Genomic DNA, 43,082 nt, shown 5'->3' on the forward strand with positions numbered 1-43,082 from the left:
ACGCACAGCACGCGGCCGCCGGAAGTCGTCACCTTGCCGCCCGCCATCGTCGTGCCGGCATGGAAGGTCACGCAATCCGGCGTCTCGGCAGGAATGCCCGTGATTACGTCGCCCTTGCGCGGCGCGTCCGGATAGCCGGCGGCGGCCATCACCACGCCGAGCGCGGTGCGGCGGTCCCATTCCAGTTCGACCTCGTCCAGCGTGCAGTTGACCGCGTGTTCCATCACGCTCACGAAATCGGTCTTCAGGCGAGCCATGATCGGCTGGGTTTCGGGGTCGCCCATGCGGCAGTTGAATTCCAGCGTCTTCGGATTGCCCTTGGCGTCGATCATCAGGCCGGCGTACAGGAAGCCGGTGTACGGGATGCCGTCCTTCTGCATGCCCAGTACGGTCGGGTTGATGATTTCGCGCATCACGCGCGCGTGCAGCGAAGGCGTGACGATCGGGGCGGGCGAGTAGGCGCCCATGCCACCGGTGTTCGGGCCTTCGTCGTTGTCCTTCAGGCGCTTGTGGTCCTGGCTGGTGGCCAGCGGCAGCACGTGCTTGCCGTCCACCATGACGATGAAGCTGGCTTCCTCGCCAGCGAGGAATTCCTCGATCACGACGCGCGCGCCGGCATCGCCGAGCTTGTTGTCCGACAGCATCATGTCGACCGCGGCATGCGCCTCTTCGACAGTCATCGCCACGACCACGCCCTTGCCCGCGGCCAGGCCATCGGCCTTGATCACGATCGGGGCGCCTTTCTGGTTGATGTACTTGCGCGCGGAGGCGACATCCGAGAAGGTCTGGTAGTCAGCGGTCGGGATGCGGTGGCGTTTCATGAACGCCTTGGCGAAATCCTTGGAGCTTTCCAGCTGGGCGGCTTCCTTGGTCGGGCCGAATACCTTCAGGCCCTGCTCGCGGAAGATGTTGACAATGCCCGCAGCCAGCGGCGCTTCGGGGCCGACGACGGTCAGGGCGATGTGCTCCTTGATCGCGAATTGCGCCAGCCAGCCCGGATCGGTGATGTCGACATTCTGCAGGCGCGGGTCGGACGCGGTGCCGCCATTGCCCGGAGCAACATAAACCATTTGAATCCGCTCGGATTGCGCGAGCTTCCAAGCCAGGGCATGTTCGCGGCCGCCTGAGCCGACTACCAGAATTTTCATGGAGATATCGAAACGTTGGGGGGAGTGCAAACTGCACTCCCCAATTTACTTGTGAAACGGGTAAAGCGAAAGACAGACTTAGACAGTTCTTGCTATTTCTTATTCTTCGATGACGGCGTTGGTATACACCTCTTGCACGTCGTCGAGGTTCTCGATTGCGTCGAGCAGTTTCTGCATCTTGACGGCGTCGTCGCCGGTGAACACGGTCTCGGTGGACGGCTTCATCACGATTTCAGCCATTTCAGCCTTGAAGCCGGCCTTTTCCAGCGCGTCCTTCACGACGGAGAAGTCGTTCGGCGCGGTCAGCACTTCGATGCCGCCTTCCTCGTCGGTCACCACGTCTTCGGCGCCGGCTTCCAGCGCGGCTTCCATCAGCTTGTCCTCGTCTGTGCCCGGCGCGAAGAACAGCTGGCCGCAATGCTTGAACAGGAAGGCCACCGAACCTTCGGTGCCCATGTTGCCGCCAAACTTGCTGAATGCGTGGCGCACTTCGGCCACGGTACGCACGCGGTTGTCGGTCATGCAGTCGACGATGATCGCGGCGCCGTTGATGCCGTAGCCTTCGTAGCGGATTTCTTCGTAGTTCGCGCCTTCCAGGCCGCCGGTGCCGCGCTGGATCGCGCGGGTGACGTTATCCTTCGGCATGTTGGCGTCGGCAGCCTTTTCCACCGCCAGGCGCAGGCGCGGGTTGCTGTCCATGTCGCCGCCGCCCATGCGGGCTGCGACGGTGATTTCCTTGATCAGTCGTGTCCAAACCTTGCCGCGCTTGGCGTCAGCAGCAGCTTTCTTGTGCTTGATATTGGCCCATTTACTGTGTCCAGCCATGGTAATTCTTTCTTGGAAGTATTCGAGGAAGGGCGGCGGCACCGCGAGAATTGATCCAAAATAGCCGGGTGCCGGTCCGAAAACCAATCTACAATTTTACCATATCGACCCCCTCCAAAAACTTGCCGGAAAGTTCATAAAACATGTCAAAGAGCCTGTTGATCGCCAAGAACCAGGAGCAGGAACTCGTCCTGTTGTCCAACCTCGCCAACCGCCATGGCTGCATCACGGGCGCAACCGGCACTGGCAAGACGGTCACGCTGCAGGCCGTCGCGCAGGCGCTGTCCGGCATCGGCGTGCCGGTCTTCATGGCCGACGTCAAGGGCGACCTGTCCGGCCTGGGCAAGGCCGGATCGCCGACGCCGCGCATCAAGGAAAGGCTTGACCTGCTGAAACTGGACGAACCGGCATGGGCCGCCTGCCCGGTCACGTTCTGGGACGTGTTCGGCGAAAAGGGCCATCCGGTGCGCGCCACCGTGTCCGACCTCGGTCCGCTGCTGATCGCGCGCATGCTGAACCTGAACGAAGTCCAGGAAGGCGTGCTCCAGTTGGTGTTCAAGGTCGCCGACGACCTCGGCCTGCTGCTGCTCGACCTCAAGGATTTGCGCGCGATGCTGCAGAACGTCGCGGAAAACGCCGCCCAGCTGCAGGCGGAGTACGGCAACATTTCTCCGGCGAGCGTCGGCGCCATCCAGCGCGGGCTGTTGGCGATTGAAGAGCAGGGCGGCGACAAGTTCTTCGGCGAGCCCATGCTCAACATCATGGATTTCATGCAGACCGATGCGCAGGGCAAGGGCGTGGTCAACATCCTCGCCGCCGACAAGCTGCTGCAATCGCCGCGCCTCTACGCGATTTTCCTGCTATGGATGCTGGCCGAACTGTTCGAACACCTGCCCGAGGTCGGCGACCTCGACAAGCCGAAGCTGGTGTTCTTCTTCGACGAGGCGCACCTGCTGTTCGACGAGGCGCCCAAGGCGCTGCTGCAAAAGATCGAGCAGGTGGTGCGCCTGATTCGTTCCAAGGGCGTCGGCGTCTATTTCGTCACGCAGAACCCGCTCGACATTCCCGATACCGTGCTCGGCCAGCTCGGCAACCGCGTGCAGCATGCGCTGCGCGCCTACACGCCGCGCGACCAGAAGGCGGTGCAGACGGCGGCCGAAACCTTCCGTCCGAATCCGAAACTGGATACCGCGCAGGTCATCACCGAGCTGGGCGTGGGCGAGGCGCTGGTGTCCTTCCTCGACGAGAAGGGGCGCCCGAACATTGTCGAGCGTGCGTTTATCGTCCCGCCCGCATCGCAGATCGGCCCGATCACCGATGACGAGCGCAAGGAATTCATCGCGAATTCGATCGTGGCCGGCGTGTACGAGAAATCCGTCGACCGCGAATCCGCGTACGAAAAGCTGAAGGGCCGCGTGACGAAGGAAATGCCTGCGGAAGACGCGAAGCCGGCAAAGGGCAGGGCAGCGCCGCAGGCGGAAGCGCCTGCACCGCCGTCCGGCGGCGGGTTCGGCGATGTGCTCGGCGGCCTGTTCGGCGGAGGAGGCGGTGTCGGCCGGCGCAAGGACACCATGGTCGAAGCGATGGTCAAGTCCGCGGCGCGCAGCATCGGTTCGCAAGTCGGGCGCGAGATCATCCGTGGCGTTCTCGGATCCATTTTGAAGAAGTAAGCTGCCTCAATGTAAGAAAATCACGTCCGGCGTAAAATCGCCGGATGCTTTCCACCACTGATTCTCCGGCCGCGCGCCGGGCCTTCCTCACCGGCCTGGCGATCGCCATTTCGGGCGCCATCCTGTTTTCGGCCAAGGCCATCGTCGCCAAGCTGATCTACCGCTTCCACGTCGACGCAGTCACGCTGATCGCGTTCCGCATGCTGTTTTCGCTGCCCTTCTTTGCCGCAATCGCGTTATGGAAATCGCGCACGGAAGCGCCGCTGACCAACGGCGAGCGTGGCCGGATCGTCGTGCTGGGCCTGCTCGGTTACTACTTGTCGAGCTTCCTCGATTTCCTCGGGCTGCAGTACATTTCGGCCGGCCTCGAGCGGCTGATCCTGTTCCTCACGCCGTCATTCGTGCTGCTGATTTCGGTCGCTTTCCTGCGCAAGAAGATCAGGACGGCGGAGTGGATGGCGCTCGGCACTGCCTATCTCGGCACGGTGCTGGTCTTCCTGCATGACGTGCGGCTGGGCGGCCCGAATGTAGTGCTGGGCGGCGCCTTCGTGCTTGGCAGCGCGATCGCCTATGCGCTGTACCTGCTCCAGTCCGGCGAACTGGTCAAGCGTGTCGGCTCGCTGCGCCTCGTTGCATACGCAATGTGCGTGTCGAGCGTGGCATGCATCCTGCAGTTTTTCCTGCTGCGGCCGGCATCGATGCTGGTGCAGCCGATGCAGGTCTATGGCCTGTCGCTGGTGAACGCCGTCTTTTGCACGGTGTTCCCGGTATATTTGACAATGGAAGCGGTGTCGCGCATCGGCGCACCCACCGCATCGCAGGCAGGCATGATCGGTCCGGTGTCCACGCTCTTCCTCGGCGCGCTGATCCTCGGCGAACCGATCACCGGTATCCAGATGGCCGGCACGGCGCTCGTGCTGGCCGGGATTTATTTATTGTCCAAGAAGAAAGCATAGGGAAAACCATGGACCTCGGAATTGCAGGAAAACACGCGCTGGTCTGCGGCGCCAGCAAGGGACTGGGACGCGGCTGCGCGGAAGCGCTCGCCGCCGAGGGCGTGCACGTCACCATCGTTGCGCGTACCGCCAGTGAACTGGAAGCCACCGCGCAGGAGATCCGCCAGAAGTACGGCGTCACCGTGACCGCTGTCGCCTGCGACATCACCACGCCGGCAGGACGCGCGCAGGCGCTCGCGGCCTGCCCGAATCCCGACATCCTCGTGACCAATGCAGGCGGACCGCCTCCTGGCGATTTCCGCAAGTGGTCGCGCGACGACTGGATCGCGGCCATCGACGCCAATATGCTGACGCCGATCGAACTCATCAAGGCGACTGTCGACGGCATGATGAGCCGCCGCTTCGGCCGCATCGTCAACATCACCTCCAGCGCGGTGAAGGCGCCGATCGACATCCTCGGCCTGTCGAATGGCGCGCGTGCGGGCCTGACCGGTTTCGTTGCCGGCATCGCACGCAAGACGGTGGCGCAGAACGTGACGATCAACAACTTGCTTCCCGGCCAGTTCGATACCGACCGCCTGAAGAAGACGCTCGGCTCGGCGGCGAGCACCACCGGCAAGAGCATGGATGAAGTGTTCGAGGCGCGACGCTTGCAGATACCCGCGCAGCGCTTCGGCGACCCGGCTGAATTTGGCGCGGTTTGTGCATTCCTGTGCAGCGTGCATGCCGGCTACATGACAGGGCAGAACGTGCTGCTCGACGGCGGCAATTATCCGGGAACCTTCTAAATGAAAAAACGCATCGCCCTGATTGCCCACGACCAGAAGAAGGACGACATGGTCGACCTCGCCTCGGAGTTCGCCGACCTGTTGCGGCAGTGCATCCTCGTCGCGACCGGCACCACCGGCAAGCGCCTGCACGACGAGGTCGGCCTGACCGTCGAACGCAAGCTCTCCGGCCCCTACGGCGGAGACATGCAGATCGGGGCGGAGCTGGTCGAAGGCAAGATCGACCTCGTGATCTTCCTGCGCGACCCGATGACGCCGCAGGCGCACGAACCCGACATCAATGCGCTGGTCCGCGCCTGCGACGTCCACAACATCCCCTGCGCCACCAACGTCACGTCGGCCCGCATGATGCTGACGCAACTGGTGCCGCATCACCACCATAGTCATAACTAGGGAGTTCCCATGGCAAAGGCAATTCGAATCAACCAGGTTGGCGGACCGGAAGTGATGGAATACGTCGACGTCGAAGTCGGCGATCCCGGACCGGGCGAAGCGCGCGTGCGCCAGATGGCGTGCGGGCTGAATTACATCGATGTCTACTTCCGCACCGGCGCCTATCCGCAGCCGCTGCCCGCCGGCCTCGGCATGGAAGGCGCGGGCGTGGTGGAAGCGGTGGGCGAGGGCGTCACCCACGTCAAGCCGGGCGACCGCGTCGCCTATGCGGGCCGCCCGACCGGGGCCTATGCTGAACTGCGCGTGATGCCGGCGTCGGTGCTCGTCCGGCTGCCCGATTCGATCGACTTCGACACCGGCGCGGCGATGATGCTGCAGGGCCTGACCGTGCAGTACCTGTTCCGCCGTACCTTCCCGCTGAAGGGCGGCGAAACCATCCTGTTCCATGCGGCCGCGGGCGGCGTCGGCCTCATCGCCTGCCAGTGGGCACGCGCGATTGGCGTGACGATGATCGGCACCGTCGGCTCGGACGAGAAGGCGGCGCTGGCCAAGGCGCACGGCTGCACGCACACCATCAACTACAACACCGAAAACTTCGTCGAGCGCGTCAAGGAAATCACCAACGGCAAGGGCGTGCCGGTGGTCTACGATTCGATCGGCAAGGATACCTTCACGGGTTCGCTCGATTCACTGTCGCCGCTGGGCATGATGGTCAGCTTTGGCAGCGCTTCCGGTCCGGTGCCGCCGTTTGGGCTGCAGGAACTGGCGTCGCGCGGTTCGCTGTTCATCACGCGTCCGACGCTGTTCACCCATACCGCCAAGCGCGAAGACCTCGACAACATGGCGGCCGACCTGTTCGGCATGGTGGAAAGCAAGAAGGTCAAGATCGACATCAACCAGCGCTATGCGCTGAAGGATGTCGCCCAGGCGCACCGCGACCTCGAGGCGCGCAAGACCACCGGCTCCACCATCCTGCTGCCGTGAGCGACAAGCCCGACAATCCGATGGACCACCCGCCGGAACAGCCGGCGGGTTCCGACGATGCGCCCAAGTTCGGGCGCCTGCTGATCATCCTCGGCGCTGCGGTGCTGGTGATCGTCGCGGTCACCTTCATCTCCGAAGCGATGTATTCCTGATGTCTCCCCGCGCCCCGGGCAAGAGCGCGATTGCGCCGGACCGCCTGGCCATGCTGCACACCATGGCGTTCGCCGCGTTGCGCCTGTGCGCGGGGCAGCTCGATGCCTTCACCTCGCGCCTCGAACAGGTGCTCGAGGCACGCATCGCCGATGCCGCAGGCGTGACCGAAAGCGAATTGTTCCAGGGCGCGCACCAGCGCCTGCAAGCACACCGCGCCACCTTCCAGCGCCTGGTCGCCGACAGCCTGCAGCGCGCGCTGATGCAGGCGGTGCAGGATGCGGCGGACCATGCGGCCTCGGTCAGCGGCCACGGCGCGCTCGACCTCTCCCACGCCACCTTTGCCGCAATGGAACGCAAGGTGATCGTCGACAACCTCAGCCAGGCCATGGACCGCGCCGGCGCCGCCGAACTCGCGGTGCTCAGCCTGCGCATTGCGCACTGGCTGGACGTGGAAGAGATCGGCTCGGCGCACAACCCGTTCCGCTCCGCGGTCTTCCTCAAGGCCATTGCCGACGCCTGGAGCATCTTCGATCCGGAGGAAGACAGGCACAGGCTGGTGCTGCGCCAGATGGATGCTGCGGTTTTCCTCGACCTGGTCCCCGTCTGGCAGGCGCTGAACCAGGAGCTTGCCTTGCGCAAGGTATTGCCGGATGCGGAGTGCCTGCTGAGCGAACGCGGAAAGCAACGCGCGCCGATTCCGCCGCCCCCTGCCGACGAGGCATTGCGGCAATGGCTGGCGCCTGAAGGCATGCTGACGGTAAATGTGGCCCGCGCCGATGCGCTTGCGGACGATATGCTGGCTTGGCTCATGGATTTCGACGCGGTTCCCGCGCGTATCAGGCAGCTCCTGGCGACGGAGCCGCTGAAACAGGCCATCCTCGGCGACCCGCAATTCTTTTTCGATGCACGCCATACGCTGCGTCGCGCGCTGGAATCCATTCTTGCCGCGGGCCTCGGATGCCGCGCGGACGGTGAAGAAGATGTACTGATCCACCGCATCGCCGCTGCCATTGCACGCCTGCCTGGGCAATGCGAGGGCATCGCCGATGAACTGGATATCCTGGCCGCGCGAGAAAGCCGCGTCTCCGATGAGCGCTTGCGGAACGAGATTGCCGCCGCGGTTGCCCAGGAAAACATCGCGCAGGCCGAACGCCGCGCGCAGGAAGACGTGCGTGCGCGCATCGAAAGCGGCGAGGTCGAGCCCGTCATCGAAACCTTCCTGCGGGAGCAATGGCTGCGCGTGCTGGTGTTCGCCTACGGTATTCGCGATGCCAAGCCCGACGTGCTGGACAAGGTGCGGTTCGCCATGGACGACCTGGTTGCCAGCGTGCAGCCGCGCCAGGATGCGGCGGATCGCAAGGCGCTCGCCGAGCGCCTGCCCAGCCTGCTTTCGTTGCTCAATGCGTGGCTCAACGTCGTGAAATGGGAAGGGCAGGAACGCGAAGCATTCTTTTCCGCGCTGGCCGGCCTGCATGCCACTGCCATGCGCGGCCCGGATGCGACGTCCAGCGAACTCGAACGCCGCATGGACAGGATGGAGCGTGCCAGCGAACACGACCTCGACCGGCGCGCGGAGGAACAGCGGGCGGACGCCCTCGCTCCCTGCATGCAGGAAATCGCCCGGCTGCTGCCGGGCGCGTGGTGTGAATTCGTGCGTAATGACGGCAGCAGGCTCAACTGCAAACTGCTCTGGGTGAGCCCCGCCGGCAGCCGCTTCATTTTCACTGGCCGGCAGGGGCAATTGCTGTTCACGCTGGACCGTGACGGGCTGGCGCAGGGCATGTACGCGGAACGGGTGGCCGGCCTCCCGGTTGGGGAATTTGTGACGCGCGCGATTGCCGCTGTATTGCCCAAACTTCTTTAATCCATCTTCAGCTCGATGTGTCGTGGTACGCCGTTCTTGCCCGGAAACTCGGTGAACGCGCTGCGCACCATGTAGGGCATGACGGACGCCAGCGACCCGTTGGTGCCTTCGCTGACTACAGTCGTCTCGAACAGTTTCTTGCTGTCCGACATGCGCGCCAGCGTCACGCGCAGCTGGCGGTTGAACAGGTGATACTGCGACACGCGCTGCTCGACCACGGGCGGGCCGAACCAGAACGGATCGTAGAACGGGCCGTAGTAGCCGCGCCATGCCGGACCATACCAGTACGGATACGGATTGACGACCACCGGATACACCTCGCGCACGTCACGGCCGTTGATGCTGTAGCTGAGCGCCGCTTTCAGCGCCGGCTTTGTGCCGCTCGGTGCTTCACTGAAACCCAGCTGGTTCAGCTCGTGGCGCACCAGGTTTTCGTAATTCTTGTACTCCAGGCTGTCGTTCTGTTCCTTCGTGCGTTCGAACACGTAGGATTTGTCGGCCAGGGTGTCGGGCCATTCGTGGAAGGTGGTGACGTCGCTGCGGATGATCGTGCCGCAACCGACGACCAGGGTGCTGACGGCCAGGATGCAGGCGGACAGCAATGCTTTCATGATGTTCTCCAGCGGATCGGTGTCTTGATGCCAGTATAGAAATTAGGTCGGTACCGGTGCGTAAAGATCCGTAACGTTTTGTAACCTAACGTGGACTCTTGAAAAAGCCTTACAAAAATATATAAGCTTTCCTGCTAACGCGGGCTCTCGAAGAAGATGTAATTCGAGCCGTAGTCACTGACCTCGAAGTAGACCTTCTTTTCCCCCGGATCGACCACCATGTTCAGGTTCTCGTCCAGCACGCCGTATCCGTAACGGTAGGGCCGCGGTTGGTTGTCGCTCGTGCCCATCGCCGTCGAAATCTTGTCTACGTGGATGAAGCGGCGCACCAGCTTGTCGCCGGCGTAGATCTCCAGGACGCCATTGGTGCCGGTCCAGTTCTGCACGCTGCGGCTGATCTGGTTTTGCTGCTCCTGCGTGCAGGCGGAAAGCAATGCCGAAATGGCAACTACGAAAAGCGCAAAGGATGATTTCATGTATGGGTCCTCGCCGCTGACGGTTGGTAAAATAGCAGTTTGTCGCGTCATTATCCCCTGATTGCCTGCTTATGCGCACTGATACTCCCCAGACGATTTATCGCAAGGACTACACCCCTCCCAGCTACTGGGTCGATACCGTCGAAATGGGCTTCGATCTCGATCCCGAGGCCACCCACGTCGCCACCCGCATGACCCTGCGCCGCAATCCCGACAGCCCGAACCGCAATCTCGTGCTGGTCGGCGAGTCGCTTCGGCTGGAGCAACTGCGCATGAACGGCAAGGATCTGTCCAAGCGCCAGTACGCGCTCGGCCGCGGCACGCTGGAAATCTTCAATCCGCCGGACAACGTGACGCTCGAGATCGAGACCGTTACCCATCCCGCCATGAACACCTCGCTGATGGGCCTGTACGTGTCCAACGGCAACTTCTTCACCCAGTGCGAGGCGGAAGGCTTCCGCAAGATCACCTATTTCCCCGACCGTCCGGACGTGATGGCGAAGTACACCGTGATGTTGCGTGCCGACAAGGAAAAGTACCCTGTACTGCTGTCCAACGGCAACCTCATCGAGCAGGGCGATATTGGCGACGGCCGCCACTACGCGGTCTGGGAAGATCCGTTCAAGAAGCCGTCCTACCTGTTCGCGCTGGTCGCCGGCAAGCTGGTGTGCCAGGAAGAAACCTACACGCTGAAATCCGGCCGCGAAGTGCTGCTGCAGGTGTGGGTGGAAGACGGCAACCTCGACAAGACCCAGCATGCAATGGATTCGCTCAAGAACAGCATCCGCTGGGATGAGGAACGCTTCGGCCTGGAACTGGACCTCGACCGCTTCATGATCGTCGCCGTCAGCGACTTCAACATGGGCGCGATGGAAAACAAGGGCCTCAACATTTTCAACACCAAGTTCGTGCTGGCCAATCCGCGCATTGCCACCGATACCGATTACGCCGGCATCGAATCCGTGGTCGGCCACGAATACTTCCACAACTGGACCGGCAACCGCGTCACCTGCCGCGACTGGTTCCAGCTGTCGCTGAAGGAAGGCCTGACCGTCTTCCGCGACCAGGAATTCTCGGCCGACCTGATCGGCACCGACAGTGGCCGCGCGGTCAAGCGCATCGAGGACGTGCGCGTGCTGCGCCAGGCGCAGTTCCCGGAAGACGCCGGCCCGATGGCGCATCCGGTGCGTCCCGACTCTTACGTCGAGATCAACAATTTCTACACCGTCACGATCTACGAAAAGGGCGCCGAAGTCGTGCGCATGTACCAGACCCTGCTCGGCCGCGACGGCTTCCGCAAGGGCATGGACCTGTACTTCGAGCGTCATGACGGACAGGCGGTTGAATGCGACGATTTCCGCGCCGCGATGGCCGATGCCAACGGCCGCGACCTGAAGCAGTTCGAACTCTGGTACAGCCAGGCCGGCACGCCGCGCTTGAAGGTGGATACCGAATATGACGCCGACGCGCAGACCTATGCCGTCACGCTCACGCAATCCTGCCCGCCAACACCCGGCCAGGCAGAGAAGCAGCCCTTCCACATCCCGGTCGCCATCGGCCTGCTCGATGCGCGCGGCAAGGACATGCCGCTGCGCCTTGAAGGCGAGCAACAGGATGAAGCGCCCGCGACCATGGTGCTGGAACTGACCGAAGCCACCCAGACTTTCCGCTTCAAGCAAGTGACCGAACGCCCGGTACCCTCGGTGCTGCGCGGTTTCTCCGCGCCGGTCGTGCTCGACATCGCGTACACCGACGACGAACTCGCCTTCCTGATGGCCAACGACAGCGACGCGTTCAACCGCTGGGAAGCCGGCCAGCGCCTGGCGATGCGCCGCATGCTCGCGCTGACCGGTGCAGTGCAGAACAACCAGGCATTGAGCGACGCCGAACTCGAAGAAGGCACGCTCAACGACGCCTTCCGCGCCGCCCTCAACGACGAAGCGCTCGACCCCGCCTTCCGCGAACTCGCGCTCACACTGCCGTCGGAAACCGTGGTCGCCGAGCAGATGGACGTCATCGATCCGCACGCCATCCACGCGGTGCGCCGCTTCCTGCGCCGCTCGCTGGCCTCGTCCCTGCGCGGCGACTGGATGGTCGCGTACCAGGCCAACCGCACGCCGGGCACCTACAGCCCCGATGCGATCGCCGCCGGAAAGCGCGCGCTGAAGAACCTCGCACTTTCCTACATTGTCGAGAACGACGACGCCGATGCGCACCACCTTGCGCAGACGCAGTACGACAATGCCAACAACATGACCGACCGCATCGCGGCCCTGACCGCGCTCGCCAACAGCAGCGCGCCCGGCCGCGCCGACGCACTCAACAGCTTCTACGAGGAATTCGAGCAGGAAGCGCTGGTGGTTGACAAGTGGTTCGCGCTGCAGGCCATGTCGCGCACCACGGACGTTGCCGCCGTGCGCGCTCTGATGAAGCACCCGGCCTTCACACTCAAGAACCCGAATCGCGCCCGCAGCCTGATCTTCAGCTTCTGCAACGGCAACCCGTCGCAGTTCCATGCGGTGGACGGCAGCGGCTACCAGTTCTGGGCCGAGCAGGTGATCGCGCTCAACGCAATCAACCCGCAGGTCGCCGCCCGCCTGGCACGCACACTCGACCGCTGGCGCAAGTACGCACCGGCATTGCAGGAGAAGATGCACGCCGCACTGAAGAAGGTCGCCGCCACCAAGGAACTGTCGAAGGACGTCCTCGAGGTCATCACCAAATCCATCTCCAACTAACTTAGCCCTTACCGGAAAAATCCATGAAAAGAGTCAGCCTGACGCAGTACCTGGTCGAAGAGCAGCGTCTGTACAACAACATCCCCGCCGAGCTGCGCCTGCTGATCGAAGTCGTCGCGCGTTCCTGCAAGACCATCAGCCATGCCGTCGGCAAGGGCGCGCTGGGCGAGGTGCTGGGCAGCGCCGGCAGCGAGAACGTGCAGGGCGAAGTCCAGAAGAAGCTCGACATCATCTCCAATGAGATGCTGCTCGAAGCCAACGAATGGGGCGGCCATCTCGCGGCAATGGCGTCCGAGGAAATGGAAGGCATCCATCCCATTCCCAATCGTTACCCCAAGGGCGAATACCTGCTGCTGTTCGATCCGCTCGACGGCTCCAGCAACATCGACGTCAACGTCTCGATCGGCACCATCTTCTCCGTGCTGAAGGCGCCGGACGGCATGGCAGAACCGACCGAAAAGGACTTCCTCCAGTGCGGCGCGAAGCAGGTTGCCGCCGGCTACGCGGTGTACGGCCCGCAAACCGTGCTGGTGCTCACCACCGGCAATGGCGTCAACTGCTTCACGCTCGACCGTGAAATGGGTTCCTGGGTGCTGACCCAGCGCGACATGAAGATCCCGGCCGAGACCAAGGAATTCGCGATCAACGCCTCCAACGCCCGCCACTGGTATCCGCCGGTCAAGCGCTACGTCGACGAAATGCTCGCCGGCGAAACCGGCGTGCGCCAGAAGAACTTCAACATGCGCTGGATCGCCTCCATGGTCGCCGACGTGCACCGCATCCTGAACCGCGGCGGCATCTTCATGTACCCGGCCGACGCCCGCGAACCGGACAAGCCGGGCAAACTGCGCCTGATGTACGAAGCCAACCCGATGGCCTTCATCGTGGAACAGGCGGGCGGCGCCGCAACCAACGGCAAGCAGCGCATCCTCGACGTCCAGCCGCAGAAGCTGCATGAGCGCGTGGCGGTATTCCTGGGTTCGCGCAGCGAAGTCGAGCGCGTGACCAGCTACCACGCGGAGTAAGGGATTTCCGCGAGGCGGGATGCAAAATGTTGAGCAATTTGCATCGGTTTTCCGGTCATGATGCGTTTATCGCAAGGCCGGAAATCAGCGCACTAGCGGATCTGTAACTTTTTTTGGTAGAATCGTCGTTTTCGCTGATGTAGCTCAGTCGGTAGAGCAACTGATTCGTAATCAGTAGGTCGGACGTTCGATTCGTCTCATCAGCACCAGAATGCAAACGGCCCGCAGCGATGCGGGCCGTTTTGTTTTTGTTGGCTGGTTTTACCGTCAGTCGTGACTCGACATCAATTCCGGCGTAAAAAAGCGATCCTTCATCTCTTCCAGCCCCAGATCCTGCAGCACCTGCTGCAAGCGCTTGCTTGGACGGCCGGCAGGCAGTCCCTTGTAGGTGGCAATAATCAGTTCATTCTTCATGGAATGCTCCCACCCCACGAGTTCCGTCACGTTGACCTGGTAGCCATGCGCTTCGAGTTGCAGGCAGCGCAGGACATTGGTCACATGGCTGCCAAATTCACGGGTGTGGATGGGATGGCGCCAGACTTCGGTCAAGGCGTCCCGGCCCAGTGATTTGCCTTTGTTTTTCTTCAACACGGAAGCAACTTCCGCCTGGCAGCACGGCACGAGCACGATGAACTTCGCTTTCTTCTGCAGTGCGAAGCGAATGGCGTCATCGGTGGCGGTATTGCAGGCATGCAGCGCGGTGACGATATCGATCGTTGCGGGCAACTGCGTCGACGTGATTGATTCAGCTACCGATAAATTCAGGAACGACATGCCGGGGAAGTTCAGCCGCTGCGCCAGCTCCTGAGATTTCTTTACCAGTTCATCGCGGGTCTCGATGCCGTAGATGTGCGATTTGTCGGCCAGGTTCTTGAAGAACAGGTCATAAATGATAAAGCCGAGGTAGGACTTTCCTGCGCCATGATCCACGAGCGTGATATCAGCATGGTCCTGCTGTACATCCTGCAATAGCGGTTCGATGAACTGGTACAGGTGGTAGACCTGTTTCAGTTTTCTGCGACTGTCCTGGTTCAATTTTCCGTCGCGCGTCAGGATATGCAGCTCTTTCAGCAGCTCGATCGACTGGCCGGGTTTGATATTCAGGTCGTTGCTCATGGCGGAAAAAAATTGAGTAGAGGGTTCTCGTCTCAACGGGAAGTACGTCGAACATCACCGGCTGGGCGCGGTGCTCGTGTCTCCAGGTGCCGAAACGTTACGCGACCTTTCGTCAAGTCGTAAGGAGAGAGTTCGATTGTTACGCGATCGCCAGCCAGGATGCGGATATGGTGCTTGCGCATCTTGCCACCGGTATAAGCGATCAGGGTGTGACCATTTTCGAGTGTGACGCGAAATCGGGAATCCGGGAGGATTTCGTCAACTTTGCCTTGCATTTCAATGAGTTCTTCTTTCGCCATTGCCAATCCTTATTCTGTCGATGAATTCTGCAAAAAGAATGCAGAGTAAATATTTGCCACTAATGCAATCGAATATCAATTCGAATGCAGGGGTACGCTTTTCAGCGTAAAGAGGGAGCTTGCCGAGGGGTGAACGATATGACCACCATCACGCATTTGTTGCGTCTGGATGGATTGGCAATGCGGTGTTGAGGCTGCCGTGAGCCGAGTCAGATACAGCCACAACAGAGGTAAGCAAACTGCTGCAGCATCATCATTGTAACACGCCCGGGATTTGGCCATTCGTGCTGTGCGCCATTGCTTCCCGGTTTTGTGGCGGAGGCGCGCCTGCCTTCGAGAATGCCATGTGTATCCAGTTTCCCCTTGGCCGGGAAGAATCGCTGAATCTGCGCGTCCAGAACGCCAGGCGGGTCAGCACCTTTTGCGCAATGCTGCGCTCGGGAGGTGGAAGGAGCTTGCTCCCGCAATGCACACAGGGCTCTTCCTGCACGTAGGTGCCGTACGGATTCCCGGCACGGTCCATCAGCCATGCGGACAGTGCATTGGTTCTTTCAGTGGTCTGGCCGGCAAACGCCACTGTTCTCACAGAGCACAAGGGAAAGAGCTGCGCGAGTCTTTGTTCGTCAAAACTGTTCACATGTCCCCAGGGCGGGTTGGTTTGCCGGCAGGTGTAGCAGGTCGTACGGCCGAAACGCAAGTCTTGCTTGTATGGCACGCCGATTACCAAGGTGCCGCGGCATACCCGTTCCAGTTCCCCGCATACCCTGGAAAGCAATGGCGGGGGGATATGTTCAAGTACTTCGGCGCAGAAAACCAGGTCGATCGCGTTGTCCTCGTAGGGCAATGCGGCGGCGTTGCCGGCGACGCATTCCACCCGGGGATGCGAAATGCGCGGCAGTGTCAGGTCCAGCGCAATCACCCGGTCGAAACGTTCGGCGAGCAGGAGGGAAAAATGGCCGTCGCGCGCGCCTATGTCGAGGGCAAGCTTTCCTGCTGCCGGAATGAGGGAGAGCAGGCTCCCAGCACGTTCGCGTTCCGCAGATGATGCCCGGTAATGTGAAAGATCCAAGAGTTGCTCCCTGGGGTAGCCTTTTGCCAATCGCGGTGTAGCCATTGTTCTTGGTCAAGCTTCACGATCCAGCGTAGACTGGAAAGCCGGCAACTTCCAGAAGGAGTTCACATGTCCTTGTTTACGCTCCCCCGAGGCGCTTTCCTGGCGCTGTGTCTTTCTGCTTCGGCCGTCATGGCGGCTTCCCTGGCGGACTTGTCCAACCAGGATGCGGCGGGCGGGCTGAAGGCGGCCCTCGAACGGGGTTCCAATGCCGCCGTGGCCCGGCTTGGCGTGGAGAACGGCTTCCTCAATAACGACAAGGTAAAGATCCAGCTGCCGTCGATCCTTGAACAGGCGCGGCCGTTGTTGAAGATGACCGGGAAGGGCAAGCAGCTCGACGAGCTGGTCGTGTCGATGAACCGCGCGGCGGAAGCGGCCGTCCCGATGGCCAAGCCGCTGCTGGTCAACGCAGTCAAATCCATGACCCTCACCGACGCCAAGCAGATCCTGACAGGCGGCGAGACCTCGGTGACCGATTTCTTCCGCGAGAAGACGTCGGCCGAGCTTGCAGTGAAGTTCCTGCCAATCGTGAAGAAGGTCACCGACCGTTCCAACCTGTCGGCGATGTACAACGGCGCGATGTCGCAGGCGTCGAAACTGGGTGTCGGCTCGGACCAGGCGACCGTGGAGGGCTATGTGACGCAGAAGGCGCTCGATGGCTTGTACACGATCATCGCCGAAGAGGAGCGTGCGATCCGCAAGGATCCGATCGGCACGGGCAGCAAGATCATCGGCAAGGTGTTCGGCGCGTTGAACTGATTCAGCCAATCCCCGGGTAATCCAGCACCAGCCGGTGGTGCAGATGTCTTGCCTCGCGCAACGCGTGCAGCAGCCTCTTGCGATCCGGCGCATCGAGCGCCGCAGGGGCGACATGGTTGTGCATTTCTTCACCGCGCCGAAAACAGGCCTGCTGGTGCCTCAGCCTGAGCGTCTGGATGAAATGAAACGCCCCGATCCATCGCTCAGCATCGCTCGGATGCAGGCGGTTGGCCTTTGCCGCGAGGCGGAAACGGTCGGCGGTGTTGACGGCATGCGTGCCGCTGGCAAGCCCGTAGATCCGGGCGCCGTCGATGAAGAGGGACGCGGCCTTGATCTTGAGGTCGATCGTGCCGCGGTATTTCCCTTTCCTTTCCACCGCAAACCGCCTGATCAGCCCTAGCGGGACTTCGCGCTGCAGCGCGTTGGCGGCCATCTGGTAGAGGAAGCGCGGGTTGCCGGAAGCTTCCTCTGCAAGCCAGTTGCCCAGTTCTTCCGCGAGCGCGTGTTCGCCGAACAACGGGCGCAAGTCGAAGAAAATGCTGGCATTGAGCAGCGCCTGCGGATCGCCTTCGAAGATCCATTCGCGGAAGCGTTCCTTCCATTCGTGCAGGCTCAGGCACCATTCGGGATTGCCCGCCATGACCTTGCCCGTGCACAGGGGGAAGCCGCAGGCGTCAAGGGCGTCGTTGATCCGCTGCGCCATCTCGAGCAGGCGGGGACGGGCAGGCTCGGCCTCATCCGCAAAGATGAGGCCATTGTCCTGGTCGCTCAGGAGCGTCTGTTCCTGGCGGCCTTCGCTGCCGAGTGCGATCCAGCACCACGGCAAGTCCGTGGGTGCCCTGTCCGCTGCGATGACTTCGACCACGCGGCACGCCAGCACGTCGTTCACGGCGGAGATGATGCGCGTGGCCGGCTCGGCGCCGCCCGCTGTGTCGACGAGGCGATGCGCGAGTGCACGGATTTGCGCGGCGGCCTGCTTCAGGCCGGGTACATCGTGCGCCGCCGCCGTGATGGCGCGCGCCTGCAGCAGCGGTGTTTCGCTGCTGGAGAGGGCGGGTTGCGATGTATCCGGTTCAAGCATCAGGATGATCGCCGCATTTGCATGCGGCCAAATAAAAAACCCCGGGGTAAGCGCCCCGGGGTTTGTTCGAGCCTGCCTGTTTAGTGGGCAGAGGCTGCCGCGGCGCCGATACCGGTTTCCGAGCGCACCTTTTGCGCTTCGAAGCCGATGCGGTCCTCGCGGGAGCGCGCGCTGCTGTCAAGGATGGAGAACAGCCAGATGCCGACGAAACCGGCGGTCATCGAGAACAGGGCTGGCGAAGTATAAGGGAAGATCGCCGCCTTGTAACCGAAGACATCGACCCACACCGACTTCGACAGCACCGTCAGCACGACGGCGGTGATCAGGCCGAGGAAGCCGCCGATGGTCGCGCCGCGGGTGGTGCAGCCCTTCCACAGCACGGACATGAACAGCACCGGGAAGTTGGCCGACGCGGCGATCGCGAAGGCGAGCGACACCATGAATGCGATGTTCTGCTTCTCGAACACGATACCGAGCACGACGGCGATGATGCCGAGGATGACGGTGGTCGCACGCGAGACGCGCAGTTCGTTTTCGCTGGTGGCCTGGCCCTTCTTGATGACGGTGGCGTACAGGTCGTGCGACACGGCCGATGCGCCGGACAGCGTGAGGCCGGCAACCACGGCGAGGATGGTGGCGAAAGCCACGGCCGAGATGAAGCCGAGGAACACGTTGCCGCCGACCGCGGTGGCGAGGTGGATCGCCGCCATGTTGCTGCCGCCGAGGAGCTTGCCTGCTGCATCCTTGAATGCCGGGTTGGTGCTGACCAGGACGATCGCGCCGAAGCCGATGATGAAGGTCAGGATGTAGAAGTAAGCGATCCAGGTGGTAGCCCAGAACACCGACTTGCGTGCTTCCTTCGCGCTCGGCACGGTGAAGAAGCGCATCAGGATGTGCGGCAGGCCGGCGGTGCCGAACATCAGCGCCATGCCGAAGGAGACTGCCGAGATCGGATCCTTGATGAAGGTGCCGGGGCCCATGATGGCGTCCTTCTTCTCATGGATTTCGACCGACTTCGCGAACAGCGCTTCCGGGCTGAAGTTGAACTGCGACATCACGACGAAGGCCATGAAGGAGGCGCCGGACAACAGCAGGATCGCCTTGATGATCTGCACCCAGGTGGTGGCGGTCATGCCGCCGAAGAGCACGTACACCATCATCAGCGAGCCGACCAGAACGACCGCGATCCAGTATTCGAGACCGAACAGCAGCTTGATGAGCTGGCCTGCGCCGACCATCTGCGCGATCAGGTAGAACGCGACGACGACCAGCGTGCCCGATGCGGCGAAGGCGCGGATCGGCTTTTGCTCGAAGCGGTAGGCGGCGACGTCGGCGAAGGTGAAGCGGCCGAGGTTGCGCAGGCGTTCGGCCATCAGGAAGGTGATGACCGGCCAGCCGACGAGGAAGCCGATCGAGTAGATCAGGCCGTCGTAGCCATTGAGGAAGACCGCGGCGGAAATGCCGAGGAAGGAAGCAGCCGACATGTAGTCGCCTGCAATCGCGAGACCGTTCTGGAAGCCGGTGATGCCGCCACCCGCCGTATAGAAGTCAGCGGCGGACTTGGTCTTGGCAGCTGCCCACTTGGTAATGAACAGGGTCATGATGACGAACACGCCGAACATCGAGATGGCGGTCCAGTTCGTTGCCTGCTTCTCGGCCTGGCCGAGGTCGGCACCGGCGGCGAATGCGGCGCCGGCTGCACCCAGCAGGGCGAGCGCGGGAAGAATGCGTTTGAGGCCGTGCATCACATCACCTCCTTGCGGATTTCGGCGGTGAGTTCATCGAACTCGCCGTTGGCGCGGCGCACGTAGACGCCGGTGATGACAACGGTGAACACAATCACGAACAGGCCGATGGGAATGCCCCAGGTGGTGACACCTGCGCCCATCTTTGCGCCGAGCAGTTCCTTGTTGAATGCGACCAGCAAAATGAAACCGTAGTACGCAACCATCATGATCCACGTCAGTGTCCATCCGTAACTGGAACGGGTAGATACCAGCTTCTGGTACTTTGGATTCGATTTGACCTTCTGGACAAGATCGTCATGCATTTTCGTCCCCTCACTTTATTAACTTACAAGAGCTTGCGAGGATACGGGCGCTGTCTTACTGATCCCTTACCGAATGAAGGGGCTTCGAAAAATCATCGTGCGGCAATCGAAAAAGCAGTGGAAATTTGATCCAGATCATGCGCGGCGAGCAGCATTGTCGTTGCGACGACAATGTGCAGCTTCAAATCGGGAATAGCAGACAGGTCGTCGTCGCATGCGCATACAGCTTGCCTTGCGCATCGACGATCCTGCCCTCGGCGGTCGCGACCTGGCCACCGACGTGGATCACCTTGCCTTCTGCACGGATGGGGCCGGTCTTGTCGGTAAGCGCGCGCACGAAATTGATCTTCAGTTCAAGCGTAGTGTAACCCTTGCCCGCGGGGAGCATGCTGTGCACCGCGCAGCCGACGCAGGAATCGAGCAGCGTGGATGCATAGCCGCCGTGCACCGAGCCGATCGGGTTGTAATGCTGCGGACCCGGTGTGCCCTGGAAGACGACGAGACCCGGTTCGACCTTCACAATGAGGAAGTCGAGCAGCACCGCGATCGGCGGGGGCGGCAATTCGCCGCGCATAATCCCGTGCAGGAATTCCAGGCCTGAGCGTTCGCGCAACTGCTCCCGCGAAGCGACACCGGCGGGGATCATGGCAGGGCGAATGGCGGCTTCATCGGTTTGCCACTCGTTCAGCGGTTCTTGCAGGTTCATTGCTTGCCTCATATAAAGGATGGGAAGGTGGCCGGACGCGACCGGTGAAATATATGTATATACACTATAATCGATTTCGCGTATAAATGTGCATATGCACCTAATTGGCGGCGGTCCGCCCGGGAGAACCTTCATGCAACAACAGACTGGAATGACGCCAGGCGCGGCGTGGATGCTGATGCTGGCGGCAGCGGCGATCATGATGATCACGATGGGGGCGCGCCTGACCACCGGCCTCTTCGTGTCGCCCATCAATACCTCGACCGGAATGGGCATCGTGTCCATCAGCTTTGCGATGGCGGTCGGGCAGTTCATGTGGGGCGCGTCGCAACCCATCTTCGGCGCCATCGCCGACAAGCATGGTCCGGGCAAGGTGATCGTCGTCGGCGCGATCATGCTGGCGGTGGGTACGGCGCTGACGCCCTTCGTCGATTCGAAATGGGGGCTGATCATGACCCTCGGCATCCTGAGTGCAGCCGGAGCAGGGGCGGGCAGCTTTTCCATCCTGATCGGCGCGGCCGCACAACGGCTGCCCGCAGAACGCCGCGCATTTGCGTCGGGCTTCATCAATGCCGGCGGCTCCTTCGGGCAGTTTGTCTTTGCGCCGCTGATGCAGGCCATCATCAATACCGCCGGCTGGGTGGCCGCGATGCTGACGATGGCGGTCACCACGCTGCTCACCATTCCGCTTGCATGGCCGCTGCGCCGCCGGAGCGCGCCGGCCGCGCAAGCCACAAACGATCCTGCGCACATCGGCCTCAAGCAGCAGCTGAAGATCGCCCTGCGCGACCCGAGCTACCTGCTGCTGCATGCAGGCTTCTTCACCTGCGGATTCCATATCGCCTTCCTGGTCACCCACCTGCCCGGTGAAGTCGCGCTGTGCAGCCTGCCTGCCGGCGTGTCGGCAACGTCGCTGGCGCTGATCGGCCTGTTCAATATCGCCGGCAGCCTGTCGGCGGGCGTGCTGTCCTCGCGCATGCGCATGAAAGTCCTGCTGGCCGCGATGTACGGCAGCCGCGCGCTCATCATCGTGATCTACCTGCTCGCGCCGAAGTCTGCATGGACCTTCTATATCTTCGCTGCAGCGCTCGGCGCCACCTGGCTGGCAACGGTGCCGCCGACGGCGGGCCTGGTGGGCAAGCTGTTCGGCACGCGCTATCTCGCGACGTTGTTCGGACTGACACTGCTGTCGCATCAGACCGGCGCCTTCTTCGGCGCATGGCTGGGCGGGCTGGCCTTCGTCAATTTCGGCGACTACACCTGGATGTGGTACGCGGACATCGTGCTGGCGATCGCGGCCGCACTGTCCAATTTGCCGATCCGGGAAGCGAAGCTGCCGGCACGCGCGGCCACGGCTTGAACAGGGCAGGAAGGATGTCTTGCGGCAAGCCGCTATACTGCGCGGAACCGCCACCCAAGCAAGACATCCTAACTGCATGAACACCACCGAGCAGGAAACGCACGACCCCATCCCGGATAACGACGCCGTACTGTCCGATGCCCTCGAGCAGCACCTTCGCGCCGAAGGCGCGGAACTGGCCAAGCTGGAAGGCCGCGTCGTGGTCCGCTTCGCAGGCATCGCCGAAGCCGGCGGCCTGCGCATTCCCTATGACCTGATCCCGCCGGACGGCGTGCTTGCCAATGCCGGCAAGTGGCGCAACCTGTCTGCGGAAAAGAAACTGGCGCTGGCGCGCGAGCGCGTGCATCCGAAGGCGCGGCAAAACCTGCACCGCAAGGTCAGCGAATTCGTCGAAGCGCTTGCTGCGCGCGCCGACGACGTCGGGCTCGATGCGCGTGAGTTCCTGCACGTCCTTGCGCTCAAGGAATCCTCGGCGCCGGTCGACCATGTGCTCGACCGCGTCGAGCAACGCCTGATCCACGCCATCGAGCGCCAGCAGGAGGCAATGAATGCCGCCCGCACGCGCGAGAGTATCAACCTGGCCGAATATCCCGCCACCTTTGAACTAGCGCGCCGCCTGCCGCGCCGTTTCATCGCATTGCTCGGGCCGACCAATTCCGGCAAGACGCACGAGGCGATGGAGGCATTGGCGAAAGCGAAGAGCGGCGTTTATCTCGCCCCCTTGCGCCTGCTCGCGCTGGAGAACTACGAGCGTCTCGGCGAAATGGAGCGCAACGGCGAGCGATTGAAAGTGAGCCTGGTGACCGGCGAAGAGCGCCGCGTCGTCGAAGGCGCGACGCACGTCGCCAGCACGGTGGAAATGCTCGACACGCAGACACGCGTCGACATCGCGGTGATCGACGAGATCCAGATGCTCGGCGACCGTGACCGCGGCGCCGCATGGACGGCGGCGGTCTGCGGCGCGCCGGCCAATGTGGTGTACCTCGTCGGCGCGCCCGAGGCGCGGCGTGCCATCGAAGCGCTGGCAAGGCGGCTCGACTGTCCACTGGAAATCCGTACCCTCACGCGCAAGGCGCCGCTGTCGATGGAGGGCCAGCCGGTGCGCAAGCTGCGCAACCTGCGGCGCGGCGACGCGGTGATCGCGTTTTCGCGGCGCGAGGTGTTGATGTGGCGCGACATGATCACAGAAATGGGGCTGTCGGTGGCGACGGTGTACGGCAACCTCTCGCCCGAAGTACGGCGCGCACAGGCGGCGCGTTTCCGCGAAGGCAGCGCCGACGTCGTGGTCGGCACCGACGCCATCGCGATGGGCCTGAACCTGCCCATCCAGCGCGTGGTGATGACCACCGCCGTGAAGTACAACGGTGTCGAGGAAGAAGAACTGAGCGCCGCGCTTGTCAAGCAGATCGCGGGCAGGGCAGGGCGCTTCGGCGTGCACGAGGAAGGCTTCGTCGCCGGCTACGACGATGACACGCACTACGTGATCCGCGCCCTGCTGAAGGAAAAGGTGCCGCCGATCTCGTCGCTCGGCTTTTCGGTGGCGCCGACGCTGGAACACCTGAACCGGATCGCCTCTGTCACAGGTGAACAATCGCTGGCAAGACTCCTCAAGCGCTTCGAAACCGACATCGACGTGCCGGACGGTTTCTTCACACCGCGCATCACCGAGGAGCAAGCTGAGCGCGCGATGTGGCTCGACACGCTGCCGCTGACGCTGGCAGACAAGTTCACGCTGTCGCTGGTGCCGATCTCTTCGCGCGTGCCATCTTTACACGCCGCGTGGCAGAAATGGGCACGCGCACTGGCACGCGGCCATGCCAGCCATCTCGACTGGATCGGCGAGCACAATGCGCGCGCGACGCTGCAGGAAGTGGAAGACGACTGCAAGCTTTACTCGGCGTATGCGTGGCTCAGCTATCGCAATCCGGAATTCTTCCCGCATGGGGAAGAAGCCCAGCGCATGGCACGCGAAGCATCGGAGCGGATCGACGGCATCCTGCAGTCGCAAAACCGGGCGATGCGCAGCCGGGGAGGGCGTAAGGAGACGCAGGTGCGCCGCGCCTACGCCCGGTGATGGTCGCTCAGGCAGCCGGTTTTCGGAGATGGTGCTTGTGCATCAGGTTATGCACGAGCGTCTTGGTTGCTTCGACGATGCTCTTGCCGGTGCCCGGTTCGAACACGATGGTGTGATGGGAGCAGTGGGCAGGACCTTCCTTGCCCTCCTGGATGGATACGACAGCGAGGATGCGGCCACCGCCTACGTCGGTTTCCTGGATCTCTGCAGTGGCCTTCAGATTATCCATGTGATAAGTCATTGTTTGCATTTTTTACGTTACTTGAAATGGGTGGTTCAAGGCTCCAGATTGCTCGCCGGTGTCCTTGTCGGAGCGCCGGCATTCGACAAGCATGGTTGAAGCCGCCGCTTGCAAATCCGAAATCAGTACAAGTACAGGAGATTTAGCAATTAGGATGCCAGCGCAGGGCGATGTTGTCATTGATGTGGAGCATCCCGGCCGTCCTTCATAGGTGGGGACGGTCTGGTGAATTCCAAGGAAAGTTCGGTCAGGGGTACGGTGCCACGCTATGGATTGCCGCCCTCACGACCACTGCACAAAGTTGGGCAAGCCCGTATCGTCACGCTCGAACGAGCGCCGCAGCTTGTCCCTTTCCTCGCCTTCGCCGTGTTTCTCCACGGCTTCCTTCACCGGCGCAACGACCGGAGGTGGTGAGGTATCGAGGCGGTATTCGGTCCGCCGGTCACCCATCATCTGGCGCAGGTCGCGCATGTTGATGCCAGTTGCTTCGTTGATGCGGATCAACAGCGCGGGATCGATCGGATGGACGCCCTCGCGCACACGCTTGATGAGGTAGGGTTCGACGTGCAGCACATGGGACAGCGCCTCGTCGTTTTCAAGGTCGAGCATCTGTTGCAAGGTATCGAACAGGCGGTTTGGATCGAACAGTTCAGCGGCGGCGTGGTGCGTCATGGATCAGGCGAAAAGCGTTGCGGGAAGGTGTAACGACTGACAACAGGCGGGGCGATAAATTCCCCTGTCAGAAGCGCGAGCGCACGACCTTGTGCACGAAACGCAGCTTGCCGATCACGGGCGTCGACAGCGTGAAGGGATACGGGTCGGGCATTCCCACGCTGCGGTTGAGGCTGTTGAGCACGTAGGACAGTGCAAACCAGTCGTTAAGGACATCGTCGAAGTCGTCACTGCGCACCGGCTGCTTTTCGATCACCAGTTCCGGGTCGCCGGCACGCTTTGGCTTGAGCATCATGCCGCAGGCAAGGGCGGTATCCAGCGTATCGACCATGTGCAGGTAGTGCGCCCAGGTTTCCGCCCAGTCTTCCCACGGATGCATGCTGGCATAGGCGCTGACGAAGCGTTCGTTCCAGTCGGCCGGCGGGCCGTTGTCGTAGTGCGCCTTGAGGCGCGCCGCATAATCCTCGCGCTCGTCGCCAAACAGCGCGCGGAATTCACCCAGCCTGTCGCTGTCCGCAAGCAGCCGGTCGAAATAGAAATGGCCGCTCTCGTGCCGGAAATGGCCGAGCAGCGTGCGATAAGGCTCGCCCATGTCCTCGCGCGTCTTTTCGCGGAAGGAGGGATCGGCTTCCGCGATATTGATTGTGATGACGCCGTTCGCATGACCGGTCATCACGGGTTGACCCGGGGCCGCTTCGAGGAATTCGAAGGCAAGGCCCGCGTCCGGATCATTCAGCTTCGGCGTTGGCTGCAGGTGCAGCGCCCACAACGTGTACAGCAGGCGGCGCTTGGCGGCTTCGAGGCGTTTCCAGTACAGGCGGTTCTTTTCCGACGACAGCGCGGGAATGATGCGCGTCAATTGGCAGGAGGCGCACAGCTCGCTCGCCTCGCCCGCTTCCAGCATCCAGTTGCAGACGTCTTCGTGCGCATAGTTGACGCACTTTTTGTAGCCGCGCCCAGCGAGGCGCAGATCCGGGCTGCGCAGCGTCCCTTCGCCGTCCTCCTCGAACGCATGGATGGCCATGTCATCGGGCAGGTAGCCGAGTACGCTGCCGCAATTCTCGCAGCGGACATTTTCAAAGAAGACGAGCTGGCCGCATTTGTCGCAGTGGAAGGTTTTCATCGGGGAGCTGCATGCTGCTTCGGACATGGTGGGATGGAAAGAGCAGCAAAACGTTCCGATTCTTGACACATCTTTCTGCAATGGCAAGTTGTCAGGAACAAAACGTCCACGGTCGGTCTCTACTAAAACGGCATGTGCCGAATTTCTTTTTACCGGAGTAAATCTTTCATGTGTGGAATTGCCGGGGAATTGCGTTTCGACCAGCAATTCGCAGATAGTCGTGCGGTCCTCGACATGACGGAGAGCATGTCGCGCCGCGGACCGGATGGAGAAGGTATTTTCAGCCTGGGCAGCCGCTGCTTCGGGCACCGCCGCCTGTCCATCATGGACTTGAGCAGCCGTGCGCACCAGCCCTTCGTCGACAACCAGCTCGGCATGGGCATCGTGTTCAACGGCGCCATCTACAACCATCACGAACTGCGCGACGAATTGCGCGAGAAGGGTTACCAGTTCGCCTCGACCGGAGATACCGAAGTCATCATCAAGGCCTGGCATGCGTGGGGGCCGAAGGCGCTCAAGCGCTTCTATGGCATGTTCGCGTTCGCGCTGTGGGAGCGCGACAGCGGCAACACCTGGTTCGCGCGCGACCGGCTCGGCATCAAGCCGCTCTATTACGCGCGCGATGCCGAACGCCTGCGCTTTGCGTCTTCGCTGCCGGCCTTGCTCAAGGGTGGCGGCATCGACACTGCGATCGACCTCGAGGCGCTGCATTACTACATGAGCTTTCACGCGGTCGTGCCGGCGCCGCACACCATCATCAAGGGCGTGCGCAAGCTGCCGCCGGGCTGCTGGATGAAGGTGACGCCGGATGGCGATTGCAGCATCAAGGAATGGTGGCGGCTCGACTTCAACCGCAGCGAAGAGGATGAGCGGCGCAGCTTCGACGACTGGAAGTCGGATGTGCTCGACACGTTGCGCCTGTCGGTCAAGCGCCGCCTGGTGTCGGATGTGCCGGTCGGCGTGCTGCTGTCCGGTGGCCTCGATTCCAGCCTGATCACAGGTCTGCTGGCGGAAGCCGGCACGGTCGGCTTGCGCACCTACTCCATCGGCTTCGAGTCGGTCGGCAGCGAGGAGGGCAATGAATACCGTTACTCCGACCTGATCGCCAGCCATTACGGCACCGTGCACGAAAAGCTGCACATCCCGGCCGGCGACTTGCTGTCGGCCTTGCCCGATACGATCGCCGCGATGGCTGAACCGATGGTGAGCCATGACTGTGTCGCGTTCTACCTGCTGTCGCAGGCCGTGTCGCGCCATACCAAGGTGGTGCAGAGCGGGCAGGGCGCGGATGAAGTATTCGCCGGGTATCACTGGTATCCGCCGCTGACCGATGTTGCCGATGCGGATGCCGGCATCGACCTCTACAAGCGCGTGTTCTTTGACCGCAGCCACGAGGAACTGTGCGGACTGCTCGATCCTTCCATCCGCATCGGCGACGCCAGCGGCGCTTTCCTCGAAAGGCATTTTTCCAGGCCAGGCGCCGACAGTGCCATCGATCGCGCGCTGCGTATCGACACCACGGTGATGCTGGTGGACGACCCTGTCAAGCGCGTGGACAACATGACGATGGCGTTCGGCCTCGAGGCGCGTGTGCCTTTCCTGGACCACGACCTGGTCGAGCTGGCCGCGCGCATCCCTGCGCGGCACAAGGTCGCCAATGGCGGCAAGCATGTGCTCAAGGAAGCGGCGCGATCGATCATCCCGGCGGAAGTCATTGACCGGCCCAAAGGCTATTTCCCGGTGCCGGCACTGAAATACCTGCGCGGCGATTTCCTGCAGTTCGTGCGCGACACACTCGATACCCGGGCGGCGCGCGAACGCGGACTCTTCCGGCGCGAGGCGGTCGAGCACATGCTCGAATCGCCGGACAACCATCTCACACCGCTGCGCGGCTCGAAGCTTTGGCAGCTTGCCTTGCTCGAAGCCTGGCTTCAAACAAACGGTCTCTGACCCGTTCGATTCAATCCATTTTCATAGGAGCGCGTCATGAGCGTTTCACCGCATGATCCTTCCATCAATGCAAGCCGCCTTCATCCTGCGCTGTTCCAGCATGCGGATGACGGCACACCCATTCCGCAGGAGTCGACAGCGGCCTGCCGGTCGAATGCCTTCATTGATTGCGGCTGGGGACGGCTGCTGTACGGGCCTTCCTTCGAATCGCCGCAGGTCCTGGCACAGGCACTGCGCGAAGAGGAACCCGGCAAGCGCGACATCGCGCTGCACGTCGAATCGCCGCAGCTGGTGCTGGGCGAGGCGCCGTCGCATTTGTTCCTCGATCCGTCGCTGATCTTCCGCAGGCCGCTGGGCGCGATGCCCGAAGAGGCGCAGGCGGCGGGCATCGTCGTGCGTCCGCTGACGACGCGCGCCGACGTCGCCGCCATCAACCGCCTGTACAGCATGCGCGGCATGGTGCCGGTGGAGCAGCAGACGGTGTGGCGGCAGCGCCATTCCGAAGCGGTCCAGTTCATCATCGCCGAAGATGATCGCACCGGCGAAATCGTCGGCACCGCGATGGGCGTCGACCACGTGGAAGCCTTTGGCGATGCCGAGGGCGGCTGCAGCCTCTGGTGCCTTGCGGTCGATCCGCAGACCGGGCTGAGCGGCGCGGGCCAGGCGCTGGTGAATTACCTGATCGCCCACTTCACAGCGAAAGGACGCAAGTTCCTCGACCTGTCGGTGCTGCATGACAACGAACCGGCAATCAGCCTCTACCGCAAGCTCGGCTTCGAGCAGGCGATCGGCTTCGTGGTGAAGAACAAGAACGCGATCAACGAAAAGCTGTTCGTCGAGAGCAACGATTTCGGCGGGCTCAATCCCTACGCGATGATCATCATCAACGAGGCACGGCGGCGCGGCATCAGCGTCGAGGTGATCGATGCGGCGGCGGGTATCTTCAAGCTGCGCAATGCCGGCCATGAATTCCTGTGCCGCGAATCGCTGACGGAACTGACCGGCGGCGTGGCGATGACCTGGTGCCAGGACAAGGTGCTGACCTCGCGCAGGCTGGCTTCGGTCGGACTGCGCGTGCCGAAGCAGATTGTCGCGGGCGATCCTGCGGCCAATGCGGAATTCCTGCAGGAGTGCGGGTCCGTCGTCGTCAAGCCGGCACTGGGCGAACAGGGCAAGGGCATCAGCGTGGATGTGCGCACCGAGGAACATCTCGCCGAGGCGATTGCGCGCGCGGCGAAGGAAGGCGGGCATGTGGTGATCGAGGAATTCTGCCAGGGGCAGGATTTGCGTATCGTCGTGATCGGCTACAAGGTGGTTGCTGCCGCAATACGCAAACCGGCGGAGATCGTCGGCGACGGCACATCCACCGTGGCGCAGCTGATCGAACGGCAGAGCGCGCGGCGTGCGGCCGCGACCGGTGGTGAGAGCCGGATTCCGGTCGATGGCGAGACGGAACGCTGCCTCGCTGCGCAGGGGCTGGATTATGACTCAGTGCTGGACGCAGGGCGCGCGGTGGCGGTGCGCAAGACGGCGAACCTGCACACGGGCGGCACTATCCACGATGTCACGGCCGAACTGCACCCGGTCCTGCGGGAGGTTGCGGAAACGGCGGCGCGGGCGCTGCGCATCCCCGTCGTCGGACTTGATTTCCTGGTGCCGTCGCCGGATTCCGACCAGTACGTGATCATCGAGGCCAACGAGCGGCCGGGGCTGGCGAACCATGAGCCGCAGCCGACGGCGCAGCGATTTGTCGACCTGCTGTTCCCGTTTACCACGGCTCAGGCATGACATGGACAAACTCCGCATCGACGCCGGCTACCTGAAAACCACGCTGCTCGAGCTGCTGGCCATTCCGAGCCCGACCGGTCTGACCGATGAGGTCGTGCATTACACCGGAAGCCGACTCGACGCGATGGGCGTGCCCTACGAGCTGACGCGGCGCGGCACGATCCGCGCCATCCTGCGCAGGAGCATGCCGGAGCGGCGCAAGTCCAGCCCGGCGTGCGCGATCGTGTCGCACCTCGACACGCTGGGCGCGATGGTGCGCGAGATCAAACCCAATGGCAGGCTCGCGCTGATGCCGGTAGGGACCTGGTCGAGCCGCTGGGCGGAAGGCGGCCGGGTTACGCTGTTCATGGAGAACGGGCGCTGCCGCGGATCGGTGCTGCCGCTGCTCGCATCCGGCCATGTGTTCAACGAAGCCATCGATACCCAGCCGGTCAGCTGGGACCAGCTGGAGCTGCGCATCGACGAACCTGTCTCGTCCGCCGCCGATGTGCTTGCGCTCGGCATACAGATCGGCGATTTCGTCGCCTTTGACGCCAATCCCGAATGGCTGCCGAACGATTACGTCGTGTCGCGCCATCTCGACGACAAGGCCGGCGTTGCCGCGGTCCTCGCTGCGATGAAGGCGGTCGTCGATGCGGGGGCGAGGGTGCCGATGGATTGCCATGCCGTGTTCACGCTGACCGAAGAGGTGGGCTCGGGGGCGCGCGCGGTGATCATGGATGACGTGAGCGAGGTGATCGGCGTCGACATCGGCCCGGTGGCCGCGGGGCAGGGGGCGCGTGAACATGGCGTCACCATTCCGCTGATGGATTCCGCGGGGCCGCATGACTACCACCTCACGCGCCGCCTGCTGAAACTGTGCGGCGACCACGGCATTCCGTTCAATCGCGATGTGTTCCGCTTCTATCACTCCGACGCCGGCGCGGCGGTGAACGCGGGGCGCGATGTGCGTACCGCGCTGCTGTGCTTCGGCGCCGATGCCTCGCATGGCTACGAGCGCACGCATCTGTCCGTCCTGGTGCACCTGGCGGAATTGCTGACGCTGTACATCCAGAGCGGGCCGACGCTGGCGGAGGACCGGCAGGAAATGCTGGATTCGGTCGAGAACTTTTCGCACCAGCTCGATGCAGACCAGTTGCAGCAGGTTGACGTGCCGCGACAGGATGTGGGCGACTTGGTGCAGCTCGGCGCGCAGAAACCCGCCCCCGATGTTTGATCGATATGAAATTTTCGTTATCTGCGAACTAAGTCAGGCTTTCTCCACCTTATAGGCTGGCACCGGTGACTTGCCGGTGTCGCGTTTTAACAAGGAGAAACGATGAGTCGAGAAAACGATGTGAGTGCAGTGCTGCAACAGTACGCAGCCGAAACCGGTGTCCATTCCGTGCAAAAGGTCGAGCAGGATTTCGTGGCCGTTGCGCAGCATGTGCCGGCCGAGCATGTGACAACCGGTCTCGCCGAAGCGATGCACTCGGAGCAAACGCCTCCTTTCGAAGACATGGTGGGCGAAGCATTCGAGCGCGGCTCGGACGAGCTGCGGGTGTCGATGCTGAGGCAATTGATCGACGGCGCGAGCCCGGCGGTGCTCAAGCCGCTGATCGATGACGGCCAGTTGCCGAGGGCCGCCAACGGCAGCGGCAGTCCCGCAGTGCCGATTGATGCCGCGCTGGTGCAAGACCTTGACGTCGATGTCGTGCGCCGGCTCGCACGCGGTGCGGCGCAGGAAGATGCATCCGTCATCGATCGCATGAGCGAGTTCTTCGCCGTCGATCCGGCGGCAGGAAAGACGCTGGGCGGCGCCGCGCTCAGTGTGGCGCTCGGCAAGATTGCGGAAGCACGTTAATCACGGCCGTGTAACGGAAACGCCCCGTGCCTCAACAGCACGGGGCGTTTTCTTTGAGTGGAGGAGAAGCAGTCTACCGGCTGTCGACCAGCTTGAAGTCGTAGAGGTCCCGGCCGCCGCTGGCCAGCGGAATGTAGATTGTCAGCGTGGTGCCCTTGCCGGGCGCGCTGGTAATGATGAACTCGCCGTCGAGCGCATGGATGCGTTCTTCCACGCCGACCAGGCCGAAGGAGTTGGACGACTGGCGGGTTTCCGGATAGATGCCGATGCCGTTGTCCGTGATCTTCATGACGACGCGGTTGTCGTCCTGGTACAGCTCGATCACGACGCGGGTCGCCTTTGAATGGCGGATCACATTGGTCAGGGATTCCTGCAAGATGCGGAACAGCGAAGTTGCCCGCATGTCGTCGACCACGATTTCCTGTTCGCTCACGTGCAGTTCGCAGGCGATGCCGGAGCGGCGGCGGAATTCCGCCACCTGCCATTCGATCGCGGCGTTCAGGCCGAGGTCGAGCACTGCGGGGCGCAGGTTGTTGATGATGGTGCGGATGGTCTTCACCGTCGCGTCGATGTGATGCAGCGCCTCGCGCACCTTTTCGTTCAAGCGCGGATGCGAGCGGCCGGTACGGGCATCGAGCATCGATACGTCGATGCGCAATGCAAGCAGCGTCTGGCCGAGTTCATCGTGGATCTCGCGTGCAATGCGCTTGCGTTCGTCTTCCTTCACGCGGTCCTGGTGGGCGGTCAGCTCGCGCAGCAGCTCCTGCGAACGCTTCAGCGCTTCCATGGTCTGCTTGCGCTCGGTGACATCCATGATCGTGCCGCGCAGCAGCGGTGCATCGCCGTTCGTGCTGAGGCGGCATATGGTGTGCACCCAGAGCACAGAACCGTCGAGCTGCGTAATGCGGTGTTCCGTATCGAATTCCATGCCGGTTGCCAGGCATTTCTCCAGTCCTTCCCGGATATGCGCCCGGTCAGCCTCGTGGATTCGGTTCAGGAAATCGGTTCGCGCCGGCGTTTCGTTGAAACGGTCCATGGCGAAGAGGCGGTAGGTTTCCGCGCTCCACGACATGCTGCCGTCGTCCGGATGCAGCACCCAGCTGCCCAGGCGCGCCATGTGCTGTGCTTCGGCCAGGCTGGCTTCGCTGGCGCGCAGGTCCTTGGTCATTTCCCGCGCAAGTTCCACCGCCCGCCGGCGCGCGGTGGTCAGCGAGTAATAAACGCCGTACAGCAGCAGCGAGGCTGCCAGTCCGGTGATGAGCACCAGCCAGGGCAGGTAGAACTCGAGCCGGTTCATCATGGATGACTTGTAGGCAGAGAATTCGGCGGTCCACACGCGCGGGCCGACGCTCATCGAGATCCGCTTGACGAACAGTTCCGACGACGAGCCATAGGGCACGTCGGCATACCTGCCATCAGGCGTGGCGCTGCTGTCGAACAGCAGGCTCTCGGGCGTCGCCGACCCGTCGCCACGGCCGGCATCGTACAGGCGCACCCGCATGCGCTTCAGGGTGTTGTTGTCGACCGCGCCTTTCATCAGCTTGCCGATATCGAAGCCGGCCCCCACCGAGCCGAAGTAGGCCTTTTGCCGTTCGGCGATCGTGCGGGTCGGCATGCCTCGGTGGTACAGGGGCATGCGCATCGCCAGGCCGATGTGCCGGAAGGGTCCGCTGATATGGATCAGGCGTCCCGAGGACGCGAGGCGGCCGCTGTCGCGCGACACTTCCAGGGAATTGGCGACGGCCGGGTTGGAGGCGATGTCGAAACCGAAGGAGACGAGGTTGGTTTCCATCGGCTCGATATAGGTCAGGACGTGGTACTCGGGGCGGTCGCCGGCGGGACGGACATTGAAATCCGGATAGCCGTGGCTGTCGACCCGCGTGTCGGCGCGGACCGCGGCTTCGAATGCCTGCTTTTCTTCGCGCGTGACGCGGCGGGCAAAGTTGAGGTTGGTAATGCCCGGGAAGCTTTTCTCCAGGTTCAGTTCCCTCACGTAGGCATGAAATTGTTCGCGCGTGAGGTCGTCGGCGGTGTAGAACAGGGCCGCCGCGCCGCGCAGTACGTCGATATAGGAGTGGACCCGATTCTGGACGGCAAGCTGGGCATTGTCGACGTGGTATTCGAACTCGGCCCGGCTCCGGTTCGTGATTGCCTGCTCGACCAGCAGGCACAGCACGAGCGACGACGCGACACCGATCCACCATGCGGTAGAGCCGAACAAGGACCGGACAAAGCGTCGGGAGATGTGCATTGTTGCAATGACGAAACGAGTGTGTGGTGCGCCTTTCCGGCTTGCTGTCGCGGATTGCGGCGGACTATCGGCAGTGTATAACTAATTTGCTTTGGACAAGGTTCTCGATTGGAAGCAGGCGTGGCGCGGCCAGCCCTGCAAGACTGCAGCCTATTGTTTCAGGCTGCCGGCGCGCTTTACGCCTGCCTTACAGGAAATTTGATCTTCATCAATTATGTTATAAAAATGCAATGACTTGCGCATGCTACATTCGACGTCCGAAAGGGTGCTTGATGGCAATTTGCTCAGGATAGCGCCTTTTCTGGAGGGGGTTGTCATTTCAACAGAATCGAAAGGTGAAGAACAATGAAACTGCATGCGCAAAAAAAGACACCGGAACAGATCGTTGAAGCCGTTTTCTCGCTTGACCTTGACCCGATCAAGTTCAAGCTGATGGACGTCAACGAGGGCTATGGCTGGTCGCGGGAGGAGGCCGACCGCCAGGAACTGGAATACAAGCGCTTCCTGGCGCTGGTCGCGAAATACCCGGAGGAAGCGATCGTGCCGGACAAGAACGTGGACAAGTTCTGGCACGCGCACATCCTGGACACGATGAAGTATGCGGAAGATTGCCAGAACGTGTTCGGCTACTTCCTGCACCACTTCCCATACTTCGGCATGCGTGACGCGGAGGATGCCGCGAACCTGGCGCAGGCGTCGGATCGCACGCGCGCCCTGTACCGCGAGGAATTCGGCGGCGCCACGGCACAGGATGCCGCCTATTGCGGTGTCGCCGCAGCGTCTTACTGCGGTGCGGCATCGGACACGGTGTCGGCGGCCTATTGTGGCGCGGCGTCGGAGAGAAGGGATGCCGCGTATTGTGGCGTGGCCGCTGCGGAGTCCGCCTACTGCGGTGCCGCGTCGAAGCAGGCCTCCGCCTACTGCGGCGCAGCGGGGCCGGCCTACTGCGGTGTCGTCACCGGCAAGGGCCGCCCGTCGCTGGATAGGCCTCGCGCCTCGCTGGCGAGCTGATACCGCAAACACACCTTCCTTGCCAAAAGCCCGCGACGCGGGCTTTTTTCATCGCACGACGACCCGGTTGCGCCCCTCGTTTTTTGCCACGTAAAGCGCATCGTCTGCTCGCCTGAGCGCCGCCTCGATTCCCTGTTCCCCCTCGCGATACTGCGACACCCCGCAACTCACCGTGATGCCTCCGGGCATGCCCTTGATCTCGACCGCATGCGCCGACACCCTCACGCGCAGCCGTTCCGCCACCTGCGCGGCGGCCTCGGCATCGGTATTGGGCAGGGCCATGATGAATTCTTCGCCGCCGAAGCGGCAGAACACATCGGACTCGCGCAGCGACTCCTTGCAGAGGACGGTCAGTGCCTGCAGCACCTTGTCGCCCGCCGGGTGCCCGTACATGTCGTTGATGCGCTTGAAGTGGTCGACGTCGATGGTGACGATGGAAAGCGGGACGTGATGGCGGTTGGCGGTGCTGACGATTTTCGGCACTGATTCGAAGAAGAAGCGGCGGTTGTACGCGCCCGTCAGCGGATCGGTGATCGATGCCGCGCGCAGCTCCTCGCTCAGCGCCTGCAGTTCGCTGTGCTTCTTCTCCAGCGCCTGGCGCGCGCTCTCGCGCTCTTCGGCGCGGGCATGCGCCTGGGCGAGCATCATCAGGGTCATCAGGATCAGGCCGATCGCGCCGGAGGTGGAGAACGCGACGCGCCAGGCCCGCGCTTCCACTTCCGACAGCGGGATGAAGACGCTGATGTTCCATCCCGATCCTTCCACCGGCCGCGACCGCACGAAGAAGCGCACGCCATTGCCGCCATCCCCGACGATCGATACAACCGCCTCGTTGCCGTGCAACGTACGCACGGTGCGCATCGGCAGCGGCGGCTTGAGCATCGTGCCGTACTGGCGCGAGCGCTTGATTTCGTCCAGCGCCTCGGCATGGAGCGAAACCATGGGCCGGTACTTCCAGTCCGGGCGCGTGCTGAGGAAGATGATGCCGTTGTCGTCGGTCACCGCGACTTCATCCTCGTTGCGCTGCCATTCCTGGTCGAGCTGTGTCATGTCCACCTTGACGACGGCAACACCCAGCGTGCGACCGCCCTCCCGTACCGCCTGGGCGACGTAATAACCGGGCAGCAGGCTGGTGGCGCCGATGCCGTAGAAGGTAGCCTTGCCGTTGGCGATCGCGTTCTGGAAATAGGGGCGGAAGGCGTAATTGCGGCCGATGAAACTGTCCACCGCATCGGCATTGCTGGCCGCAATGGTGCGGCCTTCCCCGTCAATCAGGTAGACGACCGCTGCCTGCGCGCTGGCGTTGACGCGTTCGAGGTAGCGGCTGGCTTCCCTGGCGCGTTGGCGGTCCTGGGGATGGCGCAGCGCGTTGACGACGACGGGATGGTCTGCAAGCAACTCCGGCAGGTAACCGAATTTCTGCGTCGGGGCGAACACCGCGGCTGACGCTACATCGAGCCTGCTTGCGGCTTCCTCTTCCAGCTCGACTATGCCCTGCTGCCAGCGAAAATCATAGGCAAAGTAGGCGGAGGCAGCGACGGCCGCGAGCGCGGCGGCGGTATTGCGCATCCTTTTCGCTATCGGGTTGGGCATGGTCGTGCGCGTCGGGGTCTCCGTTCATTGTAGCCGCCGGTTACCAGTTTTGCGGCCTGTTCCAGTAACCGGGTTGCGCGTACACCGCCTTGAGCATGTCGATGAAGAAGCGGATTTTCGCCGGCAGGTGCCGCTGCCGCGGGTAGACGGCCATGATGTCGTAGTTGTCGAGCGCGTATTCGTCGAGCACGGTGATGAGCTGGCCGGCGGCGAGTTCCGGCTGGATTTCCCAGGTCGAGCGCCACGCCAGGCCGAGGCCTTCGCAGGCCCAGCGGTGCAGCAGTTCGCCGTCGTTGCAGTCGAGGTTGCCGTCGACCTTGATCGTCACCGGCTTGCCGTTCTGCTGGAAATACCAGCCGCGCTGCTGGCCGCCCTGCAGGTTGAAGGACAGGCAGTTGTGCTGTTCGAGGTCGGCTAGCGTGCGCGGAATGCCGTGCTTGTCGAAGTAGGCGGGCGTGCCGCACACCACGCGGCGGTTGCCGGCCAGTTTCACCGCGACGAAGTTGGGGTCGATCGCGCCGCCGATGCGGATGCCGACGTCGTAGCCTTCGCGCACCAGGTCGACCACGCGGTCGGTGAGGTTGAAGGAGATGCGGACTTCCGGGTTCGCCTTCAGGAAGGCGGGGGCGTGCGGGGCGACGTGCTTGCGGCCGTAGGCGGCGGGGGCGGAGACGATCAGGTGGCCGGTGGCCTTGTGGCGGCCTTCGGAGACGATTTTTTCGGCGGAGTCGAGGTCGTCGAGGAGCTTGCGGCAGTGGTCGAGGAAGACGGTGCCTTCTTCCGTCAGTGTGAGGTGGCGGGTGGTGCGGTGCATCAGCTTGACGCCCAGGCGCTTTTCGAGGGCGTCTATGCGGCGGCCCAGCATGACGGGGGTGATGTCTTGTTCGAGGGCGGCTTTGGCTAGGCTGCCTTTTTCGATGACTTCTACGAAGGCTTCGATTTGCTTGAATTTGTCCATGTGGTCGTGTTCCTTTTTGGCTCTTCGGTGACCCTGGTCGGTAGGTTCTCCGTGGAAGCTAGCCGGGACTGGCCCCGGCGGGCCAATTACTTTTCTTGTCTCGCCAAGAAAAGTAATCAAAAGAAGGCGACCCCGGTACGCAGCCCCTGCGGGGTACCCGAAAAATTCCCTCCCGAAGCGGGAAGCGAAATAACTCGCCCTCGCAAGCTCGGAGCTCAGACAGATTTCGCTTCTTTTTCCGCTTCGAGAGGAAATTTTTCGGCTGCATACAGGGGAGAACTGCTTAAAAACCATCCCTACCCTAGCCCTTCCCTTGAAGGGAAGGGAATTCATTATTCCATACCCCAAGTATCGAATAAAGCGATTATTTGTGTTCTTATCAAACCTATAGTTTGCCTTTAGCATCCTTCCAACGGAAACACCACTCTCAGGAGGATCTATGGCAAGGATGACGGCGGCGGAAGCCGCAGTGCATGTGTTGGAGAAGGAAGGCATCGCGCAGGCATTCGGTGTGCCGGGGGCTGCGATCAACCCGTTTTATGCTGCGCTGCGCAAGCGCGGAGGCGTGAAGCATATCCTCGCGCGCCATGTGGAGGGCGCGTCGCACATGGCTGAAGGCTATACCCGCGCGAAGGCGGGCAATATCGGCGTGTGCATCGGGACCTCGGGCCCGGCGGGTACCGACATGATCACGGGCCTGTATTCGGCACAGGCGGATTCGATCCCCATCCTCTGCATTACCGGCCAGGCGCCGCGCGCGCGGTTGTACAAGGAGGATTTCCAGGCGGTCGATATCGAAGCCATCGCCAAGCCGGTGACGAAGTGGGCCGTGACCGTGCGCGAGCCGGCGCTGGTGCCGCGAGTGTTCCAGCAGGCTTTCCACCTGATGCGCTCCGGCCGTCCGGGGCCGGTGCTGATCGACCTGCCGTTCGATGTGCAGATGGCCGAGATCGAGTTTGATCCTGAGACCTACGAACCCTTGCCGGTGTACAAGCCCGCCGCAACCCGCGCGCAGGTCGAGAAGGCGCTGGCGATGCTCAATGATGCGGAGCGCCCGCTGATTACCGCCGGCGGCGGCATCATCAATGCGGATGCGGCGGCGCTGTTGGTGGAATTCGCCGAGATCGTGAACGTGCCGGTGATCCCGACCCTGATGGGCTGGGGCGCGATTGCCGATGACCATCCGCTGATGGCGGGCATGGTCGGCCTGCAGACCAGCCACCGCTACGGCAACGCGACCATGCTCGAATCGGATTTCGTGCTCGGCATCGGCAACCGCTGGGCGAACCGGCATACCGGCTCGGTGGATGTGTTCACCAAGGGCCGCAAGTTCGTGCATGTCGATATCGAACCGACGCAGATCGGCCGTGTGTTCGGCCCGGATTTCGGCATCGTGTCCGATGCGGGCGCGGCGCTGAAGCTGTTCGTCGAAGTCGCGAAGGAGTGGAAGGCCGCGGGCAAGCTGCAGTGCCGCAAGTCCTGGGTGTCGCAGTGCCAGGAACGCAAGCGCACCATGCTGCGCAGGACGCATTTCGAGAATGCGCCGATCAAGCCGCAACGCGTGTACGAAGAAATGAACCGCGCATTCGGACGCGATACCTGCTACGTCACCACCATCGGCCTGTCGCAGATCGCCGCCGCGCAGTTCCTGCATGTGTACAAGGCGCGCAACTGGATCAACTGCGGCCAGGCGGGGCCGCTCGGCTGGACGGTGCCGGCCGCGCTCGGTGTGCGTGCCGCCGATTCGGACCGCCCGATCGTGGCGATCTCGGGTGACTACGACTTCCAGTTCATGATCGAGGAGCTTGCGGTTGGCGCACAGTTCAAGCTGCCCTACCTGCACGTGGTGGTGAACAACTCCTACCTCGGCCTGATCCGCCAGTCGCAGCGAGGTTTCGACATGGATTACTGCGTGCAGCTCGCGTTCGAGAATATCAACGCGCCGGAACTGGAAGGCTATGGCGTCGACCACGTCGCCGTCGCCGAAGGACTCGGCTGCAAGGCGATCCGCGTGCGGCGCGCGGAAGACATCCAGGATGCCTTCGGCCAGGCGCGTTCTTGGATGCGCCAGTACCAGGTGCCGGTGGTGGTCGAGATCATCCTCGAGCGCGTGACGAATATTTCGATGGGCACCGAGATCAACAACATCAACGAATTCGAAGAACTGGCAAGCTCGCCGGACCATGCGCCGACAGCGATTGCCCTGCTGGATTAAGGAGAAGAGAGCGATGACAAAACTGGCGGCCAACCTCACGATGCTCTTCAACGAGCATCCCTTCATGGACCGTTTCGAAGCGGCGGCCCGCGCGGGCTTCCGCGGCGTGGAGTTCCTGTTCCCGTATGCCTTCCACGCGGACCAGATCGCCGACAAGCTGAACACCTTCCAGCTCGACCTGGTGCTGCACAACCTGCCGGCCGGGAACTGGGAAGCCGGCGAGCGCGGCATCGCCTGCCACCCTGACCGCGTGAACGAGTTCCGCGAAGGCGTGGACGAGGCGATCCGTTACGCCAAGGTGCTGGGCGTGAAGCAGCTCAACTGCCTGGTCGGCAAGGTGCCGCAAGGGGCGGATGCGGATACGGTGCATGCGACCACGGTGAGCAATTTGAAATACGCGGCGGACATGCTGCAGGAACACAAGATCCGCCTGCTGGTCGAGCCGATCAACAGCTACGACATCCCGGGCTTCTACCTGACGCGCACGCAGCAGGCGATCGACCTCATCAAGGCGACCGGCTCGAGCAACCTCTACGTGCAGTACGACATCTACCACATGCAACGCATGGAAGGCGAACTGGCGAACACCATCAAGGCCAACCTGGACATCATCAAGCACATCCAGCTGGCGGATAACCCGGGACGCTTCGAGCCGGGGACCGGGGAGATCAATTACCGGTACCTGTTCAAGATGCTGGACGAGGCGGGGTACGACGGCTGGATCGGCTGCGAGTACAAGCCGCGCGCGGGGACGGTCGAGGGACTGGGCTGGCGCACCGAGCACGGGATTTGAGACAACAGATATTCAAGACACGGAGAACACAATGGCAAAAATCGGTTTCATCGGCCTCGGCATCATGGGCGCACCCATGGCGGGACACCTGCAAAAGGGCGGCCACAAGCTCTATCTGCATGACACGAAGAACCCGCCCTTCGACCTGATCGAAGGCGGCGCTACCGTCTGCACGTCCGGCGAGGAAGTTGCCAAGCGCGCCGACGTCATCATCGTCATGGTGCCTGACACACCGCACGTGGAGGCGGTGCTGTTCGGCGAGCATGGCGTGGCCAAGGGGTTGGAGAAGGGCAAGATCGTGATCGACATGAGCTCGATCTCGCCGATCGCCACCAAGGATTTCGCCAGGCGCATCAACGCGCTCGGTTGCGAATACCTCGACGCACCGGTATCAGGCGGTGAAGTCGGCGCCAAGGCCGCATCGCTGACCATCATGGTCGGCGGCTCGGAAAGCGCGTTCAACGACGTCAAGCCGCTGTTCGAACTGATGGGCAAGAACATCACGCTGGTCGGCGGCAACGGCGACGGACAGACGACCAAGGTCGCGAACCAGATCATCGTCGCGCTCAACATCCAGGCCGTGGCCGAAGCGCTGCTGTTCGCATCGAAGGCGGGCGCCGATCCGGCGCGCGTGCGCCAGGCGCTGATGGGTGGTTTCGCTTCGTCGCGCATCCTCGAAGTGCATGGCGAGCGCATGGTCAAGCGCACCTTCAATCCGGGCTTCCGCATCGAGCTGCACCAGAAGGACCTGAACCTGGCGCTGCAGGGCGCCAAGGCACTCGGCGTGTCGCTGCCCAACACCGCCACCGCGCAGGAACTGATGAACGCCTGCGCCGCCAACGGCATGAGCGGGCTTGACCATTCGGCGCTGTGCCGCGCGATCGAACTGATGTCCAACCATCAGATCGCCAGCGCGTAAAATAGCCCGATTCACAAGGACAAGCGCCATGCATCCGACCAAAGCCCGCGAGTTATTGCTCGACATGTTTTCCGCCGCCACTGCCGCCGTCAGCGCCGGTAAATGTCTTCCGCCTTTCCTGCCTGAACCGCCGAAGGGGCGCACCCTTGTCATCGGCGCGGGCAAGGGCGCGGCGGCGATGGCCAAGGCGGTGGAAGACCATTGGCAGGGAGACCTCTCCGGGCTGGTTGTCACCCGTTACGGCCACGGCACCGATTGCCGCCGCATCGAGGTCGTCGAGGCGGCGCACCCGGTTCCAGACGAAGCGGGACGGCGCGCGGCGGGGCGCATCATGGACATGGTGCGCGGCCTGACGGAAGACGACCTTGTCCTGTGCCTGATTTCCGGCGGCGGTTCCGCGCTGCTGGCCTTGCCGGCCGAGGGCATCACGCTGGAGCAGAAGCAGGCGGTCAACAAGGCCCTGCTCAAGAGCGGCGCCACGATTTCCGAAATGAATTGCGTGCGCAAGCACTTCTCCGCGATCAAGGGTGGCCGCTTGGCGCTCGCCTGCGCGCCGGCGAGGGTGGTCACGCTGCTGATTTCCGACGTGCCGGGCGACGACCCGGGCGTGATCGCCAGCGGCCCGACGCTGCCCGATCCCACCACCTGCGCGGACGCGCTCGCCATCCTGCGCAAGTACAGGATCGAGGTACCGGAGAACATGGAGCGGCATTTGACGTCCGGTGCAGGCGAGACGCCCAAGCCGGATGAGCCCCGCTTTGCCCGCAATACGCATCACGTGATCGCGACCGCGCAGCAGGCGCTGGAAGCAGCGGCTGCCGTGGCCCAGGCCGCCGGCGTGACGCCCCATATCCTGTCCGACGAGATGGAAGGCGAGGCGCGCGACGTGGGGATGGTGCATGCGGCACTGGCACGCCAAGTCGCGCTGCGCGGCCAGCCTTTCGACAAACCCTGCGTCATCATTTCCGGCGGCGAAACCACCGTGACGGTGCGCGGCAAGGGACGCGGCGGGCGCAATGCAGAATTCCTGCTCAGCCTCGCGGCGACCTTGAATGGCCAACCGGGTGTGCATGCGATTGCCTGCGATACGGATGGCATCGACGGCTCGGAGGACAATGCGGGGGCGGTTTACCAGCCTGATTCGATCGCCCGCTCCGAGGAACTCGGACTGCGGGCGCGGGCGATGCTCGACAACAATGACGGGTACGGGTTCTTCAGTGCGCTGGGGGATCTGGTGGTGACGGGGCCGACGCGGACGAATGTGAATGATTTCCGGGCGATGCTGATTGTGTGAAGTTTGGGTGCGGGCTCCAAGCCATTTGCGCCTTAGTTCGTTCCACGTCATTCCCGCGGAGGCGGGAATCCAGTGTCTTTACTTGATGCGACTATCGTAGATGAGTAGCAAACGACGCTGGATTCCCGCCTTCGCGGGAATGACGGAGGGGGAGCATTATCCTGCTGTCAGTAGCCCCGCCTTTCGCCCCACCCCCAACTCAAACACACTCACCGCCCGCGTCAACCTCCCCGCCTGGTCATGC

The 43,082-nt window shown here is 62.6% G+C and carries 38 protein-coding genes and 1 tRNA gene; 22 read left to right on the forward strand and 17 right to left on the reverse strand.

All coding sequences use genetic code 11. From position 1 onward, the window contains the following. Both purD and AYR66_RS21795 read right to left on the reverse strand, forming a co-directional pair. Window positions 1-1,148, reverse strand: a 1,148-nt coding sequence (gene purD, locus AYR66_RS21790) for a phosphoribosylamine--glycine ligase (protein WP_234814974.1), incomplete at its 3' end; no start/stop codon positions are given. Window positions 1,149-1,247: 99 nt separating this feature from the next. Then, on the reverse strand, window positions 1,248-1,973 hold the full coding sequence (locus AYR66_RS21795) for a YebC/PmpR family DNA-binding transcriptional regulator (RefSeq protein ID WP_088709989.1): 726 nt from the start codon (window positions 1,971-1,973) through the stop codon (window positions 1,248-1,250). A 143-nt stretch (window positions 1,974-2,116) separates the two neighbouring features. Between AYR66_RS21795 and AYR66_RS21800 the strand changes: the two genes are divergently transcribed. Genes AYR66_RS21800 through AYR66_RS21825 form a run of 7 tightly spaced genes read left to right on the forward strand, consistent with a single transcriptional unit; the run spans window position 2,117 to window position 8,781 of the window. Further along, window positions 2,117-3,643, forward strand: a complete 1,527-nt coding sequence (locus tag AYR66_RS21800; RefSeq protein WP_088709247.1) for a helicase HerA-like C-terminal domain-containing protein — start codon at window positions 2,117-2,119, stop codon at window positions 3,641-3,643. A gap of 44 nt (window positions 3,644-3,687) precedes the next feature. Next, window positions 3,688-4,599, forward strand: coding sequence for a DMT family transporter (locus AYR66_RS21805; protein ID WP_088709248.1), 912 nt, complete (start codon window positions 3,688-3,690; stop codon window positions 4,597-4,599). A gap of 8 nt (window positions 4,600-4,607) precedes the next feature. Next, complete coding sequence (locus AYR66_RS21810; RefSeq protein WP_088709249.1) at window positions 4,608-5,387, forward strand: SDR family oxidoreductase; 780 nt, start codon at window positions 4,608-4,610, stop codon at window positions 5,385-5,387. Beyond that, on the forward strand, window positions 5,388-5,780 hold the full coding sequence (locus AYR66_RS21815) for a methylglyoxal synthase (protein WP_088709250.1): 393 nt from the start codon (window positions 5,388-5,390) through the stop codon (window positions 5,778-5,780). A 9-nt stretch (window positions 5,781-5,789) separates the two neighbouring features. Beyond that, complete coding sequence (locus AYR66_RS21820) at window positions 5,790-6,764, forward strand: quinone oxidoreductase family protein (protein WP_088709251.1); 975 nt, start codon at window positions 5,790-5,792, stop codon at window positions 6,762-6,764. Continuing rightward, window positions 6,761-6,916 (forward strand): hypothetical protein, encoded by a 156-nt coding sequence (locus AYR66_RS29040; RefSeq protein WP_170942011.1) that lies wholly within the window; start codon window positions 6,761-6,763, stop codon window positions 6,914-6,916. The genes AYR66_RS21820 and AYR66_RS29040 overlap by 4 nt, the downstream gene beginning before the upstream one ends. Then, the gene (locus tag AYR66_RS21825) at window positions 6,916-8,781 is read left to right on the forward strand and encodes a DUF1631 family protein (protein ID WP_088709252.1); all 1,866 of its coding nucleotides are present in this window, start codon (window positions 6,916-6,918) and stop codon (window positions 8,779-8,781) included. Before AYR66_RS29040 ends, AYR66_RS21825 begins: the two co-directional genes overlap by 1 nt. Here the strand turns inward: AYR66_RS21825 and AYR66_RS21830 are convergent. Continuing rightward, window positions 8,778-9,392: a DUF4136 domain-containing protein gene (locus AYR66_RS21830; RefSeq protein ID WP_088709253.1), complete on the reverse strand. Its 615-nt coding sequence runs from the start codon at window positions 9,390-9,392 to the stop codon at window positions 8,778-8,780. The genes AYR66_RS21825 and AYR66_RS21830 overlap by 4 nt on opposite strands. Window positions 9,393-9,526: 134 nt before the next feature. Beyond that, window positions 9,527-9,868, reverse strand: a complete 342-nt coding sequence (locus tag AYR66_RS21835) for a hypothetical protein (RefSeq protein WP_088709254.1) — start codon at window positions 9,866-9,868, stop codon at window positions 9,527-9,529. A gap of 71 nt (window positions 9,869-9,939) precedes the next feature. Between AYR66_RS21835 and pepN the strand changes: the two genes are divergently transcribed. The 3 genes from pepN (at window position 9,940) to AYR66_RS21850 (ending at window position 13,840) form a co-directional block, all read left to right on the forward strand. After that, window positions 9,940-12,606, forward strand: a complete 2,667-nt coding sequence (pepN, locus tag AYR66_RS21840; RefSeq protein WP_088709255.1) for an aminopeptidase N — start codon at window positions 9,940-9,942, stop codon at window positions 12,604-12,606. A 23-nt stretch (window positions 12,607-12,629) separates the two neighbouring features. Then, window positions 12,630-13,631 carry a class 1 fructose-bisphosphatase gene (locus AYR66_RS21845; RefSeq protein ID WP_088709256.1) on the forward strand — a complete coding sequence of 334 codons (1,002 nt, stop codon included), beginning with the start codon at window positions 12,630-12,632 and terminating at the stop codon, window positions 13,629-13,631. 133 nt (window positions 13,632-13,764) lie between these two features. Further along, window positions 13,765-13,840 (forward strand) — tRNA-Thr (locus AYR66_RS21850). A 58-nt stretch (window positions 13,841-13,898) separates the two neighbouring features. Here AYR66_RS21850 and AYR66_RS21855 read toward each other — a convergent pair. From AYR66_RS21855 to AYR66_RS21865, 3 genes are all read right to left on the reverse strand, one after another. Continuing rightward, window positions 13,899-14,747, reverse strand: coding sequence for a class I SAM-dependent methyltransferase (locus AYR66_RS21855; RefSeq protein WP_088709257.1), 849 nt, complete (start codon window positions 14,745-14,747; stop codon window positions 13,899-13,901). A 32-nt stretch (window positions 14,748-14,779) separates the two neighbouring features. Continuing rightward, the gene (gene infA, locus AYR66_RS21860) at window positions 14,780-15,046 is read right to left on the reverse strand and encodes a translation initiation factor IF-1 (RefSeq protein ID WP_088709258.1); all 267 of its coding nucleotides are present in this window, start codon (window positions 15,044-15,046) and stop codon (window positions 14,780-14,782) included. Between the two features lie 253 nt (window positions 15,047-15,299). Then, window positions 15,300-16,115, reverse strand: coding sequence for a class I SAM-dependent methyltransferase (locus tag AYR66_RS21865; protein ID WP_170942237.1), 816 nt, complete (start codon window positions 16,113-16,115; stop codon window positions 15,300-15,302). Between the two features lie 111 nt (window positions 16,116-16,226). Here AYR66_RS21865 and AYR66_RS21870 point away from each other — a divergent pair, with 111 nt between their 5' ends. Next, the gene (locus AYR66_RS21870) at window positions 16,227-16,916 is read left to right on the forward strand and encodes a DUF4197 domain-containing protein (RefSeq protein ID WP_088709260.1); all 690 of its coding nucleotides are present in this window, start codon (window positions 16,227-16,229) and stop codon (window positions 16,914-16,916) included. Between the two features lies 1 nt (window position 16,917). Here AYR66_RS21870 and AYR66_RS21875 read toward each other — a convergent pair whose 3' ends face one another. The 4 genes from AYR66_RS21875 to AYR66_RS21890 form a co-directional block, all read right to left on the reverse strand. Beyond that, the gene (locus AYR66_RS21875) at window positions 16,918-17,997 is read right to left on the reverse strand and encodes a DUF294 nucleotidyltransferase-like domain-containing protein (RefSeq protein WP_088709261.1); all 1,080 of its coding nucleotides are present in this window, start codon (window positions 17,995-17,997) and stop codon (window positions 16,918-16,920) included. Window positions 17,998-18,077: 80 nt separating this feature from the next. Further along, window positions 18,078-19,742: a cation acetate symporter gene (locus AYR66_RS21880; protein ID WP_088709262.1), complete on the reverse strand. Its 1,665-nt coding sequence runs from the start codon at window positions 19,740-19,742 to the stop codon at window positions 18,078-18,080. Next, window positions 19,742-20,047, reverse strand: a complete 306-nt coding sequence (locus AYR66_RS21885) for a DUF485 domain-containing protein (protein ID WP_088709263.1) — start codon at window positions 20,045-20,047, stop codon at window positions 19,742-19,744. The genes AYR66_RS21880 and AYR66_RS21885 overlap by 1 nt, the downstream gene beginning before the upstream one ends. A 181-nt stretch (window positions 20,048-20,228) precedes the next feature. Continuing rightward, window positions 20,229-20,753 carry a PaaI family thioesterase gene (locus AYR66_RS21890; RefSeq protein ID WP_088709264.1) on the reverse strand — a complete coding sequence of 175 codons (525 nt, stop codon included), beginning with the start codon at window positions 20,751-20,753 and terminating at the stop codon, window positions 20,229-20,231. Window positions 20,754-20,886: 133 nt separating this feature from the next. Between AYR66_RS21890 and AYR66_RS21895 the strand changes: the two genes are divergently transcribed. Next, window positions 20,887-22,113: an MFS transporter gene (locus tag AYR66_RS21895; RefSeq protein WP_234814975.1), complete on the forward strand. Its 1,227-nt coding sequence runs from the start codon at window positions 20,887-20,889 to the stop codon at window positions 22,111-22,113. 76 nt (window positions 22,114-22,189) lie between these two features. Beyond that, window positions 22,190-24,187 (forward strand): helicase-related protein, encoded by a 1,998-nt coding sequence (locus tag AYR66_RS21900; RefSeq protein ID WP_088709265.1) that lies wholly within the window; start codon window positions 22,190-22,192, stop codon window positions 24,185-24,187. A gap of 7 nt (window positions 24,188-24,194) precedes the next feature. Here AYR66_RS21900 and AYR66_RS21905 read toward each other — a convergent pair whose 3' ends face one another. The 3 genes from AYR66_RS21905 to AYR66_RS21915 all read right to left on the reverse strand — a co-directional run bounded on the left by AYR66_RS21905 (window position 24,195) and on the right by AYR66_RS21915 (window position 26,223). Beyond that, window positions 24,195-24,416 (reverse strand): hypothetical protein, encoded by a 222-nt coding sequence (locus AYR66_RS21905; RefSeq protein WP_088709266.1) that lies wholly within the window; start codon window positions 24,414-24,416, stop codon window positions 24,195-24,197. Between the two features lie 294 nt (window positions 24,417-24,710). After that, on the reverse strand, window positions 24,711-25,100 hold the full coding sequence (locus AYR66_RS21910) for a hypothetical protein (protein WP_088709267.1): 390 nt from the start codon (window positions 25,098-25,100) through the stop codon (window positions 24,711-24,713). 67 nt (window positions 25,101-25,167) lie between these two features. Continuing rightward, window positions 25,168-26,223: a zinc-binding metallopeptidase family protein gene (locus tag AYR66_RS21915; RefSeq protein ID WP_088709268.1), complete on the reverse strand. Its 1,056-nt coding sequence runs from the start codon at window positions 26,221-26,223 to the stop codon at window positions 25,168-25,170. Between the two features lie 168 nt (window positions 26,224-26,391). On the opposite strand from AYR66_RS21915, the gene AYR66_RS21920 reads away from it, so the two are divergent. The 4 genes from AYR66_RS21920 (at window position 26,392) to AYR66_RS21935 (ending at window position 31,804) form a co-directional block, all read left to right on the forward strand. Next, window positions 26,392-28,173 carry an N-acetylglutaminylglutamine amidotransferase gene (locus AYR66_RS21920; protein WP_088709269.1) on the forward strand — a complete coding sequence of 594 codons (1,782 nt, stop codon included), beginning with the start codon at window positions 26,392-26,394 and terminating at the stop codon, window positions 28,171-28,173. A gap of 36 nt (window positions 28,174-28,209) precedes the next feature. Beyond that, window positions 28,210-29,961: an N-acetylglutaminylglutamine synthetase gene (ngg, locus tag AYR66_RS21925; RefSeq protein WP_088709270.1), complete on the forward strand. Its 1,752-nt coding sequence runs from the start codon at window positions 28,210-28,212 to the stop codon at window positions 29,959-29,961. A gap of 1 nt (window position 29,962) precedes the next feature. Next, entirely contained in the window at window positions 29,963-31,177 is a 1,215-nt protein-coding gene (locus tag AYR66_RS21930; protein ID WP_088709271.1) for an osmoprotectant NAGGN system M42 family peptidase, read from the forward strand. 102 nt (window positions 31,178-31,279) lie between these two features. Further along, window positions 31,280-31,804 (forward strand): hypothetical protein, encoded by a 525-nt coding sequence (locus AYR66_RS21935; RefSeq protein WP_088709272.1) that lies wholly within the window; start codon window positions 31,280-31,282, stop codon window positions 31,802-31,804. Between the two features lie 73 nt (window positions 31,805-31,877). On the opposite strand, the gene AYR66_RS21940 is transcribed toward AYR66_RS21935, so the two are convergent. After that, on the reverse strand, window positions 31,878-34,055 hold the full coding sequence (locus AYR66_RS21940) for a CHASE domain-containing protein (protein WP_088709273.1): 2,178 nt from the start codon (window positions 34,053-34,055) through the stop codon (window positions 31,878-31,880). 345 nt (window positions 34,056-34,400) lie between these two features. Here AYR66_RS21940 and AYR66_RS21945 point away from each other — a divergent pair, with 345 nt between their 5' ends. Then, on the forward strand, window positions 34,401-35,066 hold the full coding sequence (locus AYR66_RS21945) for a glycine-rich domain-containing protein (RefSeq protein ID WP_088709274.1): 666 nt from the start codon (window positions 34,401-34,403) through the stop codon (window positions 35,064-35,066). A gap of 48 nt (window positions 35,067-35,114) precedes the next feature. Here the strand turns inward: AYR66_RS21945 and AYR66_RS21950 are convergent, their stop codons facing one another. Together AYR66_RS21950 and AYR66_RS21955 are read right to left on the reverse strand one after the other, a co-directional pair. After that, window positions 35,115-36,659 carry a sensor domain-containing diguanylate cyclase gene (locus tag AYR66_RS21950; RefSeq protein WP_088709275.1) on the reverse strand — a complete coding sequence of 515 codons (1,545 nt, stop codon included), beginning with the start codon at window positions 36,657-36,659 and terminating at the stop codon, window positions 35,115-35,117. 40 nt (window positions 36,660-36,699) lie between these two features. Then, entirely contained in the window at window positions 36,700-37,617 is a 918-nt protein-coding gene (locus AYR66_RS21955; RefSeq protein WP_088709276.1) for a LysR family transcriptional regulator, read from the reverse strand. A 439-nt stretch (window positions 37,618-38,056) separates the two neighbouring features. On the opposite strand from AYR66_RS21955, the gene gcl reads away from it, so the two are divergent. Genes gcl through AYR66_RS21975 form a run of 4 tightly spaced genes read left to right on the forward strand, consistent with a single transcriptional unit; the run spans window position 38,057 to window position 42,838 of the window. Beyond that, entirely contained in the window at window positions 38,057-39,832 is a 1,776-nt protein-coding gene (gene gcl, locus AYR66_RS21960; protein ID WP_088709277.1) for a glyoxylate carboligase, read from the forward strand. A 13-nt stretch (window positions 39,833-39,845) separates the two neighbouring features. After that, window positions 39,846-40,625: a hydroxypyruvate isomerase gene (hyi, locus tag AYR66_RS21965; protein ID WP_088709278.1), complete on the forward strand. Its 780-nt coding sequence runs from the start codon at window positions 39,846-39,848 to the stop codon at window positions 40,623-40,625. Window positions 40,626-40,635: 10 nt separating this feature from the next. Next, window positions 40,636-41,544 (forward strand): 2-hydroxy-3-oxopropionate reductase, encoded by a 909-nt coding sequence (glxR, locus tag AYR66_RS21970; RefSeq protein ID WP_170942339.1) that lies wholly within the window; start codon window positions 40,636-40,638, stop codon window positions 41,542-41,544. Window positions 41,545-41,572: 28 nt separating this feature from the next. Next, window positions 41,573-42,838, forward strand: a complete 1,266-nt coding sequence (locus AYR66_RS21975; protein ID WP_088709280.1) for a glycerate kinase type-2 family protein — start codon at window positions 41,573-41,575, stop codon at window positions 42,836-42,838. Window positions 42,839-43,082 lie beyond the last annotated feature (244 nt).

The organism is Noviherbaspirillum denitrificans (genome assembly GCF_002211445.1).
Lineage (GTDB): Bacteria > Pseudomonadota > Gammaproteobacteria > Burkholderiales > Burkholderiaceae_D > Noviherbaspirillum > Noviherbaspirillum denitrificans.

Coding starts and splice junctions, on each gene's coding strand:
- AYR66_RS21795 (WP_088709989.1), bottom strand. CDS start 1,973: ATGGCTGGACACAGTAAATGGGCCAATATCAAGCACAAGAAAGCTGCT.
- AYR66_RS21800 (WP_088709247.1), top strand. CDS start 2,117: ATGTCAAAGAGCCTGTTGATCGCCAAGAACCAGGAGCAGGAACTCGTC.
- AYR66_RS21805 (WP_088709248.1), top strand. CDS start 3,688: ATGCTTTCCACCACTGATTCTCCGGCCGCGCGCCGGGCCTTCCTCACC.
- AYR66_RS21810 (WP_088709249.1), top strand. CDS start 4,608: ATGGACCTCGGAATTGCAGGAAAACACGCGCTGGTCTGCGGCGCCAGC.
- AYR66_RS21815 (WP_088709250.1), top strand. CDS start 5,388: ATGAAAAAACGCATCGCCCTGATTGCCCACGACCAGAAGAAGGACGAC.
- AYR66_RS21820 (WP_088709251.1), top strand. CDS start 5,790: ATGGCAAAGGCAATTCGAATCAACCAGGTTGGCGGACCGGAAGTGATG.
- AYR66_RS21825 (WP_088709252.1), top strand. CDS start 6,916: ATGTCTCCCCGCGCCCCGGGCAAGAGCGCGATTGCGCCGGACCGCCTG.
- AYR66_RS21830 (WP_088709253.1), bottom strand. CDS start 9,392: ATGAAAGCATTGCTGTCCGCCTGCATCCTGGCCGTCAGCACCCTGGTC.
- AYR66_RS21835 (WP_088709254.1), bottom strand. CDS start 9,868: ATGAAATCATCCTTTGCGCTTTTCGTAGTTGCCATTTCGGCATTGCTT.
- pepN (WP_088709255.1), top strand. CDS start 9,940: ATGCGCACTGATACTCCCCAGACGATTTATCGCAAGGACTACACCCCT.
- AYR66_RS21845 (WP_088709256.1), top strand. CDS start 12,630: ATGAAAAGAGTCAGCCTGACGCAGTACCTGGTCGAAGAGCAGCGTCTG.
- AYR66_RS21855 (WP_088709257.1), bottom strand. CDS start 14,747: ATGAGCAACGACCTGAATATCAAACCCGGCCAGTCGATCGAGCTGCTG.
- infA (WP_088709258.1), bottom strand. CDS start 15,046: ATGGCGAAAGAAGAACTCATTGAAATGCAAGGCAAAGTTGACGAAATC.
- AYR66_RS21870 (WP_088709260.1), top strand. CDS start 16,227: ATGTCCTTGTTTACGCTCCCCCGAGGCGCTTTCCTGGCGCTGTGTCTT.
- AYR66_RS21875 (WP_088709261.1), bottom strand. CDS start 17,997: ATGCTTGAACCGGATACATCGCAACCCGCCCTCTCCAGCAGCGAAACA.
- AYR66_RS21880 (WP_088709262.1), bottom strand. CDS start 19,742: ATGCACGGCCTCAAACGCATTCTTCCCGCGCTCGCCCTGCTGGGTGCA.
- AYR66_RS21885 (WP_088709263.1), bottom strand. CDS start 20,047: ATGCATGACGATCTTGTCCAGAAGGTCAAATCGAATCCAAAGTACCAG.
- AYR66_RS21890 (WP_088709264.1), bottom strand. CDS start 20,753: ATGAACCTGCAAGAACCGCTGAACGAGTGGCAAACCGATGAAGCCGCC.
- AYR66_RS21895 (WP_234814975.1), top strand. CDS start 20,887: ATGCAACAACAGACTGGAATGACGCCAGGCGCGGCGTGGATGCTGATG.
- AYR66_RS21900 (WP_088709265.1), top strand. CDS start 22,190: ATGAACACCACCGAGCAGGAAACGCACGACCCCATCCCGGATAACGAC.
- AYR66_RS21905 (WP_088709266.1), bottom strand. CDS start 24,416: ATGGATAATCTGAAGGCCACTGCAGAGATCCAGGAAACCGACGTAGGC.
- AYR66_RS21910 (WP_088709267.1), bottom strand. CDS start 25,100: ATGACGCACCACGCCGCCGCTGAACTGTTCGATCCAAACCGCCTGTTC.
- AYR66_RS21915 (WP_088709268.1), bottom strand. CDS start 26,223: ATGAAAACCTTCCACTGCGACAAATGCGGCCAGCTCGTCTTCTTTGAA.
- AYR66_RS21920 (WP_088709269.1), top strand. CDS start 26,392: ATGTGTGGAATTGCCGGGGAATTGCGTTTCGACCAGCAATTCGCAGAT.
- ngg (WP_088709270.1), top strand. CDS start 28,210: ATGAGCGTTTCACCGCATGATCCTTCCATCAATGCAAGCCGCCTTCAT.
- AYR66_RS21930 (WP_088709271.1), top strand. CDS start 29,963: ATGGACAAACTCCGCATCGACGCCGGCTACCTGAAAACCACGCTGCTC.
- AYR66_RS21935 (WP_088709272.1), top strand. CDS start 31,280: ATGAGTCGAGAAAACGATGTGAGTGCAGTGCTGCAACAGTACGCAGCC.
- AYR66_RS21940 (WP_088709273.1), bottom strand. CDS start 34,055: ATGCACATCTCCCGACGCTTTGTCCGGTCCTTGTTCGGCTCTACCGCA.
- AYR66_RS21945 (WP_088709274.1), top strand. CDS start 34,401: ATGAAACTGCATGCGCAAAAAAAGACACCGGAACAGATCGTTGAAGCC.
- AYR66_RS21950 (WP_088709275.1), bottom strand. CDS start 36,659: ATGCCCAACCCGATAGCGAAAAGGATGCGCAATACCGCCGCCGCGCTC.
- AYR66_RS21955 (WP_088709276.1), bottom strand. CDS start 37,617: ATGGACAAATTCAAGCAAATCGAAGCCTTCGTAGAAGTCATCGAAAAA.
- gcl (WP_088709277.1), top strand. CDS start 38,057: ATGGCAAGGATGACGGCGGCGGAAGCCGCAGTGCATGTGTTGGAGAAG.
- hyi (WP_088709278.1), top strand. CDS start 39,846: ATGACAAAACTGGCGGCCAACCTCACGATGCTCTTCAACGAGCATCCC.
- AYR66_RS21975 (WP_088709280.1), top strand. CDS start 41,573: ATGCATCCGACCAAAGCCCGCGAGTTATTGCTCGACATGTTTTCCGCC.